The 57671-nt window shown below is 38.6% G+C and carries 52 protein-coding genes and 1 other annotated feature (1 of these 53 running past the window's edge); of the genes, 46 read left to right on the top strand and 6 right to left on the bottom strand.

Annotated elements, in window-relative coordinates:
• The 24 genes from I2F89_RS14095 to I2F89_RS13985 all read left to right on the top strand — a co-directional run.
• Window positions 1-428, top strand: partial view of a sugar ABC transporter substrate-binding protein gene (locus I2F89_RS14095; RefSeq protein WP_074801488.1) — the end only. 622 nt of this gene lie to the left of the window's left edge; 428 of the gene's 1050 nt are visible here — the last part of the coding sequence; its start codon lies beyond the left edge, outside the window; the stop codon is at window positions 426-428.
• Window positions 429-520: 92 nt separating this feature from the next.
• A complete protein-coding gene (xylB, locus tag I2F89_RS14090) occupies window positions 521-2005 on the top strand; it encodes a xylulokinase (protein ID WP_195514547.1) in 1485 nt (494 codons plus the stop codon).
• Between the two features lie 44 nt (window positions 2006-2049).
• Window positions 2050-2664, top strand: coding sequence for a ThuA domain-containing protein (locus I2F89_RS14085; RefSeq protein WP_229078144.1), 615 nt, complete (start codon window positions 2050-2052; stop codon window positions 2662-2664).
• A gap of 93 nt (window positions 2665-2757) precedes the next feature.
• A complete protein-coding gene (locus I2F89_RS14080) occupies window positions 2758-4407 on the top strand; it encodes a MutS-related protein (RefSeq protein ID WP_074801479.1) in 1650 nt (549 codons plus the stop codon).
• Window positions 4408-4723: 316 nt separating this feature from the next.
• Window positions 4724-5665 (top strand): ABC transporter ATP-binding protein, encoded by a 942-nt coding sequence (locus tag I2F89_RS14075; RefSeq protein WP_034688663.1) that lies wholly within the window; start codon window positions 4724-4726, stop codon window positions 5663-5665.
• Window positions 5658-6428 (top strand): ABC transporter permease, encoded by a 771-nt coding sequence (locus I2F89_RS14070; protein WP_071866502.1) that lies wholly within the window; start codon window positions 5658-5660, stop codon window positions 6426-6428. The genes I2F89_RS14075 and I2F89_RS14070 overlap by 8 nt, the downstream gene beginning before the upstream one ends.
• 677 nt (window positions 6429-7105) lie before the next feature.
• On the top strand, window positions 7106-8071 hold the full coding sequence (locus I2F89_RS14065) for a tRNA dihydrouridine synthase (RefSeq protein WP_086335475.1): 966 nt from the start codon (window positions 7106-7108) through the stop codon (window positions 8069-8071).
• 341 nt (window positions 8072-8412) lie between these two features.
• The gene (locus I2F89_RS14060) at window positions 8413-9903 is read left to right on the top strand and encodes a phytoene desaturase family protein (protein WP_071866504.1); all 1491 of its coding nucleotides are present in this window, start codon (window positions 8413-8415) and stop codon (window positions 9901-9903) included.
• Window positions 9890-10786 (top strand): phytoene/squalene synthase family protein, encoded by an 897-nt coding sequence (locus I2F89_RS14055; protein WP_195514541.1) that lies wholly within the window; start codon window positions 9890-9892, stop codon window positions 10784-10786. The genes I2F89_RS14060 and I2F89_RS14055 overlap by 14 nt, the downstream gene beginning before the upstream one ends.
• 364 nt (window positions 10787-11150) lie before the next feature.
• On the top strand, window positions 11151-12041 hold the full coding sequence (locus tag I2F89_RS14050) for an Rgg/GadR/MutR family transcriptional regulator (protein WP_195514540.1): 891 nt from the start codon (window positions 11151-11153) through the stop codon (window positions 12039-12041).
• Between the two features lie 141 nt (window positions 12042-12182).
• A complete protein-coding gene (locus I2F89_RS14045) occupies window positions 12183-12476 on the top strand; it encodes a WXG100 family type VII secretion target (RefSeq protein ID WP_019722716.1) in 294 nt (97 codons plus the stop codon).
• 248 nt (window positions 12477-12724) lie between these two features.
• Window positions 12725-16159 (top strand): type VII secretion protein EsaA, encoded by a 3435-nt coding sequence (esaA, locus tag I2F89_RS14040; RefSeq protein ID WP_195514539.1) that lies wholly within the window; start codon window positions 12725-12727, stop codon window positions 16157-16159.
• 13 nt (window positions 16160-16172) lie between these two features.
• The gene (locus I2F89_RS14035) at window positions 16173-16658 is read left to right on the top strand and encodes a hypothetical protein (protein ID WP_195514538.1); all 486 of its coding nucleotides are present in this window, start codon (window positions 16173-16175) and stop codon (window positions 16656-16658) included.
• A gap of 13 nt (window positions 16659-16671) precedes the next feature.
• Window positions 16672-16947: a type VII secretion protein, YukD family gene (locus tag I2F89_RS14030; RefSeq protein WP_142433077.1), complete on the top strand. Its 276-nt coding sequence runs from the start codon at window positions 16672-16674 to the stop codon at window positions 16945-16947.
• Entirely contained in the window at window positions 16944-18116 is a 1173-nt protein-coding gene (gene essB / locus I2F89_RS14025) for a type VII secretion protein EssB (protein WP_086335481.1), read from the top strand. The genes I2F89_RS14030 and essB overlap by 4 nt, the downstream gene beginning before the upstream one ends.
• Window positions 18103-22512 (top strand): type VII secretion protein EssC, encoded by a 4410-nt coding sequence (essC, locus tag I2F89_RS14020; RefSeq protein ID WP_195514537.1) that lies wholly within the window; start codon window positions 18103-18105, stop codon window positions 22510-22512. The genes essB and essC overlap by 14 nt, the downstream gene beginning before the upstream one ends.
• Window positions 22509-22910 carry a DUF4176 domain-containing protein gene (locus I2F89_RS14015; protein ID WP_074801458.1) on the top strand — a complete coding sequence of 134 codons (402 nt, stop codon included), beginning with the start codon at window positions 22509-22511 and terminating at the stop codon, window positions 22908-22910. Before essC ends, I2F89_RS14015 begins: the two co-directional genes overlap by 4 nt.
• A gap of 11 nt (window positions 22911-22921) precedes the next feature.
• On the top strand, window positions 22922-23176 hold the full coding sequence (locus I2F89_RS14010) for a hypothetical protein (protein WP_195514536.1): 255 nt from the start codon (window positions 22922-22924) through the stop codon (window positions 23174-23176).
• A 9-nt stretch (window positions 23177-23185) separates the two neighbouring features.
• The gene (locus tag I2F89_RS14005) at window positions 23186-23515 is read left to right on the top strand and encodes a hypothetical protein (RefSeq protein WP_195514535.1); all 330 of its coding nucleotides are present in this window, start codon (window positions 23186-23188) and stop codon (window positions 23513-23515) included.
• An 11-nt stretch (window positions 23516-23526) separates the two neighbouring features.
• Complete coding sequence (locus I2F89_RS15720; protein WP_324250215.1) at window positions 23527-23724, top strand: hypothetical protein; 198 nt, start codon at window positions 23527-23529, stop codon at window positions 23722-23724.
• Window positions 23721-25130, top strand: coding sequence for a hypothetical protein (locus I2F89_RS14000; RefSeq protein ID WP_324250214.1), 1410 nt, complete (start codon window positions 23721-23723; stop codon window positions 25128-25130). Before I2F89_RS15720 ends, I2F89_RS14000 begins: the two co-directional genes overlap by 4 nt.
• 5 nt (window positions 25131-25135) lie before the next feature.
• Window positions 25136-26044 (top strand): hypothetical protein, encoded by a 909-nt coding sequence (locus tag I2F89_RS13995; protein ID WP_195514534.1) that lies wholly within the window; start codon window positions 25136-25138, stop codon window positions 26042-26044.
• A gap of 35 nt (window positions 26045-26079) precedes the next feature.
• Window positions 26080-26973, top strand: coding sequence for a DUF4176 domain-containing protein (locus tag I2F89_RS13990; protein WP_195514533.1), 894 nt, complete (start codon window positions 26080-26082; stop codon window positions 26971-26973).
• The gene (locus I2F89_RS13985) at window positions 26966-27298 is read left to right on the top strand and encodes a DUF4176 domain-containing protein (protein ID WP_071866518.1); all 333 of its coding nucleotides are present in this window, start codon (window positions 26966-26968) and stop codon (window positions 27296-27298) included. The genes I2F89_RS13990 and I2F89_RS13985 overlap by 8 nt, the downstream gene beginning before the upstream one ends.
• A 174-nt stretch (window positions 27299-27472) precedes the next feature.
• Here I2F89_RS13985 and I2F89_RS13980 read toward each other — a convergent pair whose 3' ends face one another.
• A complete protein-coding gene (locus tag I2F89_RS13980) occupies window positions 27473-29080 on the bottom strand; it encodes an SWIM zinc finger family protein (RefSeq protein WP_195514532.1) in 1608 nt (535 codons plus the stop codon).
• A gap of 172 nt (window positions 29081-29252) precedes the next feature.
• On the bottom strand, window positions 29253-29720 hold the full coding sequence (locus tag I2F89_RS13975) for an Rrf2 family transcriptional regulator (protein ID WP_195514531.1): 468 nt from the start codon (window positions 29718-29720) through the stop codon (window positions 29253-29255).
• Between the two features lie 121 nt (window positions 29721-29841).
• On the opposite strand from I2F89_RS13975, the gene I2F89_RS13970 reads away from it, so the two are divergent.
• Window positions 29842-30687 carry an SDR family oxidoreductase gene (locus tag I2F89_RS13970; protein ID WP_195514530.1) on the top strand — a complete coding sequence of 282 codons (846 nt, stop codon included), beginning with the start codon at window positions 29842-29844 and terminating at the stop codon, window positions 30685-30687.
• A gap of 330 nt (window positions 30688-31017) precedes the next feature.
• Window positions 31018-32178 carry a glycoside hydrolase family 73 protein gene (locus tag I2F89_RS13965; RefSeq protein WP_195514529.1) on the top strand — a complete coding sequence of 387 codons (1161 nt, stop codon included), beginning with the start codon at window positions 31018-31020 and terminating at the stop codon, window positions 32176-32178.
• Between the two features lie 68 nt (window positions 32179-32246).
• On the opposite strand, the gene I2F89_RS13960 is transcribed toward I2F89_RS13965, so the two are convergent.
• Complete coding sequence (locus I2F89_RS13960; protein ID WP_195514528.1) at window positions 32247-35735, bottom strand: glucosaminidase domain-containing protein; 3489 nt, start codon at window positions 35733-35735, stop codon at window positions 32247-32249.
• Window positions 35736-35956: 221 nt separating this feature from the next.
• Between I2F89_RS13960 and I2F89_RS13955 the strand changes: the two genes are divergently transcribed.
• Window positions 35957-36397 carry a DUF2798 domain-containing protein gene (locus I2F89_RS13955; protein ID WP_195514527.1) on the top strand — a complete coding sequence of 147 codons (441 nt, stop codon included), beginning with the start codon at window positions 35957-35959 and terminating at the stop codon, window positions 36395-36397.
• An 84-nt stretch (window positions 36398-36481) separates the two neighbouring features.
• Window positions 36482-36790 carry a hypothetical protein gene (locus tag I2F89_RS13950; RefSeq protein ID WP_071866561.1) on the top strand — a complete coding sequence of 103 codons (309 nt, stop codon included), beginning with the start codon at window positions 36482-36484 and terminating at the stop codon, window positions 36788-36790.
• A 175-nt stretch (window positions 36791-36965) separates the two neighbouring features.
• Here I2F89_RS13950 and I2F89_RS13945 read toward each other — a convergent pair whose 3' ends face one another.
• Together I2F89_RS13945 and proB are read right to left on the bottom strand one after the other, a co-directional pair.
• Complete coding sequence (locus I2F89_RS13945; protein ID WP_195514526.1) at window positions 36966-38213, bottom strand: glutamate-5-semialdehyde dehydrogenase; 1248 nt, start codon at window positions 38211-38213, stop codon at window positions 36966-36968.
• Window positions 38213-39016 carry a glutamate 5-kinase gene (proB, locus tag I2F89_RS13940; RefSeq protein WP_195514525.1) on the bottom strand — a complete coding sequence of 268 codons (804 nt, stop codon included), beginning with the start codon at window positions 39014-39016 and terminating at the stop codon, window positions 38213-38215. Before proB ends, I2F89_RS13945 begins: the two co-directional genes overlap by 1 nt.
• A gap of 214 nt (window positions 39017-39230) precedes the next feature.
• Between proB and I2F89_RS13935 the strand changes: the two genes are divergently transcribed.
• The 12 genes from I2F89_RS13935 to I2F89_RS13880 all read left to right on the top strand — a co-directional run bounded on the left by I2F89_RS13935 (window position 39231) and on the right by I2F89_RS13880 (window position 49739).
• Window positions 39231-39758 (top strand): dUTP diphosphatase, encoded by a 528-nt coding sequence (locus tag I2F89_RS13935; RefSeq protein WP_010734058.1) that lies wholly within the window; start codon window positions 39231-39233, stop codon window positions 39756-39758.
• Between the two features lie 65 nt (window positions 39759-39823).
• Window positions 39824-41194, top strand: coding sequence for a DNA repair protein RadA (gene radA, locus I2F89_RS13930; protein WP_019723034.1), 1371 nt, complete (start codon window positions 39824-39826; stop codon window positions 41192-41194).
• A 26-nt stretch (window positions 41195-41220) separates the two neighbouring features.
• Entirely contained in the window at window positions 41221-42369 is a 1149-nt protein-coding gene (locus I2F89_RS13925) for a PIN/TRAM domain-containing protein (protein ID WP_019723035.1), read from the top strand.
• 325 nt (window positions 42370-42694) lie between these two features.
• Window positions 42695-44155: a glutamate--tRNA ligase gene (gene gltX, locus I2F89_RS13920; RefSeq protein WP_010734061.1), complete on the top strand. Its 1461-nt coding sequence runs from the start codon at window positions 42695-42697 to the stop codon at window positions 44153-44155.
• Window positions 44152-44384 (top strand) — a binding site (T-box leader). It overlaps the preceding gene by 4 nt.
• An 82-nt stretch (window positions 44385-44466) precedes the next feature.
• Window positions 44467-45015, top strand: a complete 549-nt coding sequence (epsC, locus tag I2F89_RS13915; protein WP_010734062.1) for a serine O-acetyltransferase EpsC — start codon at window positions 44467-44469, stop codon at window positions 45013-45015.
• Entirely contained in the window at window positions 44999-46411 is a 1413-nt protein-coding gene (gene cysS / locus I2F89_RS13910) for a cysteine--tRNA ligase (protein WP_195514524.1), read from the top strand. The genes epsC and cysS overlap by 17 nt, the downstream gene beginning before the upstream one ends.
• The gene (locus I2F89_RS13905) at window positions 46408-46812 is read left to right on the top strand and encodes a Mini-ribonuclease 3 (RefSeq protein WP_010734064.1); all 405 of its coding nucleotides are present in this window, start codon (window positions 46408-46410) and stop codon (window positions 46810-46812) included. Before cysS ends, I2F89_RS13905 begins: the two co-directional genes overlap by 4 nt.
• Window positions 46796-47659: a 23S rRNA (guanosine(2251)-2'-O)-methyltransferase RlmB gene (gene rlmB / locus I2F89_RS13900; RefSeq protein ID WP_023520524.1), complete on the top strand. Its 864-nt coding sequence runs from the start codon at window positions 46796-46798 to the stop codon at window positions 47657-47659. The genes I2F89_RS13905 and rlmB overlap by 17 nt, the downstream gene beginning before the upstream one ends.
• Window positions 47660-47662: 3 nt before the next feature.
• Window positions 47663-48193 carry an NYN domain-containing protein gene (locus I2F89_RS13895; RefSeq protein ID WP_010734066.1) on the top strand — a complete coding sequence of 177 codons (531 nt, stop codon included), beginning with the start codon at window positions 47663-47665 and terminating at the stop codon, window positions 48191-48193.
• Between the two features lie 77 nt (window positions 48194-48270).
• Entirely contained in the window at window positions 48271-48846 is a 576-nt protein-coding gene (locus I2F89_RS13890) for a sigma-70 family RNA polymerase sigma factor (protein WP_074801430.1), read from the top strand.
• Window positions 48847-48962: 116 nt separating this feature from the next.
• Window positions 48963-49208: a Veg family protein gene (locus I2F89_RS13885; protein WP_010734068.1), complete on the top strand. Its 246-nt coding sequence runs from the start codon at window positions 48963-48965 to the stop codon at window positions 49206-49208.
• Window positions 49209-49301: 93 nt separating this feature from the next.
• Window positions 49302-49739 (top strand): GNAT family N-acetyltransferase, encoded by a 438-nt coding sequence (locus tag I2F89_RS13880; RefSeq protein ID WP_023520523.1) that lies wholly within the window; start codon window positions 49302-49304, stop codon window positions 49737-49739.
• Between the two features lie 35 nt (window positions 49740-49774).
• Here I2F89_RS13880 and mscL read toward each other — a convergent pair whose 3' ends face one another.
• Window positions 49775-50239 carry a large conductance mechanosensitive channel protein MscL gene (gene mscL, locus I2F89_RS13875; protein WP_010734070.1) on the bottom strand — a complete coding sequence of 155 codons (465 nt, stop codon included), beginning with the start codon at window positions 50237-50239 and terminating at the stop codon, window positions 49775-49777.
• A 222-nt stretch (window positions 50240-50461) separates the two neighbouring features.
• On the opposite strand from mscL, the gene yfmF reads away from it, so the two are divergent.
• The 6 genes from yfmF (at window position 50462) to recA (ending at window position 57564) form a co-directional block, all read left to right on the top strand.
• Complete coding sequence (yfmF, locus tag I2F89_RS13870; RefSeq protein WP_195514523.1) at window positions 50462-51730, top strand: EF-P 5-aminopentanol modification-associated protein YfmF; 1269 nt, start codon at window positions 50462-50464, stop codon at window positions 51728-51730.
• Window positions 51723-53012, top strand: coding sequence for an EF-P 5-aminopentanol modification-associated protein YfmH (gene yfmH, locus I2F89_RS13865; RefSeq protein WP_071866529.1), 1290 nt, complete (start codon window positions 51723-51725; stop codon window positions 53010-53012). The genes yfmF and yfmH overlap by 8 nt, the downstream gene beginning before the upstream one ends.
• A gap of 294 nt (window positions 53013-53306) precedes the next feature.
• Window positions 53307-54197: a helix-turn-helix domain-containing protein gene (locus I2F89_RS13860; protein WP_195514522.1), complete on the top strand. Its 891-nt coding sequence runs from the start codon at window positions 53307-53309 to the stop codon at window positions 54195-54197.
• 171 nt (window positions 54198-54368) lie between these two features.
• A complete protein-coding gene (pgsA, locus tag I2F89_RS13855) occupies window positions 54369-54947 on the top strand; it encodes a CDP-diacylglycerol--glycerol-3-phosphate 3-phosphatidyltransferase (protein ID WP_019723896.1) in 579 nt (192 codons plus the stop codon).
• A gap of 226 nt (window positions 54948-55173) precedes the next feature.
• A complete protein-coding gene (locus I2F89_RS13850; protein WP_071866531.1) occupies window positions 55174-56418 on the top strand; it encodes a competence/damage-inducible protein A in 1245 nt (414 codons plus the stop codon).
• 105 nt (window positions 56419-56523) lie between these two features.
• Window positions 56524-57564, top strand: coding sequence for a recombinase RecA (gene recA, locus I2F89_RS13845; protein WP_010734076.1), 1041 nt, complete (start codon window positions 56524-56526; stop codon window positions 57562-57564).
• Window positions 57565-57671 lie beyond the last annotated feature (107 nt).

The following is a 57671-nucleotide window of genomic DNA, read 5'->3' as shown; positions in this document are numbered from 1 at the left end:
AAGACAATGATCAACCATCAGAATCTAAAAAACAATTAGAAGGCTACATTGCGGCGAATAGAGACTTAGTCACTGTCTTTTCATTAGGTTCAGAAGGGCCGAATGTTGGTGTGATGAGTGCGTTAGAATCTCAAGGAAAAGCAGGACAAGTGCTTCATTATGGATTTGATTATACGGACACTTGGTTAAGCGGAGTAGCGGACGAACGAATCACAGCGATTGTTGACCAAGATGCGTACCAAATCGGTTATCAAGTGATCGAGAATTTAGTGAAAGCAATCGACGGTGAAACAATTGACGCAACGATTCCGATCGATGTCAACTATGTGTTAGCGGAAGAGTTAGAAGATTATGGAAAAGAAAAAAGTAAAGTGAAAACAGACTCAGTAGAAGATTCTTCGGTAGAAAGTACAGAAGAAACAGAATAAAAAGCGTATGTAATCAGTGGAAAGGAACAGGCGGTGTCTTGATGGAACGGACTGTTTCTTTCGCTTGTTTTTGTCGGAAAGGGGAACGATTCATGTATGTATTAGGTTTAGATCTAGGAACAAGTGCCTTGAAGGGCCTAGTGTTTGATCGAAAAGGAAAGTTAGTGGCAGAAGCAGTTGCTTCTTACCCTATGAGCAATCCGCAGATGGGGTATAGCGAGCAACAACCGGAGGATTGGCTCAAAGCAGCAGATCAAATATTGAAAGAATTATTAGAGGAAGTGACTGATCTTAAAGAGGAATTGGCAGGCATCAGTTTTTCTGGACAGATGCACAGCTTAGTTCTTTTGGATGAAGCAGATCAAGTTGTAAGACCAGCTATTTTATGGAATGATGTTCGTACGACAGCACAATGTCAACGAATCACTGAAATAATGGGGGATAAGTTGTTACAGCACACGAAAAACAAAGCCTTAGAAGGATTTACACTACCGAAAATCTTATGGGTTCAAGAACACGAACCAGCGAGTTGGGAAAAGGTTAAACACATACAATTACCGAAAGATTATTTGCGTTTCTGGTTGACCGGTTCGTATCATATGGACGATTCAGATGCGGCTGGAACGCTACTGCTGAATCAAGAAACGAAGCAGTGGGACGAAGAAATCTTAGAAGTATTTGGGATCGACCCAGCCATCTTACCTTCTTTAGTGGCTTCTACTGAAGTGGTGGGGACATTGAGAGAGGAATTAAAAGAAAGATACGGCTTTACCAAGCCAGTCAAAGTAATCGCAGGCGGTGCCGACAATGCCTGTGGCGCTGTTGGCGCTGGTATTTTAGAAGAAGGTCTGGGACTATGTTCCATCGGTACAAGCGGAGTATTCCTACGATACGAAAAGAATGTGGACAGAGACTATCAAGGAAAGCTTCATCTCTTCCAACATGCCTCAGGCGCCGCGTATTCCATGGGTGTGACCTTAGCAGCTGGCGACAGCTTGAGTTGGTTCAAACAGCGCTTTGCTCCTGATCGTTCATTCAGCGAGTTGCTATCAGAAATCGGAAGCGTTGATGCAGGCAGTAATGGCTTATTGTTCACTCCTTATATCGTAGGGGAACGGACGCCTTACAGTGATAGCCAAATCAGAGGAAGCTTTATTGGGATAGATACGCAACACGAGTTGAAACATTTTACCCGTAGCGTGCTAGAAGGGATCACCTTCTCTCTAAAGGACTCCCAAGAGATCATGGAAGAGATGACACAACAAAAAATCGAAACAATCGTATCAGTCGGTGGCGGCGCAAAAAATCAGACGTGGCTCCAAATGCAAGCGGACATTTTCAATCGACCAATCGTTACTTTAACCACCGAACAAGGACCTGGGCTTGGCGCCGCTATGTTAGCAGCAGTAGGCTGTGGCTGGTTTACTGATTTGAACGAATGTGCAAGTGTTTTTGTTTCCTACCAATCCCCTGTGCAACCGAACCCGCAACAAGTGGAAGTTTACCAAAAGGTGTATGCGCGTTATCGTAAAGTATACGAATGTACAAAGGAAATTTGTCACATGTATGAAAAATAATAAACGAGTACCTAAGTGAAAGGAGTGTGTTCCTAGTGAAAAAAATGATCACGTTGTTAGGCGATTCTTACCATCCGCATGATCCGTTAGTCAACTATTTTCAGGGGATCTCTAAGCACTTCCCACAAGAACTAAAGATAACTGATCTGACGATCGAGCAACTAACCAAAGCATTACATGAGCAACCTGATTTATTCCTCCTTTCAAAGGAAAATCGGTTAGCGCCCGAAACAAATGACGCTTTTTGGTTGGATGAAACATACGATCAGTTGGTTACAGACTATGTGGCGGGTGGTGGAAGTCTGATTGCGCATCATTCAGGACTTTCTAGCTACCCGATCCACTCTGCTTTTAGTGAGATGTTGCGGGGGCGCTTCCTTCATCATCCCAAACCTACAGAAGTAACCTATCGAGAACCAAACGGTAAGTCTTACAAAATATGGGACGAACACTATTTCACTGAAGTAGCTATAGGAGAAACGGAAGTTCTGATGCACAGCTATTCTCACTATGGTGAATCGATCGCCGCTTGGCGACATCTGTATGGCAAAGGTAAAGTTTTTTGTATGACTCCTGCACATTTTTCAGAAGGATTGCAACATGAAGGAAATCAAAAGGTACTTTTCGATGGAATCAGTTGGTGTCTAGAATCAACATGAATACGGCGAAAAAGAAGGATAGTTTTTTTATAACTCCATTTATGTTTCCAATCAGTGCTATACTTAAAGTATTCAATAGATTGGAGAAAATTTATGAGTCAAACAGAATTTATCATGCTCCTGATCGTCGGCATCATTGGAATCTTAATTGTCTTAGAAATCAATTCGCGAAAGAAATTAAGAGCAGATGTCCGTTACAAATGGGGGAAGCTTCCCTATCAAGTACGATTTGATAAGGAAGAGAGCTTAAAAGAAGCTTGGCAGACAGAAAAAAAGTTTCGTACGTGGGACAGTGAAGTCGATGACTTGACTTGGTATGACCTAGATATGTTTGAAGTATTCGAAACGGTCAATCATACGTATTCAAGTGTGGGTTCAGAAGCGCTTTATCAGCGACTGCGTAATTTTGATTTTGGACAAGATCAGCGTCTAGAAAAGTTGATTACTTTCTACCAAGAAAATCCTAAGTTGAGAGAAGAAATCCAATATCAATTTGCACGAGTTGGAAAAAAAGACCGGAATTTTGCCAAACAATACTTAGCAGATGGCAAAAGCAAAAGAATTGGTCATATTGGGCTATTTGCCTTTTTAGGCATGTTACCACTCATTGGTTTAGGCTTGTTTTTACTTGGACAAGTAATCGGCATTTATATCGCGATCATTAGTGTGTTATTCAATACGGTTTATTACTTGATAAAAAAGCAAACGCTCGAAACAGAACTTAATAGTATGGGCTATCTTGTTTCTACGATTTCTGCGGCGAAAAAAATTGCCACGTTTGCCACACCGTTACAAGCAGAGTTACAAAAAAATGTTCAGCCTTTAAAAGAAATCCCTAAGTTCGGTTTTTCATTTCGAGTGAAAAATGGCTCAGAAGCGGAGTTGTTTTTTGACTACTTGAATATGATGTTCATGTTGCCATTTATTTCGTATCATTTTGTCATTAGTCGATTGGAAAAGAAAACGGAACAAGCGATTCAATTATGGCAATTACTAGGAGAGTTAGAAGTAGCTGCGGCAGTGTTGAATTATCGCACTTACATGCCCTATTCTTGTCAACCAGTCTTTGCAGAAGGCGGGATCATGGCAGAGGATACGTATCATCCTCTGATTGCAGAGGCAGTCGTCAATCCAATCGATTGGCAACAGAACACATTGGTCACTGGCTCGAATGCTTCAGGAAAATCAACGTACGTCAAAAGTATTGCCATCAACTGTATCTTAGCACAAACGATCCAAACTACTTTAGCCGAATCTTTCACGATCCAACCCGGTCATGTCTTGACCTCGATGGCGATCGAAGATAATTTATTTGAAGGCGATAGTTACTTTGTTTCAGAAATCAAATCGATCAAGCGCTTATTACAGCAAGTGGAAACCAAAGAACGTTGCTATTGCTTTGTCGATGAGATCTTGAAAGGGACAAACACCATTGAACGGATCGCGTCTTCGGCAGCTATCGTGAATTGGTTGAGCGACTACCCTTCTTTAGCCTTTGTCGCAACACACGATATCGAACTGACTGAGATCTTGAAAAAAGATTGTGCCAATGTCCATTTTGAAGAGCAAGTAACTCCTGAAAAAGGAATCAGCTTTGACTTTAAATTAAAACAAGGGCCTGCAAAGACAAGAAATGCCATCGCCTTGTTAGATGTGTTGAAGTATCCTACAGCAATCGTGAAAGAGGCTCAAGCAGAAGCTGCCTTTTTTGATCAACATCGTCAATGGCGGGTAGTGGAGTAAGAAATAAGCCCAAACTGAAAGTATTTAGTTAAAAACCATCATTGATAGTGAAAACCACAGAGACGACAGAATTATTTTCTGGAAGGACTTGTGGTTTTTTCATTTTCATCTTATTGCATGGAGCTTAACGGCTTTCTCACAACCTAGATAAACGGTGTTCGAAAGCCAACTCCTTCAATAGTAAGTCAAAAATTGAAAAAATATGAGAAACTATTTTCTCAATTTCCGCCTTACTATTCGGAGCTTAACGGCTTTCTCACAACCTCTTTACATGCTAAAATAGTAAATCAGACAAAATAAGGAGAGTTAGTAAAAAATGACATATGCTCTTGAGATAAATGAGTTAAGAAAAATATATGGGACAGGTGTGGAAGCACTCCGAGGCATCGATCTGACGGTTGAAGAAGGCGATTTTTATGCACTACTGGGACCAAATGGCGCAGGGAAATCAACAACGATCGGGATTATCACTTCATTAGTGAATAAGACATCGGGAAAAGTGAAAGTATTTGGCTATGATCTGGATACAGATTTAGTACGAGCAAAACAACAAATCGGCTTAGTGCCCCAAGAATTCAATTTCAATCCGTTTGAAACGGTGCAACAAATCGTCGTGAATCAGGCGGGTTACTATGGCGTGTCCCGTAATGAAGCATTGAAACGTAGTGAAAAATACCTTAAACAATCTAATTTGTGGGAGAAACGCAATGTTCGTGCGCGGATGCTTTCAGGTGGGATGAAACGACGATTGATGATTGCCCGTGCATTGATGCATGAACCCAAATTATTGATTCTAGATGAACCCACAGCGGGTGTCGACATTGAATTAAGACGAGAAATGTGGGAATTTCTACGTGAATTGAATAACGCAGGAACAACGATCATTTTGACGACTCATTATTTGGAAGAAGCAGAAATGCTTTGTCGAAATATTGGAATCATCCAATCGGGTGAACTGATTGAGAATACCTCTATGAAAGCCTTGCTTTCCAAATTACAATTTGAAACGTTTATCTTTGACTTAGCACCTTATGATAAAAAGCCAGAGATCATTGGCTATACAAGTATCTTAGAAGATGAACGCACACTTGCGGTTGAAGTGGAGCGTGATCAAGGAGTGAATGGGATCTTTGAACAGTTAAGTGCGCAAGGGATCAAAGTCCTGTCTATGCGCAATAAATCCAATCGCTTAGAAGAACTTTTCTTGAAAATTACGGAAGAAACTTATCATATGGAGGCAACGAAGAAAAATGTTTAATCTTTATTTTACTGCATTAAAAAGTTTAGCAATCAAAGAAACTAATCGCTATATGCGTATCTGGGTACAAACGCTAGTACCACCAGTGATCACTACGTCTTTGTATTTTATCATCTTTGGGAAAATGATCGGAGGCCGAATCGGTGATATGGGTGGTTTCTCCTACATGGAATTTATTGTTCCAGGATTGATCATGATGTCCGCCATCACAAGCTCTTATTCAAATGTTTCTTCTTCGTTCTTTTCACAAAAATTCCAAAAGAATATCGAAGAGATTTTAGTTGCCCCTGTCCCAACACATGTCATCATCTGGGGATTTGTGATCGGTGGGTTGGGACGGAGTGTCTTGGTCGGTGCATTAGTCACAATGATTTCTCTATTTTTTGTACCATTACATGTCTATTCATGGACGATCGTTGTATTAACACTATTGATGACCGCTATCTTATTCTCGCTTGCTGGTTTGATCAATGGGATTTTCGCCCAATCTTATGATGATGTGTCCATTGTACCAACGTTTGTGTTACAACCTTTGACTTATCTTGGCGGGGTGTTTTATTCAATTTCGATGTTGCCACCGATTTGGCAAGCCATCTCGAAAGTAAATCCAATTGTTTATATGATCTCAAGTTTCCGTTATGGTTTCTTAGGCACCACAGATGTGCCAATCGTCATTTCGATTGCGATCCTTGTACTGTTCATCGTAGTGCTGTATTCAACGTGTTGGTACTTGATCAATAAAGGTAGAGGGTTAAGAAGCTAAACGAACGAGGTAAGCCAACTCCTTCAATAGTAAGGCGAAAATTGAAAAAATATGAGAAGCTATTTCCCAATTTCCGCCTTACTATTCGGAGCTGACCGGCTTTCTCATAACCTATGATAAATGATGTTCAAGAGGCAACACTTCGGGCATAAGCCAGAAAAATCAAAAATGAAACAGCCATTTTCGATTTTCCTTTCTTATGCCTTAGTGCTGATCGCTCCTTTCACAACCTAGATAAACGGTGTTCGAAAGCCAACTCCTTCAATAGTAAGGCGAAAATTGAAAAAATATGAGAAGCTATTTTCCCAATTTCCGCCTTACTATTCGGAGCTGACCGGTTTTCTCACAACCTAAGATAAACGGTGTTCAAAAAGCTGACCTTCAACATTAAGCTAAAAAATTGCAAAATATGAAAAGCTATTTTACAATTTTCTATCTTACTGTTCAGGTCAAAACGCTTTTTTCACAACCTATGATAAACGGTGTTCAAGGAGCAACACTTCGGACATAAGCCAGAAAAATCAAAAATGAAACAACCATTTTCGATTTTCCTTTCTTATGCCTTAGTGCTGATCGCTCCTTTCACAACCTCTACTTTGCTTCTTTTTCTTTTTCCTTGTATAATGGCAACAATGTTTTTGATGGAACTTTGTATATAGCGAAATGGAGTGTACTTGATGAAGAATAATTTTTGGGCTGAACTACCTACGCCCTTTTTTGTATTAGCACCGATGGAAGATGTGACAGATGTGGTTTTTCGCCATGTTGTCCAAAAAGCCGGCGCGCCGGATGTGTATTTCACCGAATTTACTAATTCAGATAGTTTTTGTCATCCAGATGGCAAAGAGAGTGTTAAAGGACGTTTGACATTTACTGAAGATGAACAGCCGATGGTGGCACATATCTGGGGGGATAAACCGGAATTTTTCAGAGAGATGAGTATTCAACTAGCTGACATGGGTTTTAAAGGAATAGACCTCAATATGGGTTGTCCGGTACCGAATGTGGCAGAGCGTGGAAAAGGTAGTGGTTTGATCCTACGACCTGAAGTTGCTGCAGAATTGATCGAAGCTGCAAAAGCTGGAGGTTTACCTGTAAGTGTAAAAACACGCATTGGGTACACAGAGCAAGCTGAAATGGTTGATTGGATCAGTCATTTACTAAAGCAAGATATCGCGAATCTTTCTGTTCATTTGCGAACACGAAAAGAAATGAGTAAAGTTGCGGCACATTGGGAACTGATTCCTGAAGTCGTTGCCTTGCGTGATCAAATTGCCCCACAAACGAAGTTGACGATCAATGGTGACATCCCTGACCGCCAAACAGGGCTTGAATTAGCGGAAAAATATGGTGTAGATGGCATCATGATCGGCCGAGGTATTTTTAAAAATCCATTTGCCTTTGAAAAAGAACCAAGAGAGCATTCAGCAGAAGAACTTATTGACTTACTGCGCTTACAACTAGATTTACAAGACCATTATGCACAAGAGATCCCACGTTCGATCACAGGCTTACATCGTTTCTTCAAAATCTACGTCAAAGGATTTCCAGGAGCCAACGATTTACGTGTGCAATTGATGAACACGAAATCTACGGATGAAGTTCGTGCACGATTAGATGAATTTCAACATAAAACTGAATAAACAGTTGAGGTTGTGATAAAAGTAATCAACCAAAAAAGCTGTGACATCTAAAAATATGAAAATATTTTCGGATGTCATAGCTTTTTTTTAATGAATTGGCTTTTGAAGGCTGTTTATTCGGGGGTTAGCTGACAATGGCTATCTAGATTGTATATTTCACGCGTAAATAATACTGAGTGAAAAATGATAAAAAATAAATTAAAAACAAAGAAAAATGAAGAAAATTTAATGTAACGTATGTTATTTGAGCGTTTTATTTTATGACATAACAAATTTAATGATATCCTAAAATTTATCAGATGATAAAAATTTATAGAACAAGAATTGAGTAGGTGGATGTCATGAAAAAAGTCATTGTAACAGGTGCAGGAGTTGCGGGATTAAGTGCTGCTGTACGCTTGCAAAAATTAGGCTATGAAGTAACATTGTACGAAAAAGAAAGTGGTCCTGGTGGTAAGATGAACCAAATCAAAAAAGATGGGTTCACGTTTGATGTGGGGCCAACGATCGTGATGATGCCTGAAATCTATCGCGAAGTATTTGAATTTTGTGGGAAAGATCCGGATGACTACATTCCGATGGAAAAAGTCGATCCTATGTTGAAGCTCTATTTCAATAAAGAAGAACCAATCGAATTTTCAAATGATCTCATCGAATTGACCAAAACGCTCGAAGCAATTTCCCAAGAAGATGCACAAGGCTATTATGCGTTTCTAGCGGATATCTACAAGCGTTATAACATAGCCAAAGAAGCATTTATTACTAAATCCTTTCGTGGTTTTTGGGATTTCTATAACCCTAAATCACTATGGGCAGGGATTCGTCTAAGAACCTTTAGTGATGCGTATTCATCGATTGCTAAATTTGTCAAAGATGAACGGTTGCGAAAATCATTGGCGTTCCAAACCTTATACATCGGTGTTTCCCCATACCAAGGTCCGTCGTTATATACGATCATCCCCATGATCGAACTCTTCTACGGAGTTCATTTTATTAAGGGAGGTATGTATACTTTAGCAACCTCACTAGCTAACTTATTAGAAGAATTAGGTGGAACGATCCATTACAATACACCCGTTGATGAATTGATCATTGAAGATAAAGTGGCAAAAGGTGTTCGAATCGGACAGGAACGAATAGAAGCAGATGCGGTCGTTTGTGGTGCTGATTTCCCTTATGCAATGAAAGAGTTGATTCCTGATGAAAAGAATCGTGGGAAATATACGGATAAGAAAATCGATAAGATGGAATACTCTTGTTCTTGTTTCTTACTATACTTAGGTCTAGATAAAAAATATCCGGGGGACTATCTCCACAGCATCTACTTCGCAGATGACTTCAAACGAAATGTGGATGATTTATTTGAAGATGGTCGTTTACCGGAAGATCCATCCTTTTATTTATACCGACCTACGATCATGGATGAATCATTAGCCCCAGAAAACCATGAAGGCTTATATGTATTAGTACCAGTTCCAGAACTTTCAAAATATGAAGATTGGTCAGAGGCGAAAGTCCAAGAATACCGTCAAAAAGTATTGACGTTATTAAAAGAAAAGACGGACTTTACTGATATTGAAGAGCATATCGTTTCAGAAAGTTTTTATACACCAAAAGACTTTGAAAAACATTTCAATGCCTATAATGGTGCAACATTTGGGTTGAAACCAACCTTAAAACAAAGTAACTATTATCGACCTCACAATAAATTTGCTTCTGCTGAGAATCTTTATTTCTGTGGTAGCAGTACACATCCCGGAGCTGGTGTACCAATCGTGATGCAAAGTGCTAAGCTTGCGGTAGAGGAGTTGGTTAAAGATGACAAAAACTAATCAGGAACTGTTTGAAAAACACGCAGACGATTTTGCCTATTGTGAAACTGTGATAAAAAAATATTCAAAATCGTTTTACGCAGCGTTTTCTCAACTTCCTGAAGAAAAAGCAAAAAGTGTCTATGCCATTTATGCTTTTTGTCGCTTGGCAGATGATACCGTTGACTTAGCGCATAGTGAGGAAGAATTGTTGGCATTAAAACACCAACTAGATGCTTTCTCCATGGGTAATATTCCTGATCAACCTATTTGGCGTGCCTTGTCGGTTGTTTTTTCCGTTTATCCCATGACCTTGTCTCCGTTCTACGACATGATCGCAGGTCAAAAGCAAGATTTAGTCTTTACACAGCCAAAAACATTTGCTGACTTAGAAGACTATTGTTACTATGTCGCAGGTAGTGTTGGCTTGATGTTGTTACCTTTATTATCTGACCAAGCAGAAAAAATCCAGTCACAGGCAAAACGACTGGGTGAAGCGATGCAACTCACAAACATTTTACGAGATATCGGTGAAGATAATAAAATGGGACGGATTTATTTACCAAAGGAAATGATGCGTGCCCATGGTGTGACTGAAGCCATGTTACAAGCAGATGAACCTGCGAAGCCGTTGATTGATCTATGGGAAGCGGTAGCCAATGAAGCAGAGAAAAAATATGAAACTTCTTTTACGATGCTGCCGTTTATTGATCGGAATTGTCAACTCGCATTAACTGCTGCCGCTATGATCTATAAAGAGCAATTAAGCGTAATCAGAGAAAATAAATATTTCATGTTAGACCGAAAAAACTATGTCAGTCAGATAAGAAAAATCCAGCTACTAAGAAAAGCAAAAAAATATGTAGAAACCCTAATTAATAGCCCACAACAATCAACATTATAATTGGTATGATAGCATTGATAATCTGATGCATCATAAAAAGAAATGAGCACTCGCAGAAAGTACCGTTGCGAGCGCTCATTCTTTTTTATAATATGACATGTTGAACGGAAAATATATTGTTTATTCCCTTATTATCACATTTATAAATAACATCAATATTTTTTTGTTATATTTTTTTTATTTGTTATTAAAGTCTTTATATTTTAAAAACGGTAGTTATTATAAATAAATGTAATATTCAAACAAGAATGATGGTAAGATTATAATAAACGGGGATTTTTAGCTTTATCAAATTTCAATCATAGAAGCTCTTTCTAAGAATCATTGAGTTCAAATTTCAGTGAAAGAGGTCAGGAGTGAAAAAATGGAAGTATGGGAAATCGTTGAATTTGTCAGAAAGCAAAAAGGAATAACGATCGCAGAACTTTGCGGAGAGGAAGCCAGTCGTTCGGTTTATAAACGTTTTATTCAAAATAAAGCAGATACGACAGTCAGTAAGTTAACTTATTTTTTAAAAAAACTAAATTTGGACTACGATGAATTGCAGTTATTTAATTTTCCAAATGATTTATCTGAGGTTAATCGATTGATGCAAGAAGCGGTAGTCGCTTTTGAAAAAAAAGATAGTTTAGAGTTACATAGTATTATCATGTTGTATGAAACAGAAGAACCTAGTACCCAAAGAGAACGCCATCTTATCAGTCTTTGTCGCTTGATGATCGCTCAATTAAAAGAGGAAAAAATCGATGGCCTATCTTCAGAGGTTTATCAGTATTTAATGAAGGCGCAAACATGGACTCGCTACGAAATTTTTTTGTTTACTAACTGTATGTATGCGTTCCATCCTAAATTTATTGATTTGATTTTAGAAAAGTCGTTTCTTAGTTTGGCGGTCTATGAAGAAAACCGTAGTGGACAAAGTGAAACGTTTCGCATGTTGGCGAATGGTCTCATTCTATTTATTAAAAATCAGGATCTCCGCCTGGTTTGGAAATATGGGGCGAAGTTAGAGGAGTATTTCCTTGAAGAAGAACTATACTATGAGCGGAACTTCCAACTGTTTTTGCAAGGCGTCTGGTATATGATCAAAGGAAATGAAAAAGGAAAGTCTCATGTGAAAAACGCATTAGCAGTCAGTTGCTACTTGGATTCAAAGCAACAATATCAAAAGAAATACGAACTATTACGCTTCGTGGAGCAGGCGTACCAAGTTGATTTTGAACTCAAGAATGAGTTTCCCCCCACTAGTAATTGAATGCTGTCTTAAAATAACTGATCTTATACGAAAAGAATTGTGCGTATACGACGAAGATCAACCTTATTCGGCGTATTTTATTTTGACCAGTTGAAAATCAAGTATGATAAACTAGTCAAAAAAATTTTAGGAGGTACAAAAATGGCAGGAGTAATTGCAGTCACACCCGAACAACTGAAGTCACAAGCACAGGTTTATTCACAAGCAGCCTCTCAGATCCAAGAGGCGATCCGTAAAGTAAACTCAATGAACCAACAAATCAGTCAACAGTGGAAAGGACAAGCATTTCAAGCTTATTTGGAACAATACAACCAGTTAGAAGGTAATGTCCGTCAAATGGAAGAACTTCTTGAGAGCATCAATCAGCAGTTGAACAAGTATGCTGATACGGTTGCAGAACGCGATCGTCAAGATGCAGGTTCGTTTGGATTTTAACTTGATTTTCAAACAGAAGTCAGTTAGGTTTTCTTAAACGAATCACATGTGCAACAACACACAATGTGCAACAGAGCATCTCAGCTATAGCCTAAAAAGAGGATATGACAGAAGTGCACATCGCCATGATATAAGCGTCAAAATCCGAAATCAGCTAGCTATTTTTGGATTTTGACGCTTATTTTTAAAGGTAGAAATACAGGAAAGTCACTTCTGACCCCATGCTCTTTTAGAAGGAGGAGAACAACTTGAAAAACCATTTGAAGCAAAAGCAGCCATTTATCCTTGCGGTCATCGCAAGTTTATCTTTGCTTCTTTTCTTTGCGTATATCGGCTTTAAAGAAAAGAGTATCATCACGAGCACCGCCAGCCCGACGACAAAAATGCAATATGTTTTGGTGAATGAGGATCGAGGAGCAGATTTTGAAGGTCAGCAGTACTTGTTAGGAACCGATTTTGTGACACTGATCAATAAAGATTCCACCAATCGTTGGGAAACGACTACGCGTAATATTGCAACAGTAGGACTAGAGAACGGCCAATTCGATGCAAAAATCATTATTCCCCAAGATTTTTCGGAAAAACTATTATCTTTACAAAGCATCAATCCAGAAAAAGCGGTCATCGAATATCAAGTGCGGGATGGACAAAATGAAATAACCAACCAAATGATCGAAGAACAAGTGAATCAGATTTTAACAAACTTCAATCAGCGTGTTGTGCAAATGTATTTTTCCAGTATTGTAGGAAATCTCTCTGAAGCGCAGCAAAACGTGAATAAAATGACGAATACACATAGCAATTATCAGCAAAATCTAGAAAATAGTATCTATCAGCCATTCCAAAATATTCCAGACAACTATGCGAGTGTATTAGACTCAACTAGTATTTTAGATACAACAAATAGTGCATTCAAGGCACAGCAACAAGCCTTTGTCGATTCGGTACAATCTCTTTTGGAGCGCAATAATTCAAGTTTAGAAGAGACTCACAAAGAGACAGAAAATGTTCAGGAGACAATTGTTGATTATACAAAAGAAGCGAATGAAAAAATCACTGAAGCAATCAATCAATTCAATCAACAAGTCACCTTACAAAAAAATCAATTAACCACTCAGTGGGAGAACGCAACAGTTGACTATAGAAATCAATACGACTTGTTCAATGATGCAATTTCAGCTCAGTTTAGCAATTTTTATACTCAAAATGAACAAAATAGTTTCGGTATCTATTGGGATTTCTTAACCCAGGCAACGGCGTTTCAAACCAATCAACAAACACGCATTGAAGAGATCCAACAACAAATTACTGAGTTGGAGAGTCAGGTAGCACAGCTAGAACGCTTAAAAGGTCAAATTGCCAATGCGTATTATAATGATCCGACAAGTACACCTGTAACTGCGACAGAAGATCAAGTTAAAAATGCGATTATCAAATTGATGACAAATCAAAGTAATGGACCCAAATTAGATGGGGCATATCAATCAGTTATCGAGGAGACTTTGCCCCAGATCTCGGTGGATAGTTTAGCTCAATTATTAACTGAATTACAAAATCAAGCAGTGATCAGTCAGGATCAGGCCGCTATTTTCAATGATGAGCTAGCGATTGTTACACGTTATGCCCACGATTTTGACCGACCAATCGGAAGTGAAGCTTCTTTTGCTTATCTTGAACCGAAAGCGCAACATGATGCAACGATTTCTTTACCCACCACCAATCAACAGATGTCAATTGAGTTAAAACAAGACACGGTCCTCTCGATACAAACAGAAGAAGAGCAGCAAGGGATGCTCTTTTTTGATCCAACATATGATGTTACAGAAATGGAAAATCAATTGAATCAGTTACTGGCACCCTACAACTATGAAACAGCGATCCGAGTAGATACAGATTATTCATTAACAATCGTACAACCTTGGACGATTGAACCGGAGGAGGAAACGGAAGAAGAAACGGAAGAAGAAACGGAAGAAGAAACGGAAGAAGAAACGGAAGAAGAGCACCAGCGTATAGAATATCCTTCGCTACCAGATAAATTGAACTTTGAAGTAAGCATTCCTTTAAAGTGGCAGTTGACTCCAGAACAACAGACTACTTCATACAATCAAGTGTTTTACACATGGATAATCAATGGACACGTACAACAAACGAGGGAATTCTCAGTCTATCTTCCGATGGATCAGCCATTGATCGACGATGTGCCACAAATCTTGGAACAGTTTCAACTATTAAGTACGACTGCGCAACAAATCGTCACGCTATTTGGTGCACCGCACCATTCTATAACGATACCCGCATACCGACAGATGATCGATCAACCAGAAAATACGGGGAGATCCCTTATTGAATTAGCTGATTCTCGTTCAATCTACTGGCTATATAACAATCTTCAGGAAAGTGACAAACCTTCGATGATCAGCGAACAACTGTATCAGGAATACAAAAAAACAGGGGATCAGTTGTATAGCGATACCGAGAATCAAATCATTGCATTACAAGCAGTTATTGGTTCTCCAGGGACTAGAGAACCTGAAAAACTAAAACCAACCTTGTACGGTACCTTGCAACTAATGACATTGCCACAAACATTTATGGAAGAAGCGGACAAATTAAACCACTGGTTCGCCTCTGCGAATCAACAAATCCATGCAGTATACGACAGTTGGCAGCAAACGGCACAAACAGAAGCGGAATCCGTCATCTCAGAAGAAAATCCACATCCCAAAGAAAATGAATACGCCCTGATTGAAGCTCAAACAGCCAGTCTGATCCAAACGATGCAAGGATTGATGGCAAGTTCAAAAGCAGCAGCTGAAGTTACCGGTCAATCTGCGGCAGAAGTAGCTGATATCACACCTACGATCGATCAGCTAAAAGAATCGACCATCGAAGTACAAGAGAATGCTACCACTATTTTAAGTAATCTAAGTACCTCTCTTGATGAATCGGCACAGACTGTTTCTGAAAATCAAACATATGCCGAATCATTTAGTGAAGTCCTTTCGAATACAAGGAATGGAGGGGCAGATAATCCCCAGGTCTTTAATTTTCTAGCAAGTCCGATTTTAGGACAAGGAAGCTTTGGTCAAACAAGACAAAGCTCACTGACTCCTTACTACGTGACATTGATTGGAGGCTTTATGATTCTGTTAGTATCCTTTCAATTATCTAGCGTGATGAAAAAACGTGTAGTGACTTCTGTCGATTTGTTAGTCACACCGAACCGTATATGGAAAAACGTGCCTAATATGGTAGCGGTACTCAGCGTAACGTTAGTTCTGTCACTTATTTACAGCGTTTTAACGACCACAGTATCAGGAGCCGCCCATTCTTTTGTTTGGTTCGTTTATGCATTTTTAGTCTTTGCTAGTGGTCAATTGATTCTTTTAGGGTTCATGCGCCAATTCAAAAAAATCACGTTGTATTTATGTGGTGGGATTTTTGGTTTGTTCTTCATGTTGACTCCTTTGTTGGGCGTAGCAATCAAAAATGGCTCGTTGACAGAATGGCTCTATCGTCTATCACCTTTACAGAATATTCAAAACGGTTTTACTGTGTTGATGAATGAGGGTGTCGTCGGTTGGGGAAGTTATCTATTGCTCGTTCTATTCCTGATATTTGGAGTGATATTGAATTTTATTGTCCGGCCAGAAGAGAAGAAAGAACGGTCAAATGAATAAACGGAGGTATAAAATGGTTCAGAAAAAAATAGGGGGGCTTTTCTTTTTGTTGGTAGTTTCACTATTTTTAAGTCACCCGAATGTCACAGTTTTGGCAAGTACACTCACTATCAATAACCATGTGATCTACCAAGAAAGGGAAGGCATCGAAGATCATGAAACAACATTTATAGTACACGATTTATTTTTAGAAGATAAAACAAAATTAGACCAAGAACGTGTCCAACAACAAAGACAACAGATTTCCACTGCTCAGAACCTCGTCTTTGTGTCGGAAGCAACTTCACAGCCACAGGTCTTTGAACAAACAATTACACCCCAATTATTCAAAGAAGGGCAAATGTCTGTAGGACATCGGTCGTCAGCTAACCCCAATCACACAGCTATCCAGGGAAGGATTGTTTTGTGGATCTTACTTCTACTAGGAAGTATTTTACTGACTATTGGAGGCAATTATCTTGGTAAAAAGTTTTCACAGCAGAAATACAAAAATGATTAAAGGACTGTTGTAGTTGGAAAAAAATCAAGCAATTGGGATAAGTTTACAAGTCAAAGAAGAAATCATTGACTTACAGATCCCAATCCAAGTAACGATTACACGATTAAAAGAATTATTAAAGGAATCTTTCATACAAAATGGTTCGTCCTTGCCAGATGCGTTCGACTTAGTGGTATTAAATAAACCGATCCGCTTAAAGGAAGAGGCATATGTGGCAGATTATCCATTAAGTGAAGGCGATCATTTACTGATCCATGAATCTCAACAAAAATCGGAGGAACGAACGTGACCCACATAAAAGATATTTCTGAAACGATCATGATTGAGACATCAACTGATGCTGTCAAAGTGACACTGAATGCTAAGCAATACCAACTCGATCGTTTAGAACAGTATCAACTATTCTTAACACAGAAAAAGCACTTACTCTCTGGACAGATCGTAGAATCTTCAGAGGAAAAACTCGTCATTCAATACCAGAAAAGTAAACAAATCTATTCTTTGCAAGAGTACCTTAAACGAACAGAACTTTTTCAACGATTATTACTTGCACAAAAAATCAATTTCTTATCCGAGTTTTTGAGTAGCCCAATCCAGCCTTTCATCCATCCAGCCAATCTATTTCTATTTGGAGAAGAAATCATCATAGCACATAGAGGGTTTGCGCATTCAATTATTCCTTATGAAATAACCGAAGAAGAATTTTTGAAGCAATATCGTGCATTGATCCTGACAATTTTACATCCTAAGTTCGATTATGAGCAACTGATTGAAGGAAATGGCACATTGAAGGACGAGTTTTCTAAACGAATCCAAAGAGCAAACAGTGTCGCAGAAATCGACCGCATGATTGGCGAACAAGTCGTACAGCAGAAAACGAAACGTGCATCAGAAATTCAAATGGTGAACAAAAAAAGCTATTTTATGTTTAAGTGGGGCACGCTTTTATTAAGCATTTCAACAATAGGTTTAGCGCTTACGACAGGCATCTATGCGTTTGATAAACTTCCCGCACAAGAACGGATCAGTTCTGCTGAAACGCAATATATTGCTAATAATTACGCTGGTGTTTTAACCACATTAAAAGATGATAAACCCGAAGATCTCCCTTCTGGCGCTCAATATGTTGCTGCAGTCAGCGCTGTACAGCTGGATAATTTGTCGAATGAGCAAAAGACAGCGATCTTAAATAATATTTCCCAAAAATCAAATGAGAATACGTTGCTTTACTGGATCTATATCGGACGGGGAAATTTTGATCGATCACTAGATATCGCACAAAACCTCGGCGATCATCAATACATTTTACATGCCTATACCAAACTATACGACGCGACGCGAGCAAACAACAAAATGAGTGGTCAGAAGAAGCAAGAGTTATTAACGAGTTATGAGGAAGAAATCAATAAGTACTTAGAAATCTTAGAAAGCGAGACGGATAGTAATGAAGCAAACTAAGCCAATTTCAATAACTGATCAAATCCAACATTCCGTTTCAGTTCTTTATGACCTTTTTTACTTTGGTTCGACGTTTATTCATAAACAAATAACAGAAAAAAACAATCAAGTAATACTGGACAATCAAACGCTTTACTGTGAAGACGGACAGCTTTTTTGTGGAGGAGAAGTAGTCAAGGATGAAAAGTTTCTCCTCGTTCATCATGAAAATTTGAAAACGGTGATCGTCAATAAGCCAAGGGAAAGCGTCTATCTATCAAATGCACAAGATTCGGCAATCCGTATTGATTCGGATGCCTTGATTTTTATTAATCGTAATAGTACTGATGACTATCAAGTAAAAATCTATCCTAGTAAAGCCAAGATTTATTACAATCACCAACGTGTAGAAAAAGGTGTATTTCCATTTTCTGTAGGCGATCAATTGATCATTGATTATCTCATGATTGAGATGCGCGAGAAACAATTAAAGATCTCAGATTTAAAAAATCAGCTACAGTTGGACCCTTGGCAGTTGCTCGAAGAACCCTACATTCCCGAGTATCCAGAAAATTTTCCAGCATTTAGGCGTAGTCCAAGAATCCATTTAAAAGAGCCAAAAGAAAAAATTGAGATCCAATCACCTAAGCAGAAATCTAATGAAGGAAAGAATGAGTGGTTGAAAACCATCGTTCCACCGTTAGGTATGGTTGTTTTGAGCGGTGCTACAAGTTTTTTGAGCGGAGGCAATCCAGTTATGTTGATCAGTATGGGAGGCGCTAGTTTACTTACAACCGGTTTTTCTGTATCGAGTTATTTTACAAACAAAAAAGAAATCAACAGAAAAAATCATATGAGAGAAGAGCATTTCCGTCAGTATATGATCAAAAAAAAGTCAGAGCTTACTGTCTTACAGCAAACACAAAAAACAGCATTAGAATATATGAATCCCGCACTGAATGAATTAGCATTGATGGCTAAAGATTATCATGCGAGGATTTATGAACGTATGACAGTGAACGAAGATTTTTTGACTGTCCGCTTAGGAATCGGCGAAATCAATGCTAGTTTTCAAACAAACTTCCAGCCGGTAGAAGAGGATGAACTGAGTAATGAAGCGTTTGAGCATCTTAATAGCCCCTACAAACAACTTGGAGATGCCCCGATCATCGTTTCACTTTTGGAACAGACGGTTGGCTTAGCAGGAACACCTAGTATTTTGCGAACAGCATTACAACTCCTATTATTTCAGTTATGTGTGTTGCATTCTTATCGAGACGTCGAATTCATTACACTGATCCCGTCGGAAGAGTACGAACAACATTGGCGAGAATGGCGTTGGTTACCTCATAATAAAATCCGTTCTTTAAATCTAAGAGGAATGGTGCATACCCCCCAAAGTCGAGACATGATCTTGAATTCTTTTTATCAAATAGTGGCAAAAAGAAAACAACAAGTACGTGAAGCGGGTAATGAAAAGGTACACTTTCAGCCACAGTATGTTTTTTCGATTTTGGATGAAAGTTGGTTGGCAGGTCATGGATTGAACGAGTTTTTAGCCGAAAATTTAGGAGACTATGGCATTACGGTCATTTGGGGAAAAGAAACGTTGAATATGTTGCCAGAAACAACGACTACTTTAATTGAATATCAAAGCAATGAGGCAGCAACGTTGATCAATCAGAACAATGAATATGTGAACCAGCGTTTTATTCCCAATCATTTGCCGACAACCTATCCAATCGAAAAAGCCATTCGGCGTTTGGCGAATCTCCATCATGTGGAAGTAGAGAAAAATGCGGTACCTGACAGCTTGAGTCTATTGGAACAATATGAGGTCAAGACAGTTGAAGAACTAGCGATTTCAAATCGCTGGGCTACTGCTGAACCTAATAAATCGATTCGCTCATTAATCGGTTGGCGTGGAAAAAAAGATTTGGTTTATTGGGATCTACATGAACGAGTCCATGGACCACACGCCTTAGTTGGTGGTACGACTGGTTCAGGGAAATCTGAATTTTTAACGACTTATTTGATCGGCTTAGCAATCAATTTTTCGCCCGAAGATATCGGTATGTTGATTATTGACTGGAAAGGTGGCGGAATAGCCAATACCTTAGATCATTTGCCCCATTTTATGGGTGCAATCACTAATTTGGATGGTGCTAGAACTGCGCGAGCCTTAGCAAGCATCAAAGCAGAGCTAGCGAAACGTCAAAGAGAGTTTGCCAAATATGGCGTAAATAATATCAACGGCTACATGACCTTGTATAAACAAAGAAAGACTCCAAAACCAGACGTTGTTTATCCGCAAAAACCTTTGCCTCATTTGATTTTAGTTTCGGATGAATTTGCGGAGCTTAAAGCCAATGTTCCAGAATTCTTAGATGAGCTCACTTCTGTTGCCCGAATCGGACGTTCATTAGGTGTCCATTTGATTTTAGCCACCCAAAAACCTTCTGGGGTAGTCAATGATCAGATCGAAGCCAATAGTACGAGTAAAATTGCCTTGAAAATGGCGAGTGTCCAAGACTCGAATGAGTTACTCAAAACGCCAGATGCCGCACAAATCACGAATCCTGGACGAGGCTATTTGAAAGTTGGCGAAAATGAGGTGTATGAATTATTTCAAAGTGGTTATGCGGGGGTTCCATATGATCCAGAACAATTGATCGAAGAAGTGATCGATGAACGGGTATTCAAAATCAATGAATTGGGCCAGTTAGAATTGCTTTATGATCCAGATATCGAAATCATTCAAGGAAAAGATACACGAGATTTGCCAACACAATTAGAAGCAGTGATTGATAAGATCAAGACAACCTTTGCCGATTCTACCTACAAATTGCCGGATAAGCCGTGGCTACCGAACTTAGATAAGCAGATTATGACGCCAAAAATAAAACAGTCAGAAGTTCGTAATCTAGCTATCCCATTTGGTTGTTTAGATATTCCTTCTGAACAAAAACAAATGAATTATACCTTCAATCTCGAAGAAGCGAGTCACACATTGATCGTAGCTAGTCCAGGCTATGGGAAGTCAACAGTGTTGCAAACCCTTGTAATGAACCTTGCCCGTCAAAATACTCCTGCAACGATACAGTTTCATTTAATCGATTTTGGGAATAATGGCTTATTAGTACTCAAGGAATTACCCCATATTGCGGATATAGCGACTTTGGAAGAAGATGAAAAACTGCAAAAAATGCTTGATCGCATCGAAAAATTATTGGCAGAGCGCAAAAATTTGTTCAAGCAAGCTGGTGTCGCGAATCTAACGCAATACGAAACAAGAACAAGAGAAAAATTGCCGATCTTAGGAATCATTCTTGATAGTTATGATGGCCTGAGCTTGGAAGATAAGCGCAAAGATAGAATCGACGAAGTGCTTCTTCAATTACTAAGAGATGGGGCCAGTTTGGGTATCTTTCTTGTGATGACCACGAATCGTGCAGGAAGTATTCGGACGAACATGATGAGCAATATTGCCACTAAGATCACGCTATATTTAAACGATGAAAATGAAATAAACATGGTCATGGGCAGAAATGCTTTGTCACCTGAAGCAATCAATGGGCGCGGACAAGTCTTACTTTCTACGCCAACTACCATTCAGTTTTATCTGCCGATTAATGGGAAAAATGATGCTGAATTACTCCAAAATCTGGAAGAAGAAATTATAGAAATCAATCAAGCTTGGACAGGCGAACGCCCAGATAAAATTCCAATGGTACCAGAAAACCTAACGCAAAAAAGTTTTGCTTCTTACCTTGAACAAGACGACCACACACTGTATTTGGGATTAAACAAAGCCACTTCTTCAGTAGAATCATTCGACTTGTTCCAGCGCATGAGATTAGGGATCTTTTTCAAATCCAATAAGCAACTTCGTGCGATGATGCCTTGGCTGCTTCAACAAATTTGTCAAGAAAGACAAGAAGAAGTGGTGTTGATCGATGCAAATGGAACACTCGAACCAGCAAAGCCGAAAGTTTCACTATACTTGGACCGTTCATGCCTCACGGAAGAACCAACAGCTCTAAAAACGGCTCTAGAAGCTCTCTTAACAAATGAAACTGGCAAGAGGATCATCATTATCAATGGTATTGCAGACTTGATCGATAAATTAACATTGAACCCTGAGGAAGTTACCGCTCTGCTAAGTGGCGGAAACGACCATTTACAATTTGTTTTTCTCGATCATATGACGAAAGTGGGCAATACCTTTGGCGGAATCACTATGTTCGTAAAAGAAAATATCGACTATATTTTATTTGGTGGAAGCTTACAAAATCAATTATTTATTGAAAATCTTTCTTATCAAGAAAAAAACGCAATAGTTGCTAAAAACGTCCTACACAGTTTCAAGGATGAACAATTGGAAGCTTTGGTGTTTCCTACGGAGGAAGAAGCATGAGAGAAGAAATGATCACACCGTTTTTGCCACTAGGCAGTATCTTAAGACTGGTAGGGACAGAGGATGACCAACTGCTCTATTTTGTTGTTGCTCGTGCCATCGCCAAAAATGAAGAAGAAAAAGTGATATCGAGATATCGAGTAGCCCCCCATCCGTTTGGCGATGTGCCAAGCCAAGAAGTCTTTTCTATCCATGCGGATCAAATCACAGAAGTGTTATTCGAAGGCTTCCAAAACCAAGCTGATGAAGAATTTTTAGACGATTTGTTAAGACAAGTTAAGGATGCGCCAACTAGACCACTACTCGTGCAAGAGGAGCAACCTGTACCGATTGTAGAAACCATAAAAATTAATGAAGAAGAGAGATTAAAAGAAGACCCATTCTATCAATTCAGATAAGGAGAAAATAGATGACGAAAATCGCTTCTCAGGAATCAACTGCAACAGCAGCCGTATCAGGAATAAAAAATGTTTCTGTTAGTAGCAGCAAAACAAGTTCTTTAAGCAAGAGCACGATCAGCAGTATGAAAACAGGCGTAGAGGTCAGTAACAACCTACTCACCGATATTTCAAATCTAGTTACTTGTGTCAATGAACAGGCAAACAAATTTCCCCAGCTTGCTCAAGCAATCGCAGTCAGAGACAGTCAAACAAGATTCAAGTAAGGAGTCAGTATGGAAAAGGAAGAGTTGCTCGCTGAATATGATCGTAAAATCAGCAACAATGAACAACGATTGGAGCGTCTGAGTAAAGAAAAACAGCAGTTAAAACAATGTATGCATTATTTAGAGATGGATATGCGAAAAAGCTTTCGAGAAATCCAACAATTCACAGAAGAATTAGTATCTCAAGGAAGCCAAGTTGCTCGTTGGGAGCAAAATGAGAATGAAGGGAAATCAACTTACTTCACGCAGTTGGTAGAAACCCAACAGCATCAACTAGATCAAGAATACTTAAAAGGTTTGATAAAACTTGAAGAAGAACGTACGGAACTTCAGAAATAAAGGAATAAACGATGGGACTAATCTATTCAGCCACAGAGTCTTCTAATTTAATGAGCAATCTGACCACTAATTTATCGCTTACTCGTACAACGATCACCCAACTACGAACAGGTAGTCAACAGGTAGTCAACAAGTTGTTCAAGCGGTTGATGGCAAAAAACTCTCCGGAGCTGCTTATCAAGCTGGAAAAGGGCTGTTTTCTGAGTTGATCATTCCTACGATCAATCGGGTAAACACTGCAGTACAAGGGATTCAGTCAGACTTGAATCTTTACTCTTCCGCACATCAAATGATTGCCAGTGAAGGATACTTGGACGAAGAGAATTTAAGCGGACAGATTCGTGCCAAAACATTCGCTAAACAATCGATCGATAACCACGCGCAGACGATTAGGCAGATCGCCAATACAAGCATATTACCAGGTATTACAGAAATGCTCAGTGATTTTCATCGAAACTTGATGCGAATGGCGGACAGCCTGCAAGAAGATATCTACAAGTTGCAACGCAAACAACAAAAACTTCATGCCTTTAACTCCCAAACCAGTGGACTGTTCAATAACAGTCTGCTGGAATTGAAACTCGCCATGCAAAGCGTATTAGTCTTGAATCAAACAACCATCAAGACAGACGGTAGTTATGTATTGCCGAAAGGAGTGGATGGGAGTTGGTTTGAGAAGTACAAACCAAACGGACAAGCATTGTTAGAAGAATCTTCAAACAATGCTTACTTAGAACTGTATGCGGAGATCGAAAAATTGGTCCAACCCCTGAAAGATGGGAAAACCGATACAATCAGACGACTTGAAATGTTGCTCAGCAATTATCCTGATGCATTGGTAAACAAGTTGGCATCCAACGATGAATTTTTGATGCTTGCTAAGCATCTACCATCAGGTATGAAAAATAAATTATTTAGCGGTCTTGCAAAATATGAAATGTTCGGTAAAGCTGTTGCTCAAGGAAAGTGGATTCCTAAAATCGATACGATAGGCAAGGCATATCAACATTTCACTAAATTTACGTCCCCTGTAAAAACCTACGTCAGCGAAGCCTTGAAGAAATCTCAATTTGTGCAAGGAGCAAAAAATTGGGGTGTTGCCAAAGGATTAGGAACGGCAGGACAAGTAGCTACTTACGCGCAATTAGGAGTCACTTTCGCCGCCAATGCTGTGAATGAATATGGAAAAACAGGAAGTGTTGGCAAAGGAATAATAGGTGGTGGAATAGAGATGGTGAAGAGTATTGGACCGTTAGAGGGAATGACGATTGGTAGTGCAATAGGAGGGGCTATTGGTACCGCAATTCCTATTCCGTTTTTGGGAACAGTTTCGGGAGCTGTAGGAGGTGCACTAATTGGTGGAGCTATAGGTGGAATAAACAAGTTAGTGCAATTTGTTAAACCAGATATCTATGATAGTGCAAAAGATGGAGCTTATAGTTTGCACGATAAGGCGTCTGAAGCTATAAGTGATGTCACAAAAAAGATGGGGAAATCAGTGACACAAAATATAAGCACAGTAAAACGTGTGTTCAGTAATATTCAGGTAGTGGGAAAATCAATAGGAAAGGTGCTATCTTCAGTAAAACTATTAGAGGTTAGCGTTAATGGATAAAAATAATGAAGCAGCTATTCAATGCAACATTCGAGGAAAGTTTAAATTTATGTGATGATACATTTGTTACTTTTATGAATAAAGATGTTAATCAATTGCCGGATCCAACAGGCGGTAAGGTAGTTGCTAGAGTGATAGGAGTACTATTGCTTGTCTTTTTAATCGGAATCAATTATTTGATCGCCGTAATATCCACGAAAATTAGTAAAGGAGAACTAGGACCCAGTACAGTTCCTACACCAGAGATCAATTTTTTACCAATGTGGTCGTTTTATTTATTATTTTGTATCTGGCTAATTTTAGTTTTCATTTTTAGGGATAGAGGGGAGTATTACCTTACAAGAATAAGAGGTCAATTCAACTTAAACTTATATATCATTTGGTTAGTGATAGAGATGAATCTTTTATTCATAACTGTATTTTTTAAACCCCTTACCATTTTAGGTATGTTGTTCGTGCTAGGCTCAATCGGGCTAGTAGGCTATGTCGTGTTTAGGAGTAAAAAACGTACGATTGAATATGTGTTATATGAAGTTGAGAGAAAAAAAGACAGGGTAGATATACTGGTAGATAACGTAATGAAATTAGCAATGAAATATGGCTGGATGGTTGTGATTATCGTCATGATATGGAAGTTCGTATTTCCAAATAGTGATGAAGTACGAACAGATTTTGTTGGATTCATAGGTATGTTAGGTATGTGGATAGCTATGGATATTGCAATAATTTTTGCAGAAGCCTATCTATATTTCCCCTATCTATTACAGGGGTATTATAAGCAAAAATACACAGAACAATACCGCAATTGGGAAAAGAAGAGTCAGCTAGAATGGTACGGAGAGAAGCATTTTAATAAGCACATCAAAGGAACTGATAGAGAAGAAACAACAAAAACACAAGGAGTAGATATTTAAAAATTAGAAGAGATTAACTCTAATTGGTGAAGAATATGAAAAAATTATTCAATGCGACGTTTGAACAAAGCTTAAACTTGTTGGATGATCGTTTAGTCGATTATATGATAAAAGATACTGAAAAAAGAGGATTATATAATGGGAAAAAGCGTTTTTTATTAATATCTATATCAATAATTTTAATAATGGTACAATATGGTTTTGTTAAATTTACTGAATTAGGGATGAAAGATCCTGATAGAAATAGCCTTGTTCCTGAACCAGATATAAATTTTTTGACAGAAAGTTTTTTTTGGATATTTCTTTTTATGTATTTATTTATCTGGTTATATACAAGATATAAAAATAAGAATAATAGTAGTACAAGAATTTTTATTACAATGAACACCTGTAACAATTACCTTATTTGGTTAATACTGACAGTAAATTTATTTTTTATTACTATGTTTCTGAAACTATTAACTTCTATTGGGATGATAATCGTTTTGATTTTATTAACCATAGTAGGTTATATCGTTATTAGAAGTAAATGTAATTCCTTAAATATAAAAATGCTTAATATAAAAGATAAAGAAAAAAATAAAGTCGATGATTTTATAGAAAAAATCATTCAAATGGTACTGAATTACGGCTGGATAGTGGTCATAATAGTTATAATTTGGAATTTTATTTTTCCAGATGGAGATACACCTCGAACAGATATGGTAGGTTTTATAAATATTTTAGCGATGTGGTTAGCGTTTGATATAGGATTTATCATCGCCGAAGCCTATCTATTCTTCCCGTATCTATTACACGGTTATTATAAACACAAATATTCAGAAGAATACCGTAATTTAGAAGGGAAAACACAATTAGAATGGTACGGTGAGAAATATTTTAACAAACATATCAAAGGAACTGACAAGGAGGAAATATATAATGAATGAGGGGAAAAAGTTATTACCATTAGGAAGTGTCGTGTTGCTTGAGGAAGGGTTACAAAAATTAGTCATCGTTGGAAGAGGTGCTGTATATACAGATCAACAGTCGAAAAAAGATACGTTTGCAGACTATATGGCAGTGCTTTACCCCTCAGGATTAAATCCTGAAACAACGATTTTTTTTGATCATGGAAATATCGATAAAGTTGTTTTTGAAGGATATAGTGATGAAGAAGAAGTGAGATTTTTAGATATCTATAGCAAGTGGGAGACTGACGTGAAGCAAGCAACCAGTAAACCAGCCCAATCAATTCCGGTTGGATTTGATTGACAGATGAATCGGCATGTTATTTAAAAGTGGTTGAAATGCTTTTTCTTTTTTAGGAAAATATAGGAAATCAACGAATTTATTTATAAGCGTCTATACAAAAAGCCGAATCAACAAGCAATGCTGTTGATTCGGCTTTTCGAAATAATGACTGTGAATAGGGTCGCTATCGCTAGATTATTTATATGTTTTTTCTAACTTTTTTAGTTCTTCTAGCATTGCTTTTCTGCGCGGGTACTTTTCTTTTAGTTCTTTGATCAGTAATTGAACAGAGATCGTGCTACTAGGGAGGGTGGCCATTTCGGCGATCAGCAAAGCCATTTTATGATACCGTAAACGTGTAGTCGTCTCAGCAGCCATCCGGCGTAATTCATATTCATATTTTTGAAGGAGTGCTTCTGGGAACTGCTTTCTTAAGAAAGAAAAATAGCGGCTGGCTTCTTCCAGTCCAGGTGACTTGAGAACATAATCCAACAATAGATCGTATCGTCTTTCTTTCGAATAGAACAATCCAACGTCTGTACGATACTTTAATTTTTCAAATAAGTTTTCTCGTACTTCTTCCCACTGATCAATCGAATATGTTTTTTTCAATTGATGAATCAAATTCATATCGACGGTCTCTCCTTCTAATAGGAGATGTAAAATTTGTTCCGCATAAAGCTCTTTTTTTCCTAACTTATGATAGAGGTTTTTTAATGCATAGCGATGCAAGGTGACCATATCAGAAGAGTGTTGATCTAATACAATACTTTCATTCAAAACAGTAATTGCTTCTTCATAAGCTCTCTTTTGCATCAGATAGTCGATATATTGTGAACGTATAGTTGGAGATTGCCAGCTTTCACGTGCACGTTGATGAATTTGGTTGTCTGTATAATTCAAATTTTCCATTTGGCGAATGGATAGAAGTCGTTTGTTTTTATAGTTGAAGTGTCCGCCATTTTCAGATGTTTGATCAAGTTTTTGCTGATCCTGATCAAAGTACTGTTCGGGGAATTCTTCATGTAAAATTTGTTGGATATAAAAGCTAGATTGGCCTGCACTACTTATTTTGGTCGAAAGTTTAGAATATATTCGTTGTTTTTCTGGCTCGGATGCATGTCTCAGTAACTTTTTCCATAGAGAATAACAGTGATGCATGATAAGACTGATATCATTTTCTACATTATGTACTTTTGATAAATCAAAGTGTTCCACTATTCTGTTCATTAATTCGAATGCATGAAGGATTTGCTTTTTTTCGATTGATGTATCAATAAGACTGTTTAAAAATTCAGACAGTTCTTTATTGATGTTTTGAAGTGTACGATCATGAATGTTGCTCCCAGAATAATGGGTATGTTTTTCTAAAATAGCAATCATTTTATCGTAATCGTCAATATTTTTGATTGCAGTATGTTCTTGGAATCGTTGAGTTAGTTCTTGATTCTCTTTTAAAATATTTAATAGAAAGTCTTGAATATCTTGTTCATTTGCATAAGAGATCAACTTGACCAGTTCATTTGCTTTTTCCTGCTCTTTTTCTTGTTCATGTTTGAACAAGGTAGCTACGACATGAGGACAATGACCTGTGTCTTCGTGGGAGCAACTGCAAGACAGACCATAGAATTGGTCGTCATCTGTTAACTGGACAAGTACGTCATACTCCTTGTTGTTTTCTTCTGTGACTTTTGCGATGATTTTTTCTTTTGTAAACAAATATCCATGAACACGTTTTTCAATAAACAATTCATAGCCATGATCTAAATCAGATTCCCAAAAACCGTTTTTCCAATCTTTCATAATATTTCCTCCTTTAGTTATCTTCATAGTTTAATTTTACCGAATAAATAAAAAGAAAACAGCAATTTTTTTCCAGTACGAAGATTATTTAATCTATTATAAAAGTAATAATAATATAAAACTGTTATTTTAATTTTTAGATAACTAAAAGTAACTCCGATTTACTTAAAAACTAAAGGAATTTTTCCACGAGTGGCTGATTTTCTGGACGTTTCTCTTTTTCTGATAATGCAATCTGTTTAATGAGTCCATCTAAAGTGATTACTGCCATTTCTTCTTCCACTTTTTTTTGTAATTGAGAATAAGTTGCAGCTAAGACTTCTTGGATATTAGCGCCTACCACGCAATTCGGATTTGTTTTTGGGTCTACTTGGATCAAATTCGTGTTACCTTCAATACTTTGATAAATTTCCAATAAATTGATATTTTCGGGAGCTTTCGCAAGTACGGGTGTTGGTTTCCCACTTGTTGTATGGATAAGGTCTGCTTTTTTTAATTGACTCATGATTTTTCGAACATTTGTTGGATTCGTTTCAATGCTACTTGCAATCATGTCACTTGAAAGTAAATCAGTTCCTTGAAATATGTGGATATAAGCTAGGATATGAATTGCATCGCTTAATTGTAGAGAATATTTCATTAAAATCCATCCTTTCAACTTGATTTCTTGACTTATCTTAGCATACTCTTTATGATAATGGTGTATTTTAAAAATGTACAGCTATGTGAACAAAAATAATTAATCAATAGGGAGTGGGAATATGACTTATTTAGTAACAGGAGCAACTGGAGGATTTGGACGCTACGCTTTAGAAGAATTAAAGAAACTGGTTCCTTTGGAGGAAATCTATGTCCTTGCTCGTAATGAAGAAAAAGCCCAGAAATTAATTGAAGCAGGTCTTCAAGTTCGCATCGGTGATTATGCTGATCGCGAGACGATGGTACAGGCGCTACAAGGAATCGATCGTCTATTATTTGTATCAGGTGTACCGGGAAACCGACAAGCTGAACATCAACATGTTGTAGAAGCAGCAAAACAAACAGGGGTTTCTTTCATTGCCTATACTAGTTTTGCGGATGCAGATCATTCGACTAGTATCTTGGCTCCAGACCATCAATTTACAGAAAAAATCATCAAAGAATCTGGTATCAAACATACCTTTTTAAGAAATAACTGGTACCTAGAAAATGAGATGCCATTGATTGAAGTAGCATTGAAAACTGGTCAGTTTGTTTATGCAGCTGGCGAAGGCAAGACCGGTTGGGCGTTAAAGAGAGAGTATGCAGAAGTAGCTGCAAAAGTATTAGCAGGAATGGATTATCCTGAGGTCTTAGAATTATCTGGAAAACCAATCACCTATCAAGCCTTGGCAGAACAAGTTGCTAGAGTAAGCGGGAAATCTTTAGAAATCCTTTCGTTGGATGCAGATGAATTCACAGCTAAACTAACAACGTCGGGATTTTCTCAAGGTGGTGCAGAAATGACGACTGCAATCCAAAATGATATTCGCAACAATCAGTTAGATGTAACTTCTGATGATTTTGAAAAAGTATTAGGTCGCAAATTGACTTCGATAGAAGATGGGTTAAGGGAGTTAGGTATCTAAATTAAGGACTAGTTTTTTCTACCAAATTTAATAGGAATGTTACTCTTAGAGCGCGCGTTTGGGTTTGGAAATAGCAGATGTATTTCTAAACTATGCCGGCAAGCCTCTAAGAGTTTTTTATTTTTTGATTTGAGCCAATAATCATCGACTTCAAAAATAGAAAGTTACAAAATGACATAAAGACTCCTCTAAATCTTAAGAATTTATATACTGAAAAATGTTGAAATCTATGTATAATTAAAAAGTGTATGATGTTTAATGAAAGTGTTTATTTCTGTTATCATATGCAACACATTAAATTATTTTATTTTTAAGAATAAAGGAGAAGTAATGAAAGCAAAAAATTTATTATTTAGTGCAATTGTTCTGAGTAGTCTTGTGACTACCAACCTTACTGTACTTGCAGAAGAAGTAGGAACAAATAATTCTGTTGAAACCACTGTTTCGACACAAGCAGATGACGTGACAGAACAGCCTACGGAAAATGTGGAAAAAACTGAATCTGTTACGAATCCTCTAACTAATGGAGAGGAACTAACCCACACACACCAAGCTGATTTATCACAATTTGAAAATCCTGGCATAGCAGCATTTTCAGCACGTTCATCTTCTAATGCACAACAAGCATTTATTGACAGTATTGCCGCAAGTGCGCAAACATTAGCAAATGCAAATGACCTATACGCTTCAGTGATGATCGCACAAGCAATTGTTGAAAGCGGCTGGGGTAAAAGCACGTTAGCTTCGGCACCTAACTACAACTTGTTTGGAATTAAAGGAAGCTATAACGGACAATCTGTCACAATGCCGACGTCTGAATATATCAATGGACAATGGGTCACAGTGAACGCTGCGTTTCGTAAATATCCATCTTATGCAGAATCTTTACAAGATAATGTAACAGTTTTAAAAACAACTTCGTTCCAATCTGGTGTGTATTATTATTCAGGTGCATGGAAAAGTAACACTTCTTCCTATAAAGACGCCACAGCATGGTTAACGGGGCGTTATGCAACAGCTCCAAACTATGGTTCAACATTGAATAATATAATTGAAACCTACAATCTGACACAGTATGATACACCCAATGCGAATACTTCACCAATGTATCGCCTATATAATAAAAGTACAGGACAACATTTGTACACATTAAATGCGGGAGAGAAAAACTATTTATCAACAGTTGGTTGGAAATACGAAGGAATTGCATGGCAAGCACCAAATAGTGGTCAACCGGTGTATCGTCTGTATAATCCAAATAATGGGGATCATCATTATACAATGGCTCAGTCAGAAATCAACTTCCTTACACCACTAGGCTGGAGATATGAAGGGCTAAGTTTTTATTCTGGAGGTTCTAAACCAATTTATCGACTATTTAACCCAAATGAAACTATAGGGACGCACCATTATACATTAAGTTCAGTAGAAAGAGATTCTTTGACACCACTAGGCTGGAGATATGAAGGAATTGGTTTTTACGCAAATTAATCAATAAAAAATATCTACCTGGCATTGTTTGACAGTGCCAAGTAGATATTTTTTTGTAAAAATCAAGATCAATCAAACTGATCCAAACGCCAACGTTCAATGATGTTGTTTAATTTTGTTCCATAAGTTGGATCAGTTGCATATGTCCCAGTTAAAGCTTGGGTGGCATCTCGATAAGAACGTGTATTAACTTTCCAAGTTCCACGATAGCGAACAGGATCCCAAGGTACGCCGTATTTCAATTTCACAGCGTTGTCGACGAAAGATTCATCGGTACTTTGATAGACACGGAATTTCGAATTAACAGGTATAGTGATACCATTGATAACTTCATTTGAGACATGCCAAACGTAATCATATTTCCCTTCATCTTCCCCATCCTTGAACTTCATTCCAAAGAAATTGTTCGCATTGCGTGCCAAGAAGCTAGTGCCATAGCCAGTCTCTAGAATTGCTTGAGCAAGCATGACAGAAGTGTACAATCCGTATGCTGGAGCAACTCGATTTGCACTTTGTGTAATAGAATTGACAAATCTTCCTTCTGGTGTTGAAGTGTCAATTTGACCTAATATGGTCAATTGATTTGCTTGGTAACCCGCTGGTTTTCGATCATTTTCTACAATTGCGACTTCAATTGCTTCGACAGGTAAATTCATTCCAACTGATCCTGCTTTTTGACCATTTGAAGCCCAACCTAACCATCCTCGTGAACGGACGAATGAACGATAGTAAATATCGTATTTTTCAGATAATTCACCTGTTAGTTGAAAAGAGAAGGCCTGGAGTGCACGACTATGTCCGACCGAACCTGATATTGCTCCATTCTCAACAGGATTTGTCCATCCATTTGATGAAATATGTGAATCATATCTAATTCCACCAGAGTAATCACTTTGTTCTAATTGTGCACGAATTGCTTCAAATTGACGCCCTTGATTCGAATGATTGATTGAATTACTTAGACCATTGCGATTGACCCAACCAATACCAGAGACATGACCATCAAAGGAAACCTTAGGTGGTGCAATTCGAAAGGCACGAGCAGTTTCACCTGGGGGAGCTTGCCCTTTTTCGACTAGTTTTATTTGTAAGCCCTCTGCGCGATATGAGTAACCTTGCGTGCCAGCTGATTCTCCATTTTTTGCCCAGTCTAACCAGCCGAAGTGTTGGGAATGGACACGGTAATAAATATCATAGTGGTGACTGATATCACCGGTCAAATTAATTCGGACAGCTTGTAATGCTAAGCTTTGTCCAACGGTCCCTGAAGTTTGCCCTTCCTGAATCCATGAAGTTTCCCAACCACGATGTGCCAGGTGAGATTGGTAAACGATACCACCTTCATGACTGTTTTCCGTTAATTTTAATTGAAGTGCCTGTAAGCTAAGTCCTTGTCCGACCGTTCCAACTTGTGTCTCGGCTGTTTGTTCTGGTAGCCATCCTCTAGAAGCTACGTGAGCGTTTGCTAAGACAGAAGGGGCTTTTTCGACATAAGAGTCACCCGTTGGTGGCCCAATTTGCTCTTTGGGTAGTAGACGTATTTCAATTGCTTCAATACGATAACCGTACCCCAATGTACCAGCACTATTTCCATTTTCTGCCCAAGGTAACCAGCCTAGATTTTGAGCATGGATTCGGTAATAAATATTGTAATGTGTTGCAAGTTCGTCTGTCAGTCGTATCCTGATCCCTTCAATCTGACGACCTTGTCCTTCTGTTCCCGATATCCCTCCATTTGATACCCAATTTTGCCAACCATGATTTTCAATATAGGAAGTATATTCGATTGATCCAGAAAAGGCAGAAGAGAGATGGACACGTAACGCTTCAATACGTAACCCTTGTCCTTCTGTTCCAGAAATTTCCCCATTCGAAGATTCAGGAAGCCAACCTTGCCCGCGTACATGTGTGGAATAATTTATAGATGCTCTTTGGACGTAAGAATCTCCAAGTTCAGGACCTTGTTGGGAGCGGCTAATTAATTGAACTTCGATGGCTTCGATTCGGAAACCAAAACTGGATGTTCCAGAAGGATTTCCATTTTTTGCCCAAGGTAGCCAACCAAGTTTTTGAACATGAACTCGGTAATAAAGGTTATAATTTTCAGCCAATTCTCCTGTGAGTCGCATATTGATTCCTTCTATTTGAAGACCTTGACCCTCCGTTCCTGATATTGCACCATTTGATACCCAGTCTTGCCAGCCAGTTCCTTCAACATAGGAACTATACTCAATCGAGCCAGAAAGCGAGGAAGTAAGATTGGCACGTATTGCTTCAATGCGTAGCCCTTGTCCTTCTGTTCCAGACAACTCACCATTTTTTGAGGTGGGCATCCATCCATGTCCACGTACATGTGTTGAGTAACTAATTGAAGTTTCTGTTCTTCTTTCGCTAGGTGAATGATTTGTATCATTAACACTACTACTCGAAGGTACATTAGGTGTAATATTTTCTGTTTCAGTTTTGTCTGGGTCACCTTGTCCTAATTTGTTGAAGTCATTCTGATCAACATACCCCACCACAACATTGTCATGGGATATTTTATAAAATAAACGGTTATTGATTTGTATTTGTTGATTTACTTCATAAAGTGTTTCAAGATTAGCTTGCATTGCAGATTTTTCAAGCCATGCATCATCTAAAGTGGAATAAATTTTTGCATGATTTTCTGTTACTTTTCCTTTTTCAGAAAGGTTTATTATTTTAGAAGCATGATAAGTTAAATTTTCTGCAAAAATCCAACCGGACTGGGTAGCGCTTTCGACAAAAAAGAATATTTCCTGATTGGATAATACGATTTTTCGAGTCAAAAGAATGTTTCCAGAGAATACTTTTCCATTAGGTTGCTGATTAAATGTATCAGTTAGTGATTTTTGGTGCACACTCCCATATTGATCAGTTAAATCTTCTATTTCTCGAATAGTGATTTTTTCTGTAATTTGTGGATAATACTCTTGAATCAAAGCAAATAAACTATCTTCATTGATTGATAAAGCTGGATCAATTGAAAGAATATCTTTGAGGTTCTCGAGTGAGAGTTGATAGGTTTTAAACTGTTGTGCAAGATAATAAGCTAAAGTTTGTTTGGTTTGTGAGGCATCTCCAGTGTAGACAGCTAACTGGATCGTGGATGAATCAGTAGTTCGGGGGTTAGGGACTTGAACATCCGTGGAATTGATTTCATAGATTGTGTTTCCACCAATGTAGCTGTGTGTTGTTTTTTTGTTTTCCTCATCTTCAATAAATGTTTGTTGAATGGCTTCAGTTGCTGATAAGTTGATTCTTTTCGGTTTACTAATCCCATCCTTATAGCTCTCACCTATTAATTTGGGCGTTCCTATTATAGTTGGTGTGTCAGTACTGGGTGGGGGTATCTCTTCATTTGTGCTTGAAATGGTAGTTGGAGATATTACATTCGTTGTTTTTTCGTCGGTGAGTGAACTTGAAGTGGTCTCGGTTTGCTGATTATTGGTTGTTACTGTTTCTGCTAAAGCAATACATGGCGACAATGATGCGTTTAATAACATTATCGATGCAAGCAATATCCTTACTTTCATCAAATATCCTCCTAATTATAATCTTTTCTTTATTTGATTGATAAGAAAATGTTATTTTTGTTTCGGTGTTACTAATATTATTCTATCGTAAATTTAATTATTTTCCAATATATTTTCTAAATTAAGTCAAGAAATGTAGCTCAATATAAAAAAATAAAATAAAAACTTACGAAAAATTTTCATTTATGCTATGCTGTTTTTCATGAAAAGGAGTGATTGAAGTGCCAACAAACAAAAAAGAAGGAATTATTTTTACAACGATGATGTGTTTTCTGATGGTTTTAGGGATGAGTATCTATAATCTATGGTTACATAATGCGTTGCATGTATCAAACTTATTCATAGGCCTTATACCAGGATTTATCGTGGCATTTATCTTAGATGTTTTTATCGTAGGAGTAGTCGCAAAAAAGATTGCTTTCAAATTACCTATAAATAAACAAAATAAAATGCAAATGATCCTCACGATTTCATGCCTCATGGTTTTAGGTATGGTGACATGTATGTCATTATTCGGTATTGTTATTGAACAAGGGATTCCAGAACAATTTCTTTCTGCCTATCTTACAGCTTGGAAAATGAATGTGATCATGGCGTTGCCGTTACAATTATTATTTGTCGGTCCAGTTTCACGTGCAGTTTTGGCGACGATCCAAAAATAAATAAAGAAGTCTCTATGTTGTCGCTAGCAACTTTCTGGGAGATAAGCTAAAATGCAAGCAAGACATAAATGTGAGGCTTAGATGATGATCGAAGAATATTTTAAAGAGGTAGGCTTGACGATGGTCGAACTACCTGTTGAATGGGTAGATGAACAGTTGATTTATCGAGGGTTGATCAAGGAGCTTCCGACGATCAATGCGGAGGCTAATTCAAGGGCAAAAATGCAGCAACAATTAGCAGAGACCTACCGAATCTATCGTGAACAACTTCTTCTTGAATCAGAAGAGGAAAAAGAAACTACCACGAATCTGACGAGTGAACAATTATTGCGCTATTATGATGGAGAAACGTTTGATGGCTTTTCTTTATTTGATCAATTACCGGAAGAATAGTCTATCAAGGGAGAATGTGCTAGTAGTGTTCACTATTTAGCAATAAGACGACATCCACGAAATTTGTTTTCAAATTTTTGTGAATGTCGTCTTATTTTTTAATAAAGAATATTCTGGTTTTTACGTAACTTTATTATGAAAGACAACTCGCACATAAAATGTTTCCCGTGAAACATTATTTACGAATTTGTCCATCTCCATAGATGATGTATTTCGTCGTTGTTAACTCATTTAGCCCCATTGGACCTCTAGCATGAAGTTTTTGTGTAGAAATACCGATTTCTGCACCGAAGCCAAATACTGAACCATCCGTGAAGCGAGTGGAAGCATTGACGTAAACAGCAGCTGCATCAACTTCATTTAAAAAGCGTTGGCTTGCTGTGTAACTGTCCGTCACGATAGCTTCGGAATGTTGTGTATTGTGACGGTTGATATGTTCGATTGCTTCGTCCAAAGAATCAACGATCTTAACTGCTAAAATATAATCCAAATATTCTGTATCCCAATCAGTTTCGTCTGCTAAGGTTGCGGTCTCTAAATAATCCAACGCGCGAGCATCTGCATGTAGAGAGACACCGTGTTCAACCAGTGCTTGCTCAATAGATGGCAAGAAGAAAGGCGCGATCTCTGAATGGATCAGCAAAGTCTCGGCAGCGTTACAGACAGAAGGGCGAGATGTTTTGGCGTTCACAATGATATCCACTGCCATGGCTAATTGTGCTTCTTTATCGATATAGATATGGTTGTTGCCGGTGCCTGTTTCAATGATTGGGACAGTGGCTTGCTCTTTCACACGTTTGATCAACGAAGCGCCACCTCGAGGGATCAATACGTCTAAATAATCTGTTAAACGCATCAATTCCGCAGCGGTCTCATGAGAGGTATCATCCACGAATTGGATCGCGTAAGGCGAAACTTCAGCATTTCCCAATGTTTCTTGAAGTAATTCAACCAACAGTTGATTGGAATGGAAGGCTTCTTTTCCACCACGTAAAATCACTGCATTTCCTGATTTAAATGCGAGACTTGCCGCATCAGTTGTTACATTCGGACGTGATTCGTAGATCATGCCGATGACACCTAGAGGGACACGTTTCTTGCCAATCAATAAACCATCTTCGTTTTGCCACATGTGATCGACTTTTCCGATTGGGTCGTCTAGTTGCGCCACTTTAATGATTTCTTCCGCCATTGTATGGATGCGTTCTGGTGTTAGCCGTAAACGATCTTGCATTGTTTCGCTAATATTATTTTCTGTCGCTTGATCTAAGTCTTTTTGATTGGCTTCAAGAATGGCTAGTTGATTTCTCTTGATTGTTTGTGCCATTTGCAACAATAAGTCATTTTTTTGTTTAGTCGGCATCAAAGCAAGTTCGCGTGCGCCTTTTTTTGCTTGTTTCCCAAGTTGGATAAGATCAGTCATTATAAAACCTCCTTAAATAATGTTCCGATTTCTTTTCCAGCTAAAATATCAAAAATGATTGCTGGATTTTTTCCATTTGCTAAGATCATTGGGCGATTTGCTTCAAAGATCCTTAAAGCTGCTTTTAGTTTGCTTGCCATCCCACCAGTTCCGTAGGTGCTACCAGCACCACCTGCTTGGGCCATCAGTTTATCATCGATTGCGGTAACTGTTTGATACATTTCAGCGTCAGGATTGATGGTTGGATTATCCGAATAAAAACCGTCGATATCTGAAAGAATGATGAGTAGATCAGCGGCAATCAGTTTGGTAACGATCGCAGATAACTGATCGTTGTCGCCAAATTTGGTGGAGTGATCTAATTCATCAACTGCGACGGTGTCATTTTCATTGACGATCGGAATGGTTCTCATTGCTAGTAGCTGTTCTAACGTATTGACAACATTTTTTCGGCTTTCAGGGTAATCGATAACATCTCGCGTCACTAAGATTTGGGCAGTTTGTTGACCATACGCACTGAACCGTTGATTATAGATATTCATCAATTCAGCTTGTCCAATTGCTGCAATCGCCTGTTGTTCTGGGATCGTATTAGGACGCTTTGCTAAATTCATCTTGTGCATCCCAACACCTACTGCACCGGAAGAGACTAAGACGATTTCTTTGCCTTGATTACGAAGGTCAGAGAGAACAAAAGCGAGTTGATCAATCGCGCCCAAATTGATGTTGCCATTTGGATAGATCAACGTACTTGTTCCTACTTTTATAATGATTCGTTTTGCTTCTATTATTTCTTTTCGCATGGAGCACCTCAACTAATCTTTTTTACACAGAAATGATTTTGCTCTATTCTACTTGTTTTCAATCATAAAGTCATGTTTTAATAAACTTTTTTTCAAAAAATCAATAAATTTGTTTCTTAAGCAGAGAAAGGAATTTCATGAAGAATTCGTTAACTTTGGGTATTCAGTCGCTTGGTATGTTAAAATAGAACTAGTTTACTCTGGGAGGGATTCGGTGAATAAAAGAGGTTTTGAAGTAATTACACGTTATCAGGATCAACAGATCCAATTGCCGCAAAGAGCGACTCATCACGCTGCCGGTTATGATTTTGAAGCAGCAGAAGATGTGGTGATTCCAAGTGTTTGGAAAGCCGGGTTCAAGCAAGGACTAACAGCTGTATCAGATGCGCTGATCTCTGAAATGTCAGCAGAGGAAAAGAAAATCAAACCCGTTTTAGTGCCTACAGGAATCAAAGCGTATATGGGTGAGGATGAATTCTTACAATTAGCCAATCGTTCAAGCAATCCATTAAAACGTTTTTTGATTTTGACGAATGGTGTCGGCGTGATCGACAGTGACTATTATAATAACGAAGCAAATGAAGGGCATATCATGTTCCAATTCACGAATTTTGGTTTCAAAGATGTAGTGATCAAAAAAGGGGAAAGAATTGGGCAAGGAATCTTCCTACCGTTCTTAAAAGCGGACCAAGATCAAACCGCTAATGCTCGTCAAGGTGGATTTGGTTCATCCAACCAATAAGCAAAGTAGATTTAAGTTATCTTTAACTCAAGAAAAGTAAAATGAAAGACAGGTGGTACACCGAAATGGCCAAAAAAGCAAAAGTTCAATTTGTTTGTCAAAATTGTGGCTATGTGTCGCCTAAATTTTTAGGACGTTGCCCAAATTGTGGCAAATGGAATACCATGGTTGAAGAAATCGAACAAGATACAACGGACCGCAGAGTACGAACGAGTTTGACCGGAGAAAAAGCCAAGCCAACAAAAATCGCTGAGGTGGTTCCTAAGAAAGAACCACGAGTAAAGACGAAGCTAGAAGAATTGAACCGTGTTTTAGGCGGTGGTGTGGTTCCTGGCTCGATGGTTTTGATCGGTGGCGATCCTGGTATCGGAAAATCCACCCTACTCTTGCAAGTATCACAGCAACTGGCTGCTATTGGTGGAAAAGTCCTTTACGTATCGGGAGAAGAGAGTGCGGACCAAATCAAGTTGCGTGCAGAACGATTAGGTTCGATCGACACAGAGTTTTACTTGTATGCAGAGACAGATATGAATGAAATCAGTCGAGCCATCGAACAAATTTCACCTGATTATGTCATTATCGATTCGATCCAAACAATGACTCAACCTGATATTACGAGTGTCGCTGGTAGTGTTAGTCAAGTGCGAGAAACCACAGCTGAGCTATTGAAAATCGCAAAAACAAACGGTATTGCCATTTTTATAGTAGGTCATGTCACGAAAGAAGGCTCGATTGCAGGTCCGCGCATGTTAGAGCACATGGTTGATACGGTCTTGTATTTTGAAGGTGAGCAACATCATAGTTTTCGTATTTTACGTGCCGTCAAAAATCGTTTTGGTTCCACCAATGAGATCGGTATTTTTGAGATGCACGCCCATGGGCTTGAAGAAGTAGCGAATCCTTCACAGATTTTCTTAGAAGAACGATTGGATGGAGCGACAGGTTCAGCGATCGTTGTCGCCATGGAAGGAACACGTCCGATCTTAGTAGAGATCCAAGCTTTAGTCACACCCACGATGTTCGGAAATGCCAAACGAACAACGACTGGTTTAGACTTTAATCGGGTGTCATTGATCATGGCAGTCTTAGAAAAACGGGCAGGATTATTGTTGCAAAATCAAGATGCTTACTTAAAAGCAGCTGGTGGGGTAAAATTAAATGAACCTGCGATCGATTTAGCAATTGCAGTCAGTATTGCGTCTAGTTACAAAGAAAAAGGAACACAACCAACGGAGTGTTTTATTGGAGAAATCGGTCTGACTGGTGAAATCAGAAGAGTTAACCAAATTGAACAACGAGTAAAAGAAGTACAAAAATTAGGTTTTACAAAAGTATATTTACCTAAAAATAATTTAGGTGGTTGGAATATTCCAGAGGGTATCGAAGTCGTAGGTGTTGCTACACTTGATGAAACTCTTAGACGAGTATTTCGTTAAAATCAAAATGAAATGGAGGAAACAGGATGCAAAAACGTGTCATCACCTTACTGATGATCATCGTTGGTGCCAGCTTAGGGATTTCTTTTTTACCTACAGCTTGGCAGGCGATCGGTCAACAGACGAATGGATGGCTGAATAACACCTTTACCAATAGCTTGTTAGGTGCACTTATTTTCTTTCTATTATCTTTGCTATTGGCAAAACATATAACAGCAGTCATCAAGCAAATTGAAGAAAAATTAAGTGAGGTCAGCTTGACGTATCTCTTATTTGGCGCAATCGGAGCAATTATTGGCCTAACGTTGGGGGTTGTGATTTCAACACCGCTTTACAATATTGAAATACCTTTTGTAAACAGTGTTTTACCCATCTTATTGATGGTGATCCTTGGCTATTTGGGCTTGCGAATGGGAACGACCCGCATCGAAGAATGGAAGAAAATATTTGGACCAAGAAGTAAAAAGGTCGAACAAGAAACACCTAGTCAGGTGGAAAGCCAGTTATTAGAACGCAAACTAGATGATCATTTTCATAAATATAAAATTTTAGATACAAGCGTCATTATTGATGGACGTATTTACGACATCACAAAAACAGGATTTCTAGAAGGAACGTTGATGATCCCAAATTTCGTTCTATATGAATTACAATATATCGCTGATTCTGGCGATAGCTTGAAACGGGTACGTGGGCGTCGCGGACTAGATATTTTGAACGCGTTACAAAAAGAAGAAGGTATTTCAGTTGAGATGTATGATGGCGATTTTGAAGACATCAGTGAAGTAGATAGTAAGCTGATCAAATTGGCAAAACTATTAGATGGTGTCATCGTGACCAATGATTATAATCTTAACAAAGTTTCTGAATTTCAAAATGTACCAGTTCTCAACATCAATGCACTTGCTAACGCAGTGAAGCCAGTCGTTATTCCCGGTGAGAATATGAATGTACTAGTGGTCAAAGCAGGTACAGAACGTCAACAAGGGGTTGCTTATCTAGATGACGGCACAATGGTGGTTGTTGAAGATGGACAACATTACATGAATGAACGGATCGAAGTTGTAGTAACGAGTGCACTACAAACAGCTGCCGGCCGAATGATCTTTGCAAAACCTGCTCATGCGGGTAGAGGAATCGATAACAAGCGTGAAAATGAGAAAAAAGCGAAATAAAAACGTAATATGGTAAATATGAGGCAGTTAGACATCGTAAGATTTTTTTGAGAGATGGTTTTTGCTTCCTCAGTTTAGCTAGAGCAGGCGAGGATTGAAAAGTAGGGCAAACTATTTTTTCGATTCCCGCCTTCTTACGTAGATTTGAATGACTTTTTCATAATCTCTTTACTATTTAACGTATAAAAGGTAAAATTTGTGCTGAGTAGCTTTAAATTTCAACATTTATCGCTAAAGGAGATCCAACCCAAAAAAATCTGATCAGATGTTGTATTGTCAGTTGTTTTGGGCGTCTCAAAGTCTAGTTTGAAAGAAGAGGAAGAAAATGACGAAAGTACGCGTACGTTATGCACCAAGTCCAACAGGGCATTTGCATATTGGGAATGCACGAACTGCATTATTCAATTATTTATTTGCCCGTCACAATGATGGAGATTTCATTATCCGCATTGAGGACACTGACCAAAAACGAAACATTGAAGATGGCGAAAAAAGCCAATTAGAGAATCTTGCATGGTTAGGGATGGAATGGGATGAATCACCTGAAAATCCAGGTGAATACGGTCCTTACCGTCAATCTGAAAGAAAAGAAATCTACCAACCATGGATCGATCAGTTATTAGCAAGTAATCGTGCTTACAAATGCTATTGTTCAGAAGAAGAATTAGAAGCAGAACGTGAAGCGCAACGTGCCCGTGGCGAAATGCCTCACTACGCTGGGACTTGTGCGAACTTGTCACCTGAAGAACAAGCGAAAAAAGAAGCAGAAGGCATTGTACCGGTGATTCGTTTCCGTGTGCCTCGCAATACAGAATATGCGTTTACCGACATGGTCAAAGGAGACATCACCTTTGAATCAGACAATATCGGTGGGGATTATGTCATCCAAAAACGTGATGGTATGCCAACCTATAACTTTGCGGTAGCTGTTGACGATCATTTAATGAAGATCACTCACGTGTTACGTGGGGATGACCATATTGCGAATACGCCAAAACAATTAATGATCTATGAAGCGTTTGGTTGGACTGCGCCAACATTTGGGCATATGACCTTGATCATCAATTCTGAAACGGGCAAAAAATTAAGTAAACGTGATGAATCGATTTTACAATTTATCGAACAATACCGTGAATTAGGCTACCTACCAGAAGCGATGTTCAATTTTATTGCTTTACTAGGCTGGTCTCCTGTCGGTGAAGATGAATTGTTCAGTCAAGAAGAATTGATCAAAATGTTTGATCCACAGCGCTTGAGCAAATCACCAGCTGCATTTGACGCGAAAAAATTACAATGGGTGAACAACCATTACATCAAAGAAATGGATCTAGATGCATTGACAGAAATGTGTTTACCTTATTTGATCGCTGATGGTCGTGTGCAAGAAAATCCAGATGCACAAACAATCGAATGGGTGAAAAAAATCGTTCGTCTGTATCAACCACAAATGAGTTATGCAGCGGAAATCGTTGAGGTATCAACATTATTCTTTAACGAACATCCTGTATTAGATGAAGCAGCCAAAGAAGTATTAGCGGGTGAAACGGTTCCGACTGTGTTGAAAGCTTTCAAAGAACAACTTACTCAAATGGAAGTTGTAGATGCACCCACAGTCAAAGCAGCAATCAAAGCAGTACAAAAAGAAACAGGGGTAAAAGGAAAGAACCTATTTATGCCGATCCGTGTCGCTGTTTCAGGACAAATGCATGGACCTGAATTACCAGAAACAATCGAATTGTTAGGGAAAGAAAAATCTTTAGCACATTTAAATCAAGTATTGAACTAAACACGATGAACAGAAAGAAGTAAAAAAAGAATGGTTTCAAGAGAGTCAACGGGTGGTGTAAGTTGTCAAATGTTCTTTTTTGAAATGCCTCTGGGAGTGGTCTTTGCGAAGAGGGGTTGATCAATATCAATCCTTGAAAGTAGCGAAGAACGAATAGCAGACGTTACCTGTTAGAGATAATCATTTGATTATGAAAAAAAGTGGAACCACGCCTCATAGCGTCTTTTAATAAGGAAACTTATTAAAAGACGTTTTTTAGTTGTCTTTCGTTGTTCATACATACAGTCGAAAAAAGAAAGGAGAGGAAGTTGATGGAATGGTTCAAACGAGCTGTCATTGCCGTAAAGAAAAATGATCCAGCAGCGCGTACTACAGCAGAGGTCATTTTGACCTATCCTGGGCTACATGCGTTATTTTGGCATCGTTTCTCCCATTATTTATATCGCCATCGTCTCTATTTGATTGCCAAAATGAATGCCCAATTTTGGCGATTCATTACGGGAATAGAGATACATCCAGGAGCGACGATCGGAACGGGTGTGTTTATCGATCATGGTATGGGGATCGTCATTGGAGAAACAGCAGAAATCGAAGATGATGTGGTCTTGTTTCATGGTGTCACTTTAGGTGGTACGGGAAAAGAAACGGGGAAAAGACATCCAACAGTCAAAAAAGGTGCAATGTTGTCCGCCAATGCCCAAATCCTAGGACCGATCACCATAGGAAAAGATGCGAAAATCGGTGCAGGCGCAGTCGTCTTAAAAGATATACCTGATGGGGCAACAGCAGTAGGGATACCAGCAAAAGTTGTCCGAATCAATGGAGAGAAAGTAGGGGATGAGAATGATAAAAATCTATAATACGCTATCAAGAGAAAAAGAGACTTTTATTCCTTTAAAAGAAGGACAAGTTTCAATGTATGTTTGCGGACCAACTGTTTATAATTATATCCACATTGGCAATGCACGAAGTACGATTGCGTTTGACACGATTCGACGTTATTTGGAATACCGTGGATACCAAGTGAACTACGTATCGAACTTTACAGATGTGGACGATAAAATCATCAAGGCTGCCAATGAGCTTGGGATCACAGCGCCTGAAGTTGCTGATCGTTTTATCAAAGCTTTTGAAGAAGATACGAAAGCATTGAATGTGCAGCCAGCAACGAGCCATCCAAGAGTAATGGACCATATGGAAGATATTCGCGTATTCATCCAAACATTGATCGACAAAGGTTTTGCTTATGAATCGAATGGCGATGTTTATTATCGTACGCGAAAATTTACTGATTATGGTCAATTGAGTGATCAATCGATAGACGAGTTAGAGATTGGTGCAAGTCAACGTACTGGCGCAGAACAGCAACAAAAAGAAGATCCTTTAGACTTTGCCTTGTGGAAAAAAGCAAAACCAGGAGAGATTTCATGGGAATCGCCATGGGGAGAAGGACGTCCAGGGTGGCATATCGAATGTTCCGTGATGGCAACGAAACATTTAGGTGAGACTATTGATATCCACGGCGGTGGCCAAGATTTGGAGTTTCCTCATCATGAGAACGAGATTGCCCAAAGTGAAGCGAAAACAGGCAAAAAATTTGCGAACTATTGGATGCACAATGGCTATGTGACGATTGGTGAAGACGATCAAAAAATGAGTAAATCTTTAGGGAACTTTATCACTGTCCACGAAATGATCCAAGAGGTAGACCCACAAGTGTTACGCTTCTTTATGGCAACCACACAATATCGTCGACCGATCCGCTATAGTGAAGCAACGATGAAAGAAGCAGCGACAAATTTACAACGCTTGAAAAATACGTTTGATAATCTAAACTTCCGTTTTGAAAATGCGGTAGAAGCCCAGTCGGAAGATGAGAGACAGGTAACAGAACTGGAACAATTAGAAACACGATTCATCAAAGAAATGGACGATGATTTCAATGCGGCTAACGGCATCACAGTTGTCTATGAATTAGCAAAATGGATCAATACGTATTTGGAACAACCGACTGTCTCCCAAACGATCCTATCCAAAAGTGAGGCACTATTTACCCAATGGTTGTCGATCTTTGGTATCTTATTTACGACAGCAGAAATGTTGGATGAAGAAATCGAGCAACTGATCGAAGAACGAACACAAGCCAGAAAAAACCGAGATTTCGCCCGTAGTGATGAAATTCGGGACCAATTAAAAGAAAAAGGTATCTTGTTAGATGACACCCCACAAGGTACTCGTTGGAGAAGAGAAGCATGAGAGATCATACACAATTAAATGGTTTAGCGCTTGCTTATGTTGGAGATGCTATCTACGAAATCTATATTCGAGATTACTTGATTGAAAAAGGTGAAACAAAGCCGAATAAACTGCACCGAGCAGCGACACACTATGTTTCGGCAAAGGCACAAGCTTTTTTGATCCAACAAATGTTGCAAGAAAACCTCTTAACAGAAAATGAAGAGCTTTACTATCGCAGGGGTAGAAATGCCAAAAGTCATACGAGTGCAAAAAATGCGGATATTACAACTTATCGTGTTGCAACAGGGTTTGAAGCCTTGATGGGCTACTTACATCTAACAAAACAAACCGAACGTATGGAAGAATTGATTAATTGGTGTATTGAGAAAGTAGGTGAAACCCATGAGGAAAGAAAATAAAGAACGTAACTATCAAAAACGAAACAAAAAAGATTCTCAACGTTTTACAAAAGGCAATGAGAAACGTAGTGCAAAGAAGGAAACAGTTTATGTTGGTCAAGAGGACACAACGAGTGAAGACAATTTTGTATTTGGTCATCATGCGACAGTCGAAGCTTTGCAACAAGGTCGTGGAAATAAATTGTTCCTTCAAGAAGATTCACGGGGAGACAAGGTTGAAGAGTTGAAAAATATTGCTCGAGAACAATCAGTGCCAGTCAAGTGGGTCCCTAAGCAGAAATTAGACCTACTCAGTGATCGTGGCGTTCATCAAGGGGTAGTATTGGCCATCACGCCTTATGAATATCTGACGTTGGATCAACTATTGGAACAGGCGAAGAGCAAAACGGAAACACCCTTTTTCTTGATCTTGGACAGTATCGAAGATCCTCACAATTTTGGCTCGATTTTACGAACGGCAGATGCCAGTGGGGTAGATGGTGTCATCATTCCTAAACATCGTGCAGTCGGAATCACACCAATCGTGACGAAAACATCGACAGGCGCCGTTGAATACGTGCCAGTGGCTCGTGTGACAAACTTAGTTCAAACTGTCCAGCAGCTAAAAGAGCAGCAATTTTGGGTATTCGGAACAGATATGGAAGGAACGAATTTCCAATCATGGAATGCAAAAGGCTCGATAGCGTTAGTGATCGGTAATGAAGGTCGTGGCATGAGTGCAGGCTTGAAGAAAGAAATGGATGAGTTGTTAACGATCCCTATGGTCGGTCATGTTCAAAGCTTGAATGCAAGTGTTGCGGCTGGACTACTGATGTATCAGGCTTTTTCTCAGCGTCAGGGGGGATAAGGCATGAAGAAGCAGCTGTTGATCGTCGATGGCTATAATATGATCGGTTCTTGGCCAGAGTTAGTGGCACTGAAAAAGCAAGATAAAATGGCGGATGCCAGAGAAGCCTTGTTGCATCGTTTATCGAATTATGCAAAATATGAAGGCCTAGAAGTAATCGTTGTCTTTGATGCGCAATTAGTGCCGGGTATCCAACAAAATTATCGAAAATACCAATTAGAAGTTGTTTTCACAAAAGAGGATGAAACGGCAGATACGTATATCGAGCGCATCGCGGGAGAGTTGAATACTCGCTTGACGCAAGTGACTGTCGCAACGAGTGACTTAGCAGAACAATGGGTGATTTTTTCACAAGGTGCCTTACGAACTTCCGCGTACGAATTATATAAAACAATCAAAAAAACAGAAAAAAATATTACCCAAGATAATATAAATATGCGTTTTATTGATTTTCGACGAAATTCTCCGTGGAATGAAGAACAATTAGAAAAATTGTCCCAAAAATTGGACGATTTAATGAGAAAAGAAAAATAACAGCCAGATATGATTAGTTATTCAATGAATTGATGGTAAGATTCCTCCATAATCGAAAGTTATGGAGGAATTATTTTATGTCCGAGGAGTTATTGTGCGCCGCCCGTAATGGAGATGAAGAAGCATTTTCTATGCTGTATCAAAAATATTTCCCGTTATTATTACGGTTGAAAAATATTTATTATCTAAGGAATTATGTAAGTGAAGATTGGGAACAAGAAGCAAGGATTGCTCTATATCAAGCACTTAAAACGTACGAAAATAATAAAGGTGTCAGTTTTGGGAGTTATTACAAAAGTATTATCAGTAACCAAATCTACTCTTTATTGCGTAAGCAAAACGCGCTAAAACGTCGAGACCAAAAAAATGAAATTTCTATTGAACAAAAAATAGCTACAGAAGGACCAGATTTTTTAGCCGAGATCACCATCCAAGAACCTGTTGCGATGCAACAATTACTATTAAAAGAAGCTTTCGAGGACTGCGATATCAAATTCTCAACAAAAGAGGCAAAAATCTTTCAACATTACATGCAAGGCAATGATTTTAGCGAGATGGAGAGAGAATTATCAATGGATCTGAAGCAAATAAAAAGCGCTTACGGTCGAGTGAAATATAAGATAAAAAAACATCTGAAAGATTATAATGAGTGATTTTTTATAGCATTACTAATGTTTTTCTTACTTATTTCTATTGCATTTCTTTTTTTGATATGGTAAACTTGAAAAATTTTACTATATATGGTATGATAGTAATTGAGGTGAATTGTATGCCACTAACTTTAGCTACAATCAAAAAAGATTTAGAAGGTCGTATCGGCAGCCAAATCATGTTGGTTGCACAGACCGGAAGAAAGCGTCAAACGGAACGCCGAGGCGTTTTAACAGAAACCTATCCTTCAGTATTTGTCGTAGACTTAGATCCTGAAGAAAATTCATTTGAACGAGTGTCTTACAGTTATTCAGATGTACTTACTCGAACAGTTGAGATCGAATTTTTAACTGAAGCAGTTTAAAAAGCAAGCGGACCTAGATTATATATGAGGTTCGTTTGCTTTTTTGTATCTAACTCGTTATGCTATTAGCAAGAAAGAATGGAGGTCCTGATGATGAAGCATTATGTAAAAAAATTTGCAGAACTAACAACAGCAGAATTTTATGCAATCGTGAAAGAGCGAATCGCCGTATTTGTTGTTGAACAAAATTGTCCTTACCAAGAAGTCGATGAGATCGATGAAATCGCATGGCATACTTATTTTAAAGATGAAGATGGTACGATTTTGGCATATACACGTATTTATGCAGAAGAAGACACGGTTCATTTTGGACGAGTCTTGGTCAATCAGGCGCATCGCAAATCAGGTTTAGGACAAAAAATCGTGGCACAAACATTAGCGGCGATCGAAGCCAATGCACCTGGACGTCCGATCGTGATCGGGGCACAAGAGTATCTACAATCATTTTATGAATCCTTTGGTTTTCAGGCAATCTCAGAAGTATATTTAGAAGATGGAATCCCCCACTTAGACATGAGAAAACAAGCATAAAAAAAACAGAAGAATTTCCTTCTGTTTTTTTTATCTCACGCTTTAGGATCCGTGCTCTCAGAAGTTGCTTGGGCAGTTGGGCGTGCATTATTTTCAGCTGTTTGTTGTGCCAATAGATCGCGGATATCACTAAGATAATCTTCCGCAGTGGGTTTGTCTTCCACCACTTCTTCTTCTTTTGGTCGTAAGTTTTTCGCATGATTGGCTGCTTTGACCACTAGGAATAGAACAAAACCAGTAATGACAAATGTAATAATTGCGCTAATAACATTCCCAAAAGAAAAGGTGACCCCTTTCGCAGGTGACCAATCAAGAACAGACAATGCACCATCCAAATCAGAGGTACCTGTGATCATTGCAACGACCCAACCAATTAAGGGAGTAATCAGGCCTTGAACGATTTGATTCACAATGCCCGTAAAAGCACTACCGATCACTACACCGACAGCTAGATCTAGCACATCGCCTCGCATGATAAATTCTTTAAATTCTTTGATCATTGTTTTTCTCCTTTCTTGTTAATCCTAGTATATCGAAGAATAAAAAAATGTAAAAACAACACGCTTAATAATATCCCCACACGTTCGTTCAATCACTTGTATGCTATACTAGAAAGTGACTTTTAAAAAAATTGGACAAAAAAAGAGAACTTTCATGTCGTTGAAACAACAACGATCATCGCTAAGAGTTCCAAGGATCATGACAAAAAGGAGTAGTTATTTATGGCTTATCAATTGACAGAAGGTGTCAACCTTCATGTGCTACCAACCAAACAATTTAAAACGATCCGTATTTTTGTACGGTTCACCACAGCCTTAGAAAAAGACATCGTCACCAAACGTTCACTACTGAGTAGTTTATTAGAGACGAATAGCTTGAACTATCCGGATCAGACACAATTAAGTGCAAAATTAGCTGATTTGTATGGAGCTGGTTTTGGTTTTTCTGTCCGGAAAAAAGGTAATCTACATTGGATGAATGCAGGAATCAGTTTCGTCAATGGTGCGTATGTCAATGACAGCAAGATTTTGACGAATGCCGTTTCCTTTTTAAAAGAGGTATTATTCTTTCCTAACATCAAAAATCAAACATTTGATCAAGCAACATTTGATTTAGAGAAAAATAACTTAAAGCAATATTTGGAAAGCTTAAATGAAGATAAGCAAACAATGGCTTCATTAGCATTACAAGAATTATATTTTGAACAGTCAGATGCACAAAAAATCCCAAGTATGGGGTCCGTTGAAGAACTAGAAAATATCACATCAAGTGCCTTAGCCGGATATTATGCACGTATGATCAAAGAAGACCAAGTGGATATTTTTGTAGTGGGTGATATCGAAGAAACAATGGCAATCGAAGCGTTAAAAGAGCTTCCTTTCACTGAGCGAAAAGTGGTACGACCAGAAATCTTTTATCAACAAACACAAAACAACGTGATCAAGGAACGACAAATCCAAGAACCAGTGGTGCAAGCTAAACTGAACCTAGCCTATCAAACCAGTATTTATTACGATCAGCCAGAACGTTTTTCATTGATGGTCTTTAATGGCTTATTCGGAGGCTTCCCTCACTCCAAACTTTTCATGAATGTACGTGAAAAAGAAAGCTTAGCTTATTATGCGTCTAGTAACGTTGATACTTTTCGTGGGTTATTGACTGTACAAACAGGTATTGAGACAAAAAATCGTAATCAAGTCTTGCACTTGATCCATCAACAACTGGCAAGTTTACAAAATGGCGAAGTCACTGAATTGGAGCTCGAACAAACCAAGGCAATGTTACGTAATCACTATTTGTTGTCTTTGGATTCACCACAAGCTGCCATCGAATCCGCTTATTTAGCACACTGGCTTCCTGATACTGAACTATCGGACGAGGAATGGTTAGCTCGCATGGAACGTGTAACGATCGAAGATATTCAAGAAGTAGCAAACCAAATCGAATTACAAGCAATTTTCTTTTTAGCTGGGGGTGAAGAAAATGAATAAAGCAGAGTATAGTCAAATCAACGAAACACTGTATCACGAAGTCTTACCGAATGGTTTGACGGTCTATCTGTTACCAAAAAACGATTATCACAAAACATACGGTTTATTCAGTACGAACTATGGGTCGATCGACAATGAATTTATTCCCTATGGTGCAACGGAAAAAGTGAAAGTTCCTGACGGTATCGCACATTTCTTGGAGCACAAGTTATTTGAAAAAGAAGAAGGCGATGTTTTCCAGTTGTTCGGTCAACAAGGAGCATCAGCGAATGCGTTCACGAGCTTTACAAAAACCAGCTATTTGTTTTCAACGACAGATCAAGTAGAAAAAAATCTTTTGACGCTTCTTGATTTTGTTCAAGCACCTTATTTTACTGAAGAAACAGTAAATAAAGAAAAAGGAATCATTGGCCAAGAAATCCAGATGTATGAAGATGATCCGAATTGGCGCTTATTCTTTGGTATCTTAAACAATCTATATCCCAATCATCCATTACACATCGATATTGCAGGAACGGTGGAAAGTATTGCTGACATCACAGCAGAGGATCTATATACTTGCTATCGCACTTTTTATCAACCAAGCAATATGGTGTTATTTGTAGTTGGCAATTTGGAACCAGAACAGTTGATGGAGCAAATTCGCCACAATCAAGCTACCAAAGAATTTCCACCCGCTCAAAAAATCGAACGATTCTTTCCCGAAAATCAAGCGGATGTTCTGCCGATAAGCACCTTAGAAGCAGCGATCACACGAGAAAAATTTGTATTAGGGATCAAAGGAATCGATGTGTTACCTGAAAATGGGAGAGAATTACTCAGATATAAAACAGCGATTCGTTTGTTACTACAATTACTTTTAGGCCCAACTGCACAAAACTATTTAGCCCTTTACAACGAAGGAATTATTGATGATAGTTTTGGCTTTGAGTTTAGTTTAGATCGTGAATTTCATTTTGCTGACTTCAGTGGCGATTCGGACCAACCAAAACTAGCAGTACAAAAAATAAAAGAGATTCTTTTGAACTTTGAACATGACGAAGGAATCACAGAAGAAAACTTGAACTTATTGAAAAAGAAAATGTTAGGGCAGTATTTCCAATCATTGAACTCCATCGAATACATCGCCAATCAATTTACACAAAGTCTATTTGGTGACCAAACATTATTTGATCTGCCAGAAATCATTGAATCAATCCAGATGACGGATCTTCTTCAAGTAGGACGCTCTTTTATCAATGCTGACGTGTTTAGTGAATTTTATATGCAGCCAAAAAAGTGAAACAGTAAAAAATTCTGATTTTTTTGGACATACTCGCTGATTCGTCATACTTTTTGTAAGAATAAAAGAAAGTCTTAAATTTCAGTTTAAAACAGATGAAATGTTATCCAAAGTAAGTTCGCTTTGTGGTATTCTTAAGTAGATTGAGTGCAAGATTGATCAATATAGAGGAAACACTATACATTGAGCATGAATAAAGCAAAAATTCAATGAGAAGCAGTCAGAATAAATGGTCGATCCTCAGTAGAGAAAACACCTTCTGACTAGAATACACAGACTGGAGAAGATGAACGAGTGGCTTTTGAAACCATCGGGGAAAAATTACGGCAAGCCCGTTTAAACAAAAAAATATCATTAGATGAATTACAACAAATGACGAAGATCCAAAAACGTTACTTGGAATCAATCGATCAAAACGAATTTGATCAATTGCCAGGTAAATTTTATGTTCGTGCATTTATTCGTCAATATGCAGAAGCTGTTGGTGAAGATGGTGATTATTTAGTGGATGTTTTTGATGGAAAAAAATCTTTCGCAGATGAAACCATCAAAAAACGACCAGAACCAGAAACAGTGAGTGGTTCAAGAAAAGCTATGCACGAAGAAGAAAAGAATCTAACAAAATTCTGGACAAGTCTGCCAGTAATTTTATTAGGATTAGTCGCTGTAGCAATCATCACAGTAGTGGCCTATATGTCATGGCAAGACTGTCAATCTGAGCCGATCATTGGTGGAACAGCTTCAACGGTATCTGTCGATGGTTCGATCACGGAAGAAGAACCGGAGACAAGTGAATCGACGGTTGAATCGACCGTGGAATCGACAACAAAATCAACAGAAGAAGAGAAAAAAATGACCATCACACCGGGGCAAGACACAGGAAGTGCGCTTTCGATCGAGGTGAAAGATGCGAAAAAACCGATCACATTGGAATTCACAGCAAGTGAACGTGTCTGGATCGGTGTCCAATTGAACAATACGTTTGACTATCATTATCAAGAAACCTTGGTTGCCAATGATACAAAAACAACAGAGCTTCCAGAAAATACGACAAATGCGATGATCACACTTGGGGCAGCGAGTAATGCAACGGTCAAATTAAATGGCGAAGAACTGCCTATCAACGCAGGACCAAACAATACAAGTCTGAAGAATATTTCGCTTTCCTTGCAGTATGCAGAATAATTAGTTTAAAAAACAACCGTGTAAAAGAGGGCCGGAATCTCGTCTTGGGCTCTCTTTTCTTGTTTGGATAGTAGGTTATAAAGTAGTGAAAGATTTGTTGAGCAATTGAGAGACTATTGGTGGAAACTTTTGCTGGACTGACGTAAAATAGGAAAGAAAGGAGTCGTTCTTGTGAATTTACCAAATCAATTAACTGTACTTAGAATCTGTATGATTCCGGTGTTTATTTTAGTAGTCGGTCTCCCGTTAGATTGGGGGCAATTAACGGTAGGAACAACGTCATTAGCGATCACGCAACTAGTAGGAGCCATCATTTTTGCTTTAGCAAGTGTGACGGATTGGCTAGATGGGAAAATTGCTCGTTCTAGAGGATTAGTGACGAACTTCGGAAAATTTGCTGATCCATTAGCAGACAAAATGTTAGTTATGACAGCCTTTATCATGTTGGTAGGTCAAGGAAAAGCGCCAGCATGGGTGATTGCGATCATCGTTTGTCGTGAGTTGGCTGTAACAGGGTTACGATTATTGCTTGTCGAGGATGGGGAAGTCATGGCAGCTGCTTGGCCTGGAAAAGTAAAAACAGCTACGCAAATGATTGCGATTATTTTATTATTTATCAATAATATCCCATTCAACTTGATCAATGTACCCCTCGATCAAATCATGTTATACGCTTGTCTGATTTTTACCATCTATTCAGGTGTCGATTACTTCATCAAAAATCGTGGCGTATTCAAAGGATCCATGTAAAATCATAGAGTCACTTAATTACCCTTGCAATCAGATCGGTCATTCCCGGTCTGATTTTTATTTTTTTGACATAGACGCAATCACAAGAACAAATTGAGCAAGGAGAAATGATTCTATCAGCAAATAGCGTATACTATTTGGTAGAGACAATTAGTCGAACAAAGACTGATTTACAGATAAATAGAGATGTTGCAAAAGCAACCTCAACTAAAGGAAGCGATCAAATATGAAATCTGAAATCATAGCAGTAGGAACAGAATTATTACTTGGACAAGTCGTGAATACGAATGCGACATTTTTATCAGAACAGTTAGCAGATCTAGGAATCGATGTCTATTATCACACAGTTGTCGGGGATAATCCGACTCGTTTGGAGGAGTTACTCCAGTTAGCTGAATCGAGAAGTGAACTAATCATTTTATGTGGTGGACTAGGACCAACAGAAGATGACTTAACAAAAGAAGTTGTCGCTCAACACCTCGGCAAAGAGCTGATCCAAAACACAGAAGGGTACAAGAAACTGCTGGCATTTTTCGAAACGACAAAAAGAAAAATGACGGAGAACAATTTACAACAATCTCAGATCATTGAAGGGGGCACACCATTACCTAATCGAACTGGCTTAGCGTTAGGCACGTTTTATCAAACGAAAAGCAATGCTTATCTTTTACTTCCTGGGCCACCAAGTGAGTTGAAGCCGATGTTTGTAGAACAAGTGCGACCACTGTTAGAACAACAATTCCCTTCAGAAGAAAAACTGATTTCAAAAGTGTTGCGCTTCTATGGCATCGGTGAATCACAATTAGTAACCGATCTAAAAGACTTGATTGCTACCCAAATCAATCCCACGATTGCTCCTTATGCCAAACCAAATGAAGTCACACTGAGATTGACAGTCAAAACGTCAGATATCCATGCAGGGAATCAAGCATTGCACGCACTAGAAGAAAAAATCCAAGCCCGTGTCGGTGCATATTTTTATGGCTATGGGGATGACTATTCGTTGCCACAAGCCGTCGTGGATCTGCTAAAAGAACAGGGGAAGACAGTCACAGCAGCTGAAAGTTTGACAGCGGGAGGCTTTCAATCCGCGTTAGGAGCAATTCCTGGCGTCTCTCAAGTCTTTTCTGGGGGCTTTGTGACTTATTCAGCAGAGACCAAAGCAAAGCTCTTAGGCATCGATCCAGAACTATTAGAGCAGTTTGGCACAGTCAGTAAAGAATGTGCCGAACAAATGGCGATTCGAGCACGCCAACTCGTTGGTACAGATTATGCCGTAGCGTTTACCGGTGTGGCGGGACCCGACACATTAGAAGGACATCCTGCGGGTACAGTTTGGCTTGCCGTTGCATCAAAAGAAGGCGTAGAAACAAAAGAATGTCACTTTACGAGAGACCGTTCGGCAATCAGAAATAGTGCGATTATGCAAGGATTTGATCTGCTAAGAAAGCAACTATTAAGAAAAAAATAAATGCGAATATTTGTTCGGTTTTTGCTTGCTTTTTATAAATAAAAAAGATATTATAAACGTAATGAAATGTTACTTTGAGTCGTAAAAATAAGGAGGATTATCGTATTGGCAGATGATCGTAAAGCAGCCTTAGATGCTGCATTGAAAAAAATTGAAAAGAACTATGGGAAAGGTTCGATCATGAAACTGGGCGAAAAAATCGACCAACAAATCTCGACAATTCCAAGTGGTTCTCTTGCACTAGATGTTGCTTTAGGGATAGGTGGCTATCCTCGTGGACGGATCATTGAAGTCTACGGTCCAGAAAGTTCAGGTAAAACAACGGTTGCACTCCATGCAATCGCAGAAGTCCAAAAAAATGGTGGGACTGCCGCCTTTATTGATGCGGAACATGCCTTAGATCCACAATATGCCCAAAAATTAGGGGTAAATATCGATGAATTACTCCTTTCTCAACCAGATACCGGAGAACAAGGATTAGAGATCGCTGATGCTTTAGTATCAAGTGGTGCAGTAGATATTGTCGTTATCGACTCAGTAGCAGCTTTAGTACCACGTGCAGAGATTGACGGGGAGATGGGTGACTCACACGTAGGGTTACAAGCTCGTTTGATGTCTCAAGCCTTACGTAAACTCTCAGGATCGATCAACAAAACAAAAACGATCGCGATTTTCATCAACCAAATTCGTGAAAAAGTTGGCGTGATGTTCGGTAATCCAGAAATCACACCAGGAGGACGTGCGTTGAAGTTCTACGCAACGATCCGTTTGGAAGTACGTCGTGCGGAACAATTGAAACAAGGAACGGACATTGTCGGTAACCGTACAAAGATCAAAGTCGTAAAAAATAAAGTAGCACCACCATTCAAAATCGCTGAAGTCGATGTGATGTATGGCTTAGGTATCTCTCAAGAAGGCGAGCTATTGGATATGGCAGTTGAAAAAGATATCGTTGATAAGAGTGGTGCATGGTATTCTTACAAAGAAGATCGCATCGGTCAAGGTCGTGAAAACGCGAAAATCTATATGTCAAATCATCCAGAGATGATGGCTGAAGTATCTACATTAGTGCGTGCAGCTTATGGCATCGGTGAACCAGTTGATGTACCAGAAGAAGCACAAGAAGAATTACCACTAGATGAATAAAGAAATAAGCGGGTATCCGGTAGTCTAATATGATATGCTCCCTATAAAGTAGACAAGGAAAAAAACAAAATTCCAAATCTACTTTATAAGGAGTTTTTTGTATGTCT

Origin of the sequence: Enterococcus sp. 1001283B150225_161107_E12, from assembly GCF_015556925.1 — a bacterium.
Lineage (GTDB): Bacteria > Bacillota > Bacilli > Lactobacillales > Enterococcaceae > Enterococcus_B > Enterococcus_B mundtii.
Note: the sequence above shows the minus strand (reverse complement) of the source record. Positions and strands in the feature narration are given on the sequence as shown.

What these genes read in the sequence shown, in the direction of transcription:
- I2F89_RS14065 (WP_086335475.1), top strand. Translation starts at nt 7,106, where the DNA reads ATGAAGAATAATTTTTGGGCTGAACTACCTACGCCCTTTTTTGTATTA.
- I2F89_RS14070 (WP_071866502.1), top strand. Translation starts at nt 5,658, where the DNA reads ATGTTTAATCTTTATTTTACTGCATTAAAAAGTTTAGCAATCAAAGAA.
- I2F89_RS13995 (WP_195514534.1), top strand. Translation starts at nt 25,136, where the DNA reads ATGAAGCAGCTATTCAATGCAACATTCGAGGAAAGTTTAAATTTATGT.
- proB (WP_195514525.1), bottom strand. Translation starts at nt 39,016, where the DNA reads ATGCGAAAAGAAATAATAGAAGCAAAACGAATCATTATAAAAGTAGGA.
- I2F89_RS13975 (WP_195514531.1), bottom strand. Translation starts at nt 29,720, where the DNA reads ATGAAATATTCTCTACAATTAAGCGATGCAATTCATATCCTAGCTTAT.
- I2F89_RS13905 (WP_010734064.1), top strand. Translation starts at nt 46,408, where the DNA reads ATGAGAGATCATACACAATTAAATGGTTTAGCGCTTGCTTATGTTGGA.
- I2F89_RS15720 (WP_324250215.1), top strand. Translation starts at nt 23,527, where the DNA reads ATGGGACTAATCTATTCAGCCACAGAGTCTTCTAATTTAATGAGCAAT.
- I2F89_RS13970 (WP_195514530.1), top strand. Translation starts at nt 29,842, where the DNA reads ATGACTTATTTAGTAACAGGAGCAACTGGAGGATTTGGACGCTACGCT.
- I2F89_RS14060 (WP_071866504.1), top strand. Translation starts at nt 8,413, where the DNA reads ATGAAAAAAGTCATTGTAACAGGTGCAGGAGTTGCGGGATTAAGTGCT.
- epsC (WP_010734062.1), top strand. Translation starts at nt 44,467, where the DNA reads ATGGAATGGTTCAAACGAGCTGTCATTGCCGTAAAGAAAAATGATCCA.
- I2F89_RS14010 (WP_195514536.1), top strand. Translation starts at nt 22,922, where the DNA reads ATGACGAAAATCGCTTCTCAGGAATCAACTGCAACAGCAGCCGTATCA.
- I2F89_RS13850 (WP_071866531.1), top strand. Translation starts at nt 55,174, where the DNA reads ATGAAATCTGAAATCATAGCAGTAGGAACAGAATTATTACTTGGACAA.
- I2F89_RS13980 (WP_195514532.1), bottom strand. Translation starts at nt 29,080, where the DNA reads ATGAAAGATTGGAAAAACGGTTTTTGGGAATCTGATTTAGATCATGGC.
- mscL (WP_010734070.1), bottom strand. Translation starts at nt 50,239, where the DNA reads ATGATCAAAGAATTTAAAGAATTTATCATGCGAGGCGATGTGCTAGAT.
- I2F89_RS13985 (WP_071866518.1), top strand. Translation starts at nt 26,966, where the DNA reads ATGAATGAGGGGAAAAAGTTATTACCATTAGGAAGTGTCGTGTTGCTT.
- I2F89_RS13895 (WP_010734066.1), top strand. Translation starts at nt 47,663, where the DNA reads ATGAAGAAGCAGCTGTTGATCGTCGATGGCTATAATATGATCGGTTCT.
- radA (WP_019723034.1), top strand. Translation starts at nt 39,824, where the DNA reads ATGGCCAAAAAAGCAAAAGTTCAATTTGTTTGTCAAAATTGTGGCTAT.
- yfmF (WP_195514523.1), top strand. Translation starts at nt 50,462, where the DNA reads ATGGCTTATCAATTGACAGAAGGTGTCAACCTTCATGTGCTACCAACC.
- I2F89_RS14015 (WP_074801458.1), top strand. Translation starts at nt 22,509, where the DNA reads ATGAGAGAAGAAATGATCACACCGTTTTTGCCACTAGGCAGTATCTTA.
- gltX (WP_010734061.1), top strand. Translation starts at nt 42,695, where the DNA reads ATGACGAAAGTACGCGTACGTTATGCACCAAGTCCAACAGGGCATTTG.
- I2F89_RS13960 (WP_195514528.1), bottom strand. Translation starts at nt 35,735, where the DNA reads ATGAAAGTAAGGATATTGCTTGCATCGATAATGTTATTAAACGCATCA.
- I2F89_RS14055 (WP_195514541.1), top strand. Translation starts at nt 9,890, where the DNA reads ATGACAAAAACTAATCAGGAACTGTTTGAAAAACACGCAGACGATTTT.
- I2F89_RS13925 (WP_019723035.1), top strand. Translation starts at nt 41,221, where the DNA reads ATGCAAAAACGTGTCATCACCTTACTGATGATCATCGTTGGTGCCAGC.
- I2F89_RS13950 (WP_071866561.1), top strand. Translation starts at nt 36,482, where the DNA reads ATGATCGAAGAATATTTTAAAGAGGTAGGCTTGACGATGGTCGAACTA.
- xylB (WP_195514547.1), top strand. Translation starts at nt 521, where the DNA reads ATGTATGTATTAGGTTTAGATCTAGGAACAAGTGCCTTGAAGGGCCTA.
- I2F89_RS14035 (WP_195514538.1), top strand. Translation starts at nt 16,173, where the DNA reads ATGGTTCAGAAAAAAATAGGGGGGCTTTTCTTTTTGTTGGTAGTTTCA.
- I2F89_RS13990 (WP_195514533.1), top strand. Translation starts at nt 26,080, where the DNA reads ATGAAAAAATTATTCAATGCGACGTTTGAACAAAGCTTAAACTTGTTG.
- I2F89_RS13880 (WP_023520523.1), top strand. Translation starts at nt 49,302, where the DNA reads ATGAAGCATTATGTAAAAAAATTTGCAGAACTAACAACAGCAGAATTT.
- I2F89_RS13885 (WP_010734068.1), top strand. Translation starts at nt 48,963, where the DNA reads ATGCCACTAACTTTAGCTACAATCAAAAAAGATTTAGAAGGTCGTATC.
- I2F89_RS13945 (WP_195514526.1), bottom strand. Translation starts at nt 38,213, where the DNA reads ATGACTGATCTTATCCAACTTGGGAAACAAGCAAAAAAAGGCGCACGC.
- I2F89_RS13965 (WP_195514529.1), top strand. Translation starts at nt 31,018, where the DNA reads ATGAAAGCAAAAAATTTATTATTTAGTGCAATTGTTCTGAGTAGTCTT.
- I2F89_RS14005 (WP_195514535.1), top strand. Translation starts at nt 23,186, where the DNA reads ATGGAAAAGGAAGAGTTGCTCGCTGAATATGATCGTAAAATCAGCAAC.
- rlmB (WP_023520524.1), top strand. Translation starts at nt 46,796, where the DNA reads ATGAGGAAAGAAAATAAAGAACGTAACTATCAAAAACGAAACAAAAAA.
- I2F89_RS14080 (WP_074801479.1), top strand. Translation starts at nt 2,758, where the DNA reads ATGAGTCAAACAGAATTTATCATGCTCCTGATCGTCGGCATCATTGGA.
- yfmH (WP_071866529.1), top strand. Translation starts at nt 51,723, where the DNA reads ATGAATAAAGCAGAGTATAGTCAAATCAACGAAACACTGTATCACGAA.
- cysS (WP_195514524.1), top strand. Translation starts at nt 44,999, where the DNA reads ATGATAAAAATCTATAATACGCTATCAAGAGAAAAAGAGACTTTTATT.
- I2F89_RS14050 (WP_195514540.1), top strand. Translation starts at nt 11,151, where the DNA reads ATGGAAGTATGGGAAATCGTTGAATTTGTCAGAAAGCAAAAAGGAATA.
- I2F89_RS13890 (WP_074801430.1), top strand. Translation starts at nt 48,271, where the DNA reads ATGTCCGAGGAGTTATTGTGCGCCGCCCGTAATGGAGATGAAGAAGCA.
- I2F89_RS14085 (WP_229078144.1), top strand. Translation starts at nt 2,050, where the DNA reads ATGATCACGTTGTTAGGCGATTCTTACCATCCGCATGATCCGTTAGTC.
- I2F89_RS14045 (WP_019722716.1), top strand. Translation starts at nt 12,183, where the DNA reads ATGGCAGGAGTAATTGCAGTCACACCCGAACAACTGAAGTCACAAGCA.
- I2F89_RS14075 (WP_034688663.1), top strand. Translation starts at nt 4,724, where the DNA reads ATGACATATGCTCTTGAGATAAATGAGTTAAGAAAAATATATGGGACA.
- essC (WP_195514537.1), top strand. Translation starts at nt 18,103, where the DNA reads ATGAAGCAAACTAAGCCAATTTCAATAACTGATCAAATCCAACATTCC.